We start from the raw sequence: 44,252 nt of genomic DNA on the forward strand, positions 1-44,252 counted from the left end.
CGGCACGACCGGCACCGCCGGCACGACCGGCAGCGCCGAGGACCCGAACCCGGCCGATCCCGACGCCGCCGAGGCCGCAGGGACCGACCCGCTAAACTCTCCGCCGACCGTTGAACCGACACAAAGGAACAATCCGTGAAGATCCTCGTCACCGGAGGGGCCGGCTTCATCGGCTCGAACTTCGTCCGGCGCACCCTGCAGGACGCCTACCCCGGCCTCGAAGGGGCGGACGTCGTCGTCTACGACGCGCTGACCTACTCGGGCAACCTGGAGAACCTCGCCCCGGTGGCGGACTCGCCTCGGTACACCTTCGTGCAGGGCGACATCACCGACGCTGCGAAGCTCGACGAGGTGATCCCGGGCATCGACGCGATCGTCCACTTCGCCGCCGAGTCGCACGTCGACCGTTCCGTCCGCGACTCCGGCGTCTTCGTCGAGACGAACGTGGTCGGCACCCAGCGGCTGCTCGACGCCGCACTCCGCCACGGCACGCCGCGGTTCGTGCACGTCTCCACCGACGAGGTCTACGGCTCGATCAGCGAGGGTTCGTGGGCCGAGGACCGCCCGCTGGAACCGAACTCGCCGTACTCGGCGTCGAAGGCCGGCAGCGACCTGCTCGCGCGCAGCTACCACCGCACGCACGGACTCAACCTCTCGATCACGCGCTGCTCGAACAACTACGGGCCGTACCACTTCCCCGAGAAGGTCATCCCGCTCTTCGTCACCAACCTGATCGACGACAAGCACGTCCCGCTCTACGGCGAGGGCAACAACGTCCGCGACTGGCTGCACGTCGACGACCACACCCGCGGCATCGCGCTCGTGCTCACCAAGGGCCGCGCGGGCGAGATCTACAACATCGGCGGCGGTACCGAGCTCACCAACAAGGAACTCACCGAGCTCCTCCTCGAGGCCACCGGGAAGGACTGGTCGTACGTCGACCGCGTGCAGGACCGCCTCGGCCACGACCTCCGCTACTCGGTCGACATCTCGAAGATCCAGGCCGAGCTCGGCTACGAGCCGCAGGTCCCGTTCGAGCAGGGTCTCGCCGACGTCGTGCAGTGGTACCGCGACAACCGCGCGTGGTGGGAGCCGCTCAAGGAACGCGCCGCGCTGTGACCCGCTTCCTCGTCACCGGGGCCGCCGGCATGCTCGGCCAGGACCTCCAGCACGCGCTGGCGGGTCGTGACGTCACGGCGCTCAGCCGCGCGGACCTCGACATCACCGACGCCGGGGCGGTGGCCGCCGCGGTCGAGGGCCACGACGTCGTGATCAACAGCGCCGCGTACACGAAGGTCGACGACGCCGAGTCCCACGAGGACGACGCCGCCGCCGTGAACGCGCGCGGCCCGGAGGTCCTCGCGACCGCGACGGCAGCGACCGGCGCGAAGCTCGTGCACGTGTCCACCGACTACGTGTTCGACGGCACCGGCACGACCCCGTACGCGGAGGACGCCCCGCTCGCCCCGCTCGGCGCCTACGGGCGCACGAAGGCCGCCGGCGAGGAGGCGATCCGCCGGATCGCCCCCGACTCCTCGTACATCGTGCGGGGTGCCTGGCTGTACGGCGAGCACGGGCCGAACTTCGCGAAAACGATGATCCGGCTCGCCGGCTCGCACGAGACCGTCAGCGTCGTGACCGACCAGATCGGCCAGCCGACGTGGACCGGCGACCTCGCGCGGCAGATCGTCGCGCTCGTCGACGCCGACGCGCCCGCGGGCACCTACCACGGGACGAACGCCGGTCAGGGTTCGTGGTTCGACTTCACGAAGGCGATCTTCGCCGAGGTCGGGCTGGACCCCGAGCGGGTCCTACCGACGGACAGCTCGGCGTTCGTCCGACCCGCGCCACGTCCCGCGTACAGCGTGCTCGGGCACGACGGCTGGGCCCGGGCCGGCCTGGCACCCATGCGCGACTGGCGCGATGCGTTGCGCGCCGCCGTGTCGGCGGGCGTCCTCGACGCCTGACCCACCCGGGAAGGACTGGAGGCCCGGATCACGTCCGCCGCGCGCGGAACGTGATCCGGGCCTCCAGTGCTTCCCCCGTCGTCTCCGGTCAGCGCGTGCCCGCCCGCAACCGCTCGTCGAGCGGCGCGACCGCCGCTTCCGGACGGAACCGCTCGGCTGCCGCGGCCGCCGCCGCTCGCCGCCCGGCGAGCAGCTCGCGGTCCGCAGCCAGCGCGCGCACCGCGTCGGCGAGCGCCCGCGGATCCCCCGCCGGTACCGCGGTGACGGCGTCCCCGAAGGCCCGGCGCTGGGGTGCGGTGTCGCTCGTGACGACCGCGAGGCCGGCGGCGGCACACTGGTAGACCTTGTTCGGGACGACCTTGAGCGCCTTCGGCGTCGTTCCCATGATGCCGATGCCGACGTCGTGGCTCGCGACCAGCGCGGGGAGGTCCGCGGCGTCGACCCAGGGGATCCACTCCGTCGGTGCGCCGCCGTCGGCGGCCGCGCGCGCGGCGTCGAGGTCCTGCCCGGAACCGATCATCGTCACCGTGACGCTGCCGTCCGACGGCAGCATCCCGATCGCCGCACCGATCGTCTCGGCCCCCTGCAACGGCGTGAACAGGCCGTAGAAGACCACGCGGAGCGGTCCGGCGCCCTCCGCGCGATCGGTCACCGCTGCGTCGTACCAGGCCTCCTGCGCGCCCACGGGCACCACGACGGCCTTGGACCGGAGACCCTCCGGCACGAGGTCGCGGTGTTCCTCGGTGTCGACGACGACCACGTCGGCGATGCGGAGCGCCGACGTGTCCAGGAAGCGGAGCAGCCGCTGCTTCAGCCCGGCCTCCCCCACCCCGCGGTCCTGCGCGGTCGTCGCCGCGAAGATCAGGTGGTCGAGCGCGATCGTGGTGCGCGGGAAGAGCGTGCGGGCGAGCCACACGTCGAAGTGCCCCATGTACCCGACGAGCAGGGCGTCCGGACGACCCGAGCGACGGGCACGGAGGGCCTTGCCGACCAGGCGTGACCAACTCGTGGCGAGCCGGCGGGCCATCTGCAGCGCGCCGGATCGGGCCCCGAGCATCGCGACGCGGTCGCGCGTGGACAGCCCCAGCGGCACGTTCGCCTCGGCCACCAGGTGGCCCCGGGACCGCAGGCCGTCGGCGAGGACGCGCACCCGAGGGTGATCCGAGGCCTGGTATGTTCCGAAGGTCAAGATCCGCACGTGTGTCGCCCCTTCCCGGTCGATGCGCGCGCCGTCGAGGTCCTGACGCACCCGATCAACCCTAGGTGAGAATGACCGACGCCCCGCAGCCCGCACCGCGCTCCCGAGCCAAGACCGTCGTCCGGGTGGTGGCCCTCCTCGTCGCCCTGGCGCTCTGCGTCGCGTTCCTGGTCCCGCGCGCCGGCGACATCGCCGACGCGTTCGGTCGGCAGGACCCGTGGACGCTCGTCGCGGCGCTGGTCCTCGGCGCGGCGGCGACGTACGTGACGTTCCTGTCGTGGCGGGCGCTCATGGCGGGTGCCGGGCACCGGATCCCGCTCGCGGCGTCGCAACGGGTGTTCTTCCTGTCCCAGATCGGGAAGTACATCCCCGGCTCCGTCTGGCCGATCGTCGCCCAGGCCGACCTCGGACGGGAACACAGGGTGCCGCCGGCGCGCAGCGTGGCCGTCGGCATGCTCACGCTGCTGGTGAGCTGCGGAGCCGGCGTCTGCGTGGCCGCCGTGACGATCCCCTTCGTGCAGCCCGACGCCTTCGCGCGGTACTGGTTCGTCCTGCTCCTCGTCCCCGTCGTGCTCGCCGCGCTGCACCCGGCCGTCCTGCGGTTCGGCCTCCGCCTGGCGTCGAAGGTCACCCGCCGCGACCTCGGCACGATCGACATCCGGCTGGGAGCGGTCCTCCGGGCCTTCGGCTGGGCCGCGCTCGCATGGGTCGTGTTCGGTCTGCACATCGCCCTCGTGCTCGTCCCGCTCGCGCACGTCGACCTCCGCGTCACGGTGCTGGCGATCGGCGCCTACGCGCTCGCCTGGCTCGTCGGCTTCCTCGTCTTCTTCCTCCCCGCCGGACTCGGTGGCCGCGAGGCCGTGCTCACGGCGATGCTCACCGCGGGCGTCCCGCTCGGTGCCTCGGCCGCGGTGAGCGTCGCGGTGATGTCCCGCGTGCTGCTCACCGTCGTCGACCTGGTGTTCGCGCTCGGCGCCGTGCTCGGGGAACGCCGACACCGCCGCGCCCGGGCCGCGGCCGGATCGCCGTCCACGGCACAGGTCGAGCCGGGAGCGGCCGCGGAGTAGTCCGCAGCCGCCGTCGCCGTCGCCGTTGCCGTCGCTGTCGCGGTGACCGTCGAGGAGTTGCCCGGGAGCCGCTGGTAGGGTCGTGCGACGCACCGCCAGCGGCCGTCAGGATCGCAGTCAGCCACACCGAGGAGCCGCACGAGATGACCACACTCCGCGTGATCGTCGACCAGGTGATCGCCCCCGTCCCGGGTGGCATCGGCCGGTACGCCGAGGAACTCACGCGGGAACTCGTCGCCACCGCACCCGCCGGCTGTGACGTCGTCGGGGTGGTGTCCGCAGCACCGCGCGAGGACACCGACCGGCTGCGCACGCTCCTCCCCGGGCTCGCCGACCTCGAACGCCTGGTGCTGCCCCGCCGGGAGCTCGCGCTCGCCTGGCAGTCCGGGTTCGCCCGGGGTGCCTCGCAGGGCATGGTGCACGCCCCGAGCGTCCTCGCGCCCCTCGTGAAGCACGATCGCTCGCTCGAGCCCGGCCGCCAGACGGTCGTCACCGTCCACGACACGGTGCCGTGGACCCATCCGGAGACCCTCACGCCCCGAGGCGTGCACTTCCACAAGGCGATGGTGAAACGCGCGTTCAAGTACGCGGACGCCGTCGTGGTGCCGACCCACGCGGTCGCCGGGGAGCTGAACCGTCTGCACCCGTTCGGCGACCGACTGCGGGTGATCGGCGGCGCACCGAGCGGCCGCCTGCGTCTCCCCGTCGACGCGGACCTCCGTGCCGAACGCCTCGGACTGCCCGAGCGGTACGTCCTCGCCGTCGGCACCCTCGAGCCGCGCAAGGGCCTCGCCCACCTCATCGCCGCGATGGCGCACCCGGACGCACCGCAGGAACTCCCGCTGGTCATCGCCGGGCCCGACGGTTGGGGCGACGTCGACGTGCACGGCGAGGCCGAACGGGTTGGCCTCGCACCGGAACGGCTCAAGGTCCTCGGGCGCATCGAGGACGCGGACCTCGCCGTCGCCTACGACCGCGCCACGGCGTTCGTCTTCCCGAGTCTCGCCGAGGGCTTCGGGCTCCCCGTGATCGAGGCGATGAGCTTCGGCACCCCGGTCATCCACTCCGACGACGCCGCCGTGTGCGAGGTCGCTTCGGACGCCGGCGTGGTCGTCGCGCGCGACCCGCGTGAGTCCTACTCGGAACGCCTCGCCCAGGCCGTGTACCAGGTCGCGAACGACCGGCGCCTCGCCGCCCAGCTCGCCATCGCCGGACCGGACCGTGCGCGCATGTTCACGTGGCAGGACTCGGCGTCGGAGACCTGGCAGTTGCACGCCGACCTCTGATCGACGCCGCGCCAGCAGGGGTGCCCGTCACGGATGTGTGTCGATCCGGCGTCGCGACCGTGTCATCGGCTGTCGGCGCTCGTCCGGCTGCCAAGATCGGAGCATGACGCGTCGACACCCGCTCACGATCCTGACCGCTTCGATGGCACTCGGCGTCGCGACGGCCGCTGTCCTGAGCGGGTGCTCGGGCAGCGAGACCCCGGTCGGCACGCCGTCCGCCAGTGCCTCCGCGACCGCGTCGTCGACCCCGACCCGAAGTGCGGCGCCGCTCCCCACGCCCGAGCCGTCCGACCCGAGCGACGACCAGACCGGCTCCGCTGACGACGGGACCGGGCCCGGCACCGGGAACGGGAGCGGTGCCCAGGCGCCGGCGAACGTCGACTTCGGGAAGATCTCGAAGCAGGGCATCGCGGCGGCGGGTGGGGGCACGGTCGTGTCGCTGGCCGGCTCCGGCGACGCCTGGACGGTCGTCGTGGACGGACCCGACGGCTCGCTCACCCAGGCGGTCGTGTCCGCGACGCTCGACCGGGTCACCTCCGGCCCCTTCCCGAAGGACTCCGACGCGGCGACCAAGACGGCGAACGTCGCCCGGGCCGCGGCGCTCAAGGTCGACGCGACGGCCGCGGCCTCCCGGGCCGCTTCGGCCGCCGGCGGCACCGTCAGCGCGGTCACGCTGGGTGGGAGCGGCACCGCGCCCACGTGGACGGTGGCCGTCACCGTCGGCGGGGCTGCTCGGACCGTCACCGTGAACGGGGTCACCGGCGCGACGAGCTGACACCGGCCCGGGCGCGATCGTCGGCGCCGTCGGCCCGGCGCCGTCGGCCCGGCGCCGGTGTCAGAGCGCGTCGCGGAGTCGCGCCGCCTTCTCCTCGACCACCCGCTCGAGGTCGTCGGCGTGCTGCTGCAGGCGCGTCGCGACGGCGGGGTCGGACGACCCGATGATCCGGGCGGCGAGGAGCCCGGCGTTCGCCGCACCGTTGATCGCCATCGTCGCGACCGGGATGCCCGCGGGCATCTGCACGATCGAGAGCAGCGAGTCGAGGCCGTCCAGGCGCGCGAGCTGCACGGGCACGCCGATCACCGGCAGCGTCGTCATGGACGCGACCATGCCCGGCAGGTGCGCCGCTCCCCCGGCACCGGCGATCACGACGCGGATGCCCCGCGCCGCGGCACCGCGGGCGAACCGGGTCATCTTGTCCGGCGTCCGGTGGGCCGACACGACGTCGGCTTCGAAGGCGATGCCGAGTTCCGTCAGGGTGTCGGCGGCGGCGCGCATGGTCGGCCAGTCCGAGTCGGACCCCATGATGATCGAGACGAGCGGCTGGGCGGAGGCTGCGGTGTCGGTCACGGCACGAGCCTACTGGAGCGCGTGGCGGGCAGGTCGGCGGGTCAGCGCACCGTGACCACGGTGCACCCGATCGACGTGTCGCCGCCGGCTCCGAGGCCGATCGCGGTCAGGCACACCGTGCGCTTCCCGCTCGCGGCCGCCACGGTCACCTCGTAGCCGTGGTTCCGGCCGACGGCGTGCACGCGGTCGACGTCCGGCCGCGAGGCGTTCGCGGGCCACGCCCCGACCGCCTTCCCGTCCACCGTCATCCGGACCGTCACCGGCTTGGTGGTGTCGTCACGGTCGAAGGCCCACCCCCGCACGGTCAGGCGGCGCTTGGCGCTCGAGGTGGCCGAGTCCCGCTTCGCCTGCGGCGCCGACGACGCGGCGGCCGCCGGAGCCGGCGTCACGACCGGGGCGGTCGTCGCCACCGGAGCCGGCGTCGCGACCGGGGCCGGCGTCGTGACCGGGGCGGTCGTCGCCACCGGGGCGCTCGTCGCAGGCGTGCCGAGGCGGCCGTTCGCGACCAGGGTCTGCGCGTACGCCGACCACCACTTGCCCGCAGCCGGACCGCCGTTGCAGGCGCCGTCGCTCGCGCCGGGGGTCTTCACCCAGAGGAGCGCGTCGAGGCCCGTGCCGTCGGAGACGATCCGCGGCGACGTCCCCAGGCCGGCGCCCGCGGCGTTGCACCAGGTCCCCCGCCAGCCCTGCCCGTTCCGGGAGGTGTCGATCACGTAGTGCGAGCCCCCGGTGAGCGCGGACACCTTCTCGGCGTAGGCCTGTTCCTGCTCGGTCGGGTAGTAGTTCGCCACGTCGGTGAAGAACCCGCGGGCGTCCTGCACCCCGGCGCTCTGCAGCCGTGCGGCCATCACCGTCGGGGGCACCCAGTTCGAGTTCCCGGCGTCGAGGTAGGCGGGCACCCCGGCGGCGGTGAACGCGGCGACCTCGCGGGAGAGGATCCGGAACCGCTGCTGCCCGAGCGACGCGTCGCAGGCGCTGTTGCTGAGCATCGCGAGGGAGTCGGGTTCGACGATGACCGCGGCCCGGTGCCGGGCGACGTGCGTCACGATCTGGTCCACCCACGCCGTGTACGCGGCTTCGTCCAGGCCACCCGCGGAGTGCCCGCCGCAGTCACGGTCCGGGATCGCGTAGGTGACGAACACCGCGGTGGTGCCCTCCCGGTCGGCAGCGGCGACGGCCGTGTCGATCGTCTTGGTGAGGGTGGTGCCCTGCGTCCAGTCGCCGAGCCACGTGGCGACGGGGTACTGGGCGATGGTCTTCGCCGCCGCGGCTCCGGCCGGGTCGGACGTCGCGAGCGCGGCGGCCTGCTTCGCGGCCTCGCTGGTGTCGGACCGGTGGGGGCCCTTCCCGAACAGTGTCGCCGTTGCGGCGGCCCGCATCGAGGCGGCGGTCGTCGGGGCGGCCGTCGCTGCCGTCGCTGCCGTCGCTGCCGTCGCCGTGGGCGTCAGCCCTCCCACGACGACCGCTGCGCCGGCGACGAGCGCGCCGAGCGTGGCGAGTGGGACGGACGTGGCGGGCACGCTGACGCGGCGCATGACGGGACTCCTCGGACTGGTCGGCCTCTGACCGGTCCATGGGAGCACGCGCTCCCGGCCCCCGTACACACGCCAGATCGGGTGCCACCCGAGCGGGTGTCCGGCGTTCTGCGGACCGCGGAGCTCAGTCGTCGAAGTGCGCGGCCGCCGCCCGGGCGCGGTAGGTGACGTCGTCGAGGTCGTCGCCGATCACGGTCACGTGGCCGATCTTCCGGCCCGGACGCGGATCCTTGCCGTAGAAGTGGTACTTCGCCTCGGGGAAGGCCTCGAGCGCCGCCGGGTACCGCGCCGCCAGGTCGCCGTCGGCCGGGCCGCCGAGCACGTTCACCATCACGGCGGACGGCGCGTGCGTCCCCGTCGCACCGAGCGGCAGGTCGAGGACCGCGCGCAGGTGCTGCTCGAACTGGCTCGTCGTCGCGCCGTCGATCGACCAGTGGCCGGTGTTGTGCGGCCGCATCGCGAGCTCGTTGATGAGGATCCGCTCGTCCTCCGTCTGGAACAGCTCGACCGCCAGCACGCCGGTGACGCCCAACTCGGTCGCGATCCGCACCGCGATGTCCTCGGCGGTGTCCGCGATGCGTCCGGCGCTGTCCGGCGCGGGCGCGAACACCTCGGCGCAGACCCCGTCGCGCTGCACCGTCTCGACGAGCGGCCACGCGACCACCTCGCCGGAGGGACGGCGAGCGACGGACTGTGCGAGCTCCCGGGTGAACGGCACGAGCTCCTCGACCAGCAGGGCCTGCCCGCCTCCGGCCTCCGCGACCGCGATGAACCAGTCGGACACGTCCGCGGGGTCCGACACGACCCGGACGCCCTTGCCGTCGTACCCGCCACGCGCGGTCTTGACGACGGCACGGCCGCCGTGGTCGTCGAGGAACGCCTGCAGTTCGTCGGGATCCTGCACGGCGGCCCAGTCCGGCACCGGCAGTCCGAGCTCGGTCAGACGTGTGCGCATCGTGATCTTGTCCTGCGCGACGGCCAACGGCTCCGGCCCCGGACGCACGGCGACCCCGGCGTCGACGAGGGCGCGGAGGACGTCCTGAGGCACGTGCTCGTGGTCGAACGTGACGACGTCGACGTCCGCAGCGAAGGCGAGCACGGTCTCGGCGTCGTGGTAGTCCCCCTCGGCGGTGGCGGCGATCGCTGCCGACATGCCCGGCCCCTCGGCCAGGACGCGGATGTCGATCCCGAGTTCCACGGCCGCGGGCACCATCATCCGTGCCAGCTGACCCCCACCGACGACCCCGACGCGCAACGCCATGCTGAGTGTTCCTTCCGTCGTTCACACCTTCCGGCGGGAACGCACTGTCTACAATCGCTCTTCGGGTCGTCCACAGGCGACCGTCTGGTCGCGCCACCGCGACCATCCCCAACTCTACGGACCATGGAGAACACGTGCGGCGTCTGATTGCCCAACTGGCTCGGTTCGGCGTCGTCGGTGCCGTCGGCTTCGTCGTCGACACACTCATCTTCAACGTGCTCCGCGCGACGGTCCTCAGCCCCGACGAGATCCACTCCGGTCCCTTCTGGGCGAAGGTCATCTCGACGGTGGTGGCGATCTTCGTCAACTGGATGGGCAACCGCTACTGGACCTTCCGTGACCAGCGTCGGTCCGTCGCAGCGCGGGAGGGCCTCGAGTTCGTGGTGGTCTCCCTGGGCGGCATGGTGATCTCCCTCGGCTGCCTCGGGATCTCGCACTACGTGCTCGGGCTGACCTCGGCCCTGGCCGACAACATCTCCGGCAACGTCATCGGCCTGGTGCTCGGCACGGTGTTCCGGTTCTGGCTCTACAAGGTGTGGGTGTACCACCCGGACCGCGCCGACCGCGCGACCGGGGACGTCGAGCCGACCGGCGCCGGCGGGCAGCAGGTCTCCTCCAACGCCTGATCCGGTCCGCGCGACGAGCCCGGACGACGGCGCCGACGCCGTGCACGTCGACGGCGCCGACGCCGTGCCCGTGCACGTCGTCGGCGCCGTCGAGGAGCACCGCGGTCGAGGACGCTAGCGGCCCATCCCCCGGTAGGTGAAGCCGGCAGCGGTCCAGGCGTCACGGTCGAGGCAGTTGCGGCCGTCGATCACGACGGGGGTCGACACGAGTGCGGCTGCGTCGGCGGGGTCGAGTTCGCGGAACTCGTTCCACTCGGTGAGGACGAGCACGAGGTCGGCGTCGCGGAGCGCATCCGCGGCGCTCTCGACGTAGTCGAGCTCCGGGTGGACCCGGCGCGCGGTGAGGACGGCCTCAGGGTCGTACGCGACCACCGTGGCACCGTGCCCGAGGAGCCGTCCCGCGATGTCGAGGGCCGGGGAGTCGCGGACGTCGTCGGAGTTCGGCTTGAACGCCAGCCCCAGCACGGCCACCCGCTTGCCGGTGACGTCACCGCCGAGGGCCTCGTGCGCGAGCTCCACCACGTGGTCGCGACGGCGCAGGTTGATCGCGTCGACGTCGGCGAGGAACGCGAGCGACTCGGGCACGCCGAGCTCGGTCGCCCGCGCCTGGAACGCGCGGATGTCCTTCGGCAGGCATCCGCCGCCGAACCCGAGACCGGCGTTCAGGAACTTCCGGCCGATCCGGGCGTCGTGCCCGATCGCGTCGGCGAGCGCCGTCACGTCGGCGCCGACCACCTCGGCGATCTCGGCCATCGCGTTGATGAAGGAGATCTTCGTCGCGAGGAACGCGTTCGCGCTGACCTTGACGAGCTCGGCCGTTGCGAGGTCGACCACGAGGCGCGGCGTGCCCTCGGACAGGGTGGTCGCGTAGACCTCGTCGAGGAGGGCGACGGCGCGCTCGCCGGTCTCGCCCGCGGGCACGCCGTAGACGAGGCGGTCGGGTGAGATCGTGTCCTGCACGGCGAAGCCCTCGCGCAGGAACTCGGGGTTCCAGACGAGCGAGGCTCCGGGCACCGCGGCCTCGACCTGGGCGGCCAGTCGTGCGGCGGTGCCGACCGGGACGGTGGACTTGCCGACGACGAACTCGCCCGCGGCGAGGTGCGGCACGAGCGCGTCGACCGCGGCGTCGACGTAGGTGAGGTCTGCTGCGCCGGTCGGTCCCTGCGGGGTGCCGACGGCGAGGAAGTGCACGCTGGCGCCGGCCACCTCGGCCATGTCGGTCGTGAAGCGGATACGGCCCGACTCGAGGGCCTCGGTCAGGATCTCGGGGAGCCCGGGCTCGAAGAACGGGGCCTCGCCCGCGGCGAGCCGTTCGATCTTGACGGGGTCGACGTCGACCGCGACGACGTCGTGTCCGAGCTTGGCCATTGAGGCGGCGTGCACGGCACCGAGGTAGCCGCAGCCGATGACAGAGATACGCACGGGACGACGGTACCGGGTTCTCGTCGAACTTCCTCCGAGTGCGATGGGCCGGTCAGGGCCGGACGTCGCCCCACTCCGGACGGTCCGCGCCGCCGACGATCTCGTCCCAGTCGGGTTCGCGGTGTCGGCGGCGGGCCTCGTACGCCTCGACCATGTCGTGCAGGACCGCCACCACGAGGTCGGCGTGCGGGACGTCACCGAGCACGAGCGCCGGTTCGTCGCCGGGGAAGACGAGGACGTCACCGGAGCGGAACAGCCCCTGCAGCCCACGGCGCCGGACCGTCACGTCGTACCCCCGGGAGTGCAGCAGCTCCCGCCGGGTGCGCGTGCCGAGGCCGTGCACGACGACGAGCCGCCGCGTGGTCACCACGTAGCGCTCGGACATCCACCGGAACAGGGGCACGGCGCCGCCGACGAACACGAGGACGAGGACGAGGGCTGCGACCACGGCGTTGAGCCACGCGAGTTGGGCGCGGAACACGCCGAACCCGAACCCGCCCGCGAGCACCACCAGCACGACGAACACCGTCGGCCGCACCAGCCGACGCGCGTGCGGCCGCAGGCGTGCGACGACGCGTTCGGGCGGCGGCTCGTCGGTCATGCGGTCATGCATACCGCAGGTGGGTGACGTCCCCCACCGCGACGCCCCTGGTGGCACCGTGTCGATCCCGGATCGTGATGCGCCCCTCGTCGTCGATGCCGATGGCGTCCGCCTCCTCGGCCGTGCCGTCGGGCAGTTCGAGTCGGACGCGCTGTCCGATCGTGCCGCAGGCCGACCGGACGTGGGACCGCACCGCCTCGGCACCGGCGCCGCCCGCGACCAGGGCGGCCACCGCCTCCAGGACACCCCCGTGGAACGTGGTCAGGACCCGGTCGGCGAGGTCCGCCGCGGACCCGCGCGCGCCCGCCACGGCGAGCGACGTGGAGGTCGGCGTCGGCAACCGGTCGGCCGGGATCGTCAGGTTCACCCCCGCGCCGACCACGACGCTGCCGTCTGCGGCGACCTGGCACAGGATGCCGCACAGCTTGCGGCCGTCCACCTGGACGTCGTTCGGCCACTTCACGACGACACGCGGGGCGGGCCGGGAGGCACGGGTCGTCCCCGCCACGTCGGGCACGTCGTCGGACTGGTCGTCCGCCAGCACGCCGGCGACGGCATCGCGCATCGCCGCGCCCGCGACGAGCGGGAGCCAACCGCGGTCGCGTTCGTCGAGATCGGCGCGGACGAGCACGCTCGCCGCGAGCGTCTCGCCGGCGGGTGCGGACCACGTCCGGTCGAGGCGGCCGCGGCCCGCCGTCTGGTCGAGGGTCACCAGGACGCTGCCGTGCGGCACCTCCGGCGCCCGCGTCAGCAAGTCGGCGTTCGTCGAACCCGTCGTCTCCGGTGCCGCGAAGGTCGCACCGGCCGCACGGACGGCCGCTCGGCTGGTGGGGAAGGTCGGCGACGCGGATGTGGACATGCACGCAAATCTACGGGCAGGAACCGTGGGGGTCCTCCAACCGACGCCGTGCTCGCCGCCGGTAGGGTGAGCGGGTGACTTCAGGAGACACCCCCGATCTCTCGACGACGGCCGGCCGGCTCGCCGATCTCCGCGAGCGGTACCACGAAGCCGTGACCGCCGCGGGCGAGGCCGCCATCGCGAAGCAGCACGCCAAGGGCAAGGGCACGGCCCGCGAACGCATCGAGCAGCTGCTCGACGACAACTCCTTCGTGGAGTTCGACGAGTTCGTCCGACACCGCACGCACGCGTTCGGCATGGAGTCGAAGCGCCCCTACGGCGACGCGGTCGTCACGGGCGTCGGCACCATCCACGGCCGGAACGTCGCGGTGTACGCGCAGGACTTCACGGTCTTCGGCGGCTCCCTCGGCGAGGTCGCCGGCGAGAAGATCGTCAAGGTCATGGAGCACGCGCTGAAGACGGGCGTCCCGATCATCGGCATCCTCGACTCCGGCGGCGCCCGCATCCAGGAAGGCGTGGTCGCGCTCGGCAAGTACGGCGAGATCTTCCGCCTCAACACCCGGGCCTCCGGCGTCATCCCGCAGATCTCCATCGTGATGGGCCCGGCAGCGGGCGGCGCGGTGTACTCCCCCGCCCTGACGGACTTCGTGATCATGGTCGACAAGACGAGCCACATGTTCGTCACCGGGCCGGACGTCATCAAGACCGTCACCGGCGAGGACGTCGGCTTCGAGGAGCTCGGCGGCGCACAGACGCACAACGCCGTCTCGGGTGTCGCCCACTACCTCGCCGAGGACGAGACCGACGCCCTCGACTACGCGCGGTCCCTCATCGGGTTCCTGCCGGACAACAACCTGTCCGACGCGCCCGCGTACGACGTCGCTCCCGAGCTGGAGACCACCGACGCCGACCGCGAACTCGACGTCGTCATCCCGGACTCGACGAACCAGCCGTACGACGTCACCACGATCATCGAGCACGTCGTCGACGACGGCGAGTTCCTCGAGGTCCAGCCGCTCTTCGCGCCGAACATCCTCATCGGCTTCGGTCGGGTCGAGGGCCGCACGGTCGGCATCATCGCCAACCAGCCGCAGGCGATGGCCGGCACGCTGAACATCGACGCCGGCGAGAAGGCCGCGCGCTTCGTGCGGTTCTGCGACGCGTTCGGCATCCCGATCCTCACCCTCGTCGACGTGCCGGGGTACCTGCCCGGCACCGACCAGGAGTGGACCGGCGTCATCCGCCGCGGCGCCAAGCTCCTGTACGCGTACGCCGAGGCCACCGTGCCGCTCGTCACCGTCATCACGCGGAAGGCGTACGGCGGCGCGTACATCGTGATGGGCTCGAAGCAGCTCGGCGCGGACATCAACCTGGCGTGGCCGACCGCCGAGATCGCCGTCATGGGTGGCCAGGGCGCGGTCAACATCCTGTACCGCTCCGAGATCAAGCGTGCCGAGGAGTCCGGGGAGGACGTCGCCGCCGTGCGCGCCAAGCTCGCGAACGAGTACACGTACAACGTCGCGTCGCCGTACCTCGCGGCCGAGCGTGGTGAGCTCGACGGCATCATCCAGCCGCACGCGACCCGCGTGTCCGTGGTGAAGGCCCTGCGGGCGCTCCGCGGCAAGCGCGCCTCGTTGCCGCCCAAGAAGCACGGGAACATCCCCCTCTGATGGGCCGCCACGCCGCCGCCGTCCCCGCGGTGCCCCACGAGACGACCGTGTCCGCCACGGCCGACGTCCGCGTGGTGTCCGGTGATCCCACGCCCGAGGAACTCGCGGCCGTCATCGCCGTCCTGCAGCGCCAGGCCGACGAGGCGGCGGCACTCGGACGCCCGGAGATCACGGTGTCGCCGCGCGCCGGGTGGGACGCCTCGGCACGCGGGCTCCGACACCCGCTCGACCACGGACAGGGTGCCTGGGTCCGGTCACTCCGCTGAGCGCGGGGGCCGCACGGGGACGCGGTACCGTGTACCCCTGGGTACCGGGGCCGCTGCGGCAGTGCAGGACGGACTCCCTGGTCGGTCTCCCCTCACTCGGGGGACAACTTCCCTCGACGCCGTCTGAAAATGCGCGATTTGTCCCCCATAATGACGACTGACAGACCCCTGGACGGCGGGCATAGTAGTTCGTGTTCGGTGTCCTTCAGCGAAGAACATCGCAGGTCGGTGGCCGACTAGGGTACGACGCCACCACCAGCTACGAGTCAGGGCGATATTCGGGTTGTCGCTCTCACTCGGGTCGTGAACGGGCCGGTCGCAACGACCGGCCCGTTCCCCGTTTCCGGGGCCTCCGCTGCCGGACCCGTCGGCTCAGGCGTGCTCGTGCCGCGGGATCTCGAGCCAGACGACCACGGAGTCGTCCTCGTCGCCGTCCTCGTCGTCCAGCCCCGCCCCCAGCGCTGCCGACTCGCTCGCCGCCGTGTCGAGTCGGAGCCCCACCACGGTCACCGCGGACTCCGACCCTTCCGGGACCGTCCGCACGATGACGTTGTCGGCCTCGCGTGCCTGGTGCAGGGCCTCGGCGATCCGGGCGTGCACCCGACGGAGGTCGTCGATGTCGAGGTCGTCGAGTCCGCCGTCGTCGTGCAGCTGCACCGTCGCGCCCCGGCGTCGCAGGCGCATCACCTCGGCGCGGACGTCGTCGGACAGCAGGGAGCGTCCGCGGATCTCGTCCCGGATCGCCTGCTCGAGGTGCAGGCACTCCGCACGCTCGGCAGCGTCGAGGTCGCCGTCGGTGTCGACGATCCGCTGCAGCATCGGCAGGGCCATGCGCGTCGTCTGGCTGAGGCGGAACTGCCGTTCGAAGACGTGCGCGTCCTGCGCCGCCTGCCAGTCCGCCGTCTCCTGCTCGGCGCGGACGAAGTCCCGGGTGACGCGGGTCGCCCGGTTCATCGCGGCCGTGAAGCCCGTCCCGATCACGACCCAGGCGACGCTGCCCAGGACGCCGAGGGACCCCAGGGCTCCGAGCCCCGCCCAGGCCACCGTGTGCACGGCGAGGAAACCCACGCCCACCCATGCGAACGGCGCCCGCCCGCGCACGACGAGCACCACCATCAGGGTGCCGACCGCCGCGATCCACCACGTGTTGTACCCGGGGCCGGAACGGAGCTCGACGGCCGGGGCGGCGATGATCGGCATGACGACGGCCGTCGCGAGCGAGAAGCACGTCGCCCACAGCGGCAGCGTGCGGCCGGGAACGAACAGGGCGAGCCCCGTCGCCGCCGCGTACAGCACCATGCACGTCACGACCGGCCCGACCTCGAGGGCGTGCGGCAGCGTCGTCGCGGCGAGGAACAGGTGGTAGACGGAGAACAGGGCGGCGAGGCCGATGGCGACGCCGGCGGGGATGGAGACCCTCACGAGCGGCCTCCCGTGTCCGGAGTCCAGTCGAGACGCACGCGCGTCCCCGCTCCCGGCGCGGACACGATCTCGGCCGTCCCCTCCACCGCGACCACACGCTCCACGATCGACCGGCGGACCCCGAGTCGTTCGGCCGGGATCGTCCGGACGTCGAACCCGGCACCGTCGTCACCGACCTCGACGTGGACCCCGATGCCGCGCTGCTCCACCCGGACCCAGCGGTCGACGTCGGCGCCGCCCGCGTGCTGCACGCTGTTCACCGCCGCCTGGAGCGCAGCCGAGGCGATCGCGTCGGCGACGGGCGCCGGCACCCGGAGCGCGGCGACGTCGCCGTCCAGCACCCGGACCGGTGCGGCCAGCGCGGCGACGGCGTCCGTGATGCGGGCACGGAGGTCGACGACGGAGACCGGCGGCGCGTCCCCCGGGCCGTCGGACGCCGCCGCCTCGAGGTGGTCGATCGCGTTCCGCGCCATGCGTGCCGCGAGGTGCTCGGCGTCGGCGGTCTCGGCCCGTGCGGCGGAGAGCAGCGTCGTGAGCACGCTGTCGTGCACGATCGCGTCGACCTGCACGCGCTCGACCTCGGTCGCGTGCTCCCGGATCGCGTGCGAGTACCGACGCACGGCGGTCGCCTGCGCGACGTCCACCGCCGTGGCGGCCCGCCGCAGCACCACGATGATGACCAGGACGGCGCCGCTGAGGATCGCGGTGTACACGCCGTCGAGCAGCGCCCGCGCTCCCGCGTCCCCACCGACGGGCGTGAGTCGGATGACCACGTACACGGTCGGCACGAGCGCCGTGTAGACACTCGCCCGCCACGACGCGAAACCCATGGCCGCGGCCGTCGAGCCGACCGTGCAGAGCCACCACGGCCACGGCACCTGGTCCGCCGGGATCGGCGCGTGCACCGTCAGCGGCCACGTGACGAGCGCCACGAGGAACAGCAGCGCGCACACGATCTGCGCGGGCTGCGCGAGGCGCCGCACGAAGACCGACCCGCCGACCACCAGGAACGACACTCCCAGCGCACAGGCGACGACGGGCCCCCAGAACGGGTCGAGGTACGGCAGCTGGTCGAGGACCGCCGGTGCCGTCGTGGCGCCGAAGCCGATCGCCGCCACCGCGAGGAGGAGCGTGAAGGCCCGCTCGAGCGACGCCTGGGTGATCGTTGCCCGGACGCTCCGTGCGGGGTCGGCCCCGAACGGCGCGGGCTCCCGCGGGGCGCGTGCAGGACGTGCTGCGGCCGCCGACCCGGCCCCGGGCACAGCGTCAGCCGCGGCCATCCTGCTCAGCGACCGTCGCCGTCGGGGTCGATGCCCGAGTCGAGCCCGGGGAGGATCCCGTCCTCGACCGCACGGCGGAGGAGGTCGACCTTCGTCGGTGCCGGACGACCGACCTCGACGTACTTCACGCGGATGCGGTCGAGGTACTCACGCGCCGTGGAGTACCCGATGCCGAGCTGCTGGGCTGCGAGCTTGAGCGGCAGGCCGGAGGCGTACAGGTGCAGGATCTCGCGCTCGCGACGACCGAGCTGCGCCTTCGCGAAGTCCCGGTCGGCATCGATCGCGCTGGCCCACTCGAGGTTGTTCAGCACGTCACCGCGGGCGACCGTCGCGACGGCGGCCATCACGGTCTTCGTCGCCGACGACTTCGGGATCACCCCGGCCGCACCGGCGGCGAGCGCCTCGCGCACGTTCGCCACGCGGTCGGCGATCGAGTGGACGAGCACGGCGGACCCGGTGCCCTGCACACCCTTGACGTTCGCCGTCACCGTGGAACCGTCGCCCAGCGACAGGTCGAGGACGACGACGTCGACCTCTCGCCCGTCGAGCTTCTCGATGTACTCGGGCACGCTCGCGGCGGTGAGCACCACCTCGAACCCCTCGTTCTGGCATGCCGCCTGGATCCCGAGTCGCACGGACTCGTGGTCGTCGACGATCGCGACGCGGACCGGCTTGGTCGCCAGTCCGGTCGTCCCGGTGGTGGTCGTGTCTGTTGCCACGGTGGCCTCTCTGGTCGATGCGCAGCCCCGGTCCCTGATACCGGGGTCGTCATCAAGCTCCAAGGATACCCAGGTCGGACCCAGGAACGGGGCGCGACCCGTGCACGGCCCCGTCGGCCGTGTCGTGGCGAGGCGGGCGTCAGGCGACGGGCGTCAGGCGCGCCACGGCCTCCAGGTGGTGGGTGTGCGGGAAGAGGTCGAACGCGCGCAGTGCCTCCAGGCGGTACCCGAGGTCGGCGAACGTCGCCACGTCGCGTGCCAGGGCGACCGGATCGCACGCGACGTAGACGACCTGTGCGGGCTGCAGCGCGGCGATCTGGACGACCACCTCGCGTCCGGCGCCGGATCGGGGCGGGTCGAGCACGACGGTGCCGGCGCGGAGGCGTCCGCGTTCCTGCTGCGACACGCTGTCGACCGTGCGCTGCAGCCAGCGGTCGACGCGTCCGGTCTCGGCGCGGGCACCGATCCACTCGGCGAGGTTCTCCTGGGCGTGCTCGGTCGCCCGGGGCGCGCTCTCGACGCTCGTCAGCCGCGCCTTGGGTCCGACGAGGTCCCCCAGCGCCGCGGCGAGCAGCCCGACGCCGCCGTAGAGGTCCAGGTGCTGCCCCTCGGGGTCGAGCCGATCGCGGTCGACGAGGTCCTGCACGGCGGCGGTCAGCACGGCCGGAGCCGCCCGGTGCACCTGCCAGAAGCCGTTGTCGTCCACCGCGAAGGAGCGCTCGCCCACCGTCTCGGTGACGACCGTCGGTGACTGCGTGTCGATCACGAGCCGGGCACCCTCGGAGCCGGACGGTGCGAGGACGTCGATGACCGACGCGCCGGGCATCGAGCCGCGCCCGAGCGGGGCACTCTCCTGCACGACGGCGCTCGCGAGCGGCAGCGACGCGACCGGCACGACGGTGTGCGACCGCGCCGCGAACGGTCCGGGGGTGCCGTCCTCGTCGACGTGCAGTCGGACGCGCGTGCGCCAACCGAGCCCGTTCGCCTCGTCGTCACCGGGAGCGGCCTCGACGACGACGTCGTGGCCGAGGGTCTCGGCGAGGTCGGTGCGGGCGAACCGGGCGAACGCGTCGACGAGCACGTCGTGCTTCAGCGTGCGCTGGTGGGCGAGGGCGATGTGCCCGAACTCGGCGCCGCCGGCACGCACCCCGGGGTCGCGGTCGAGCGCCGCCTCCGGCCAGACGTGGTCCACCCGGTGCTCGCTCGGTTCGACCACCGACACCGTGTCGGCGCGCCAGAACGACTTCTTCCGGTCCTCCGTCACGCGTGCGACGACCCGCTCGCCGGGGACCGCGTCCGAGACGAACACCACGCGCCCCTCGTGCCGTGCCACCGAGATGCCGCCGTGGGCGATCCCGGTGACGTCGAGTTCGAGCAGCGTTCCGACGGATTCAGCCATGGTTCGATGTTCCCATGCGTCTGTACCTCGCGAGTACCTCCCCCGCCCGCCGCGCCCTCCTCGCCCAGACGGGGATCGAGCCGGTGCTCGTGGCACCCGGCGTCGACGAGGACCAGGCGGTCCGGGCGGCGTCGGACGCGCTCGGGCGGGACCTCACCGGTCCGGAGCTCGTCGCGATGCTCGCGGTCGAGAAGGCGACCGCGGTCGCCGACGGCCGGGTGGCCGGCTCCGCCGTCGACGGCTTCGTCTTCGGCGGCGACTCCGCGTTCGAGGTCGAGGGGGTGCTCTACGGCAAGCCCCACGAGCCCGAGGTCGCCCGGGAGCGTTGGCGCCAGATGCTCGCCGCCGGCGGCGGGACGCTGTGGAGCGGGCACTGTGTCATCGACCGGCGGCGCGACGGCGACACGACCCACGGGCCGGGAGGCGCGGGGCGGGCCGGTGACGCGCCTCCCGTCCGACGGGTGGACGCGTCGGACGGCGGACCGCTCGGCGTGGCCGGCCACCTCGGGTCCGTCGCGCCCGGCGGGTCGACGATGGTCACCGCCGGTGACCGGGTGGTCGCGGTCGACAGCGCGGTGCTCACCTTCGCCGACGACGTGTCCGCCGACGAGATCGACGCCTACGTCGCGACCGGCGAACCGCTCGAGGTCGCCGGAGCGTTCACGATCGACGGCCGTGCAGCCGCGTACATCACGCGGATCGACGGCGCACCCTCCGCCGTGGTCGGGCTGTCGCTGCCCGTGCTGCGGTCCATGCTCCTCCGCGGCTTCGGCACCGCCTGGCACGACCTCTGGGCACTGTAGACATCCACACTTCTTCGGCGATGTTCTTTGTTGGTGCCAGTCAATTCACCGCCCGCATGCACGAATACGCTGACTTACCATGCCCCGTATCAGCAAGGTCCTCATCGCGAACCGCGGCGAGATCGCCGTCCGCATCATCCGCGCGGCCCGCGACGCAGGCAAGGCATCGGTCGCGGTCTACGCCGACCAGGACCGTGACGCCCTCCACGCCCGCCTCGCCGACGAGGCCTACGCGCTGAACGGCACCACGAGCGCCGACACCTACCTCGCCATCGAGAAGATCATCTCCGTCGCCCGTCGCTCCGGCGCGGACGCCGTGCACCCCGGGTACGGGTTCCTCGCCGAGAACGGCGACTTCGCCCGTGCCGTCATCGATGCCGGCCTGACCTGGATCGGCCCATCCCCGGAGTCGATCGAGCAGCTCGGCGACAAGGTCTCCGCGCGCCACGTGGCCGAGAAGGTCGGCGCGCCGCTCGCGCCGGGCACCATCGAGCCCGTGCAGGACGTCTCCGAGGTCGTCGCGTTCGCCGACGAGGTGGGGCTCCCCGTCGCGATCAAGGCGGCGTTCGGTGGCGGCGGTCGCGGCCTCAAGGTCGTGCGGTCGCGCGACCAGATCGAGGAGCTCTTCGAGTCCGCCACGCGCGAGGCGATCGCGTCGTTCGGTCGGGGCGAGTGCTTCGTCGAGAAGTACCTCGACAAGCCGCGCCACGTCGAGACGCAGTGCCTCGCGGACGCGCACGGCAACGTCGTCGTGGTGTCCACCCGCGACTGCTCGCTGCAGCGTCGGCACCAGAAGCTCGTCGAGGAAGCGCCGGCCCCGTACCTGACCGAGTCGCAGAAGGAACGGCTGTACGAGTCGTCGAAGGCGATCCTGCGCGAGGTCGGCTACCTCGGCGCCGGCACCTGCGAGTTCCTCATCGGCTCCGACGGCACGGTGTCGTTCCTCGAGGTGAACACGCGCCTCCAGGTCGAGCACTGCGTCTCCGAGGAGGTCACCGGCATCGACCTCGTCCGCGAGCAGTTCCGGATCGCCGAGGGCGGAACGCTGGACTACCCGGACCCGGAACCGCGCGGGCACTCCTTCGAGTTCCGCATCAACGGCGAGGACCCGGGCCGCAACTTCTTCCCCGCGCCCGGCCCCGTGCACGAGTTCAAGGCACCGTCGGGCCCCGGCGTCCGCGTCGATTCGGGCGTCGTCTCCGGTGACGTCGTGTCCGGCTCGTTCGACTCGATGCTGGCGAAGCTCGTCGTCACCGGATCCTCGCGTGCTGAGGCGCTCGAGCGTTCCCGGCGCGCGCTCGCCGAGTTCGAGGTCACCGGCCTGCCGACCGTCCTGCCGTTCCACCGCGCGGTCGTCTCCGACCCGGCGTTCGCGACCGACGACGACACCCCGTTCTCCATCTACACGCAGTGGATCGAGACCGACTTCCAGAACGACATCCCCGCCTGGAGCGGCGCCACCGAGGAGCTGCCCGCCGCGCCCTCGCGCGAGACGGTCGTCGTCGAGGTGCAGGGCAAGCGCATCGAGGTCACCATGCCGTCGATCGTCGGCGGTGGCGCTGCCGCCGGGCGTCGTCCGGCCGGCCCGTCCGCTCCCCCGAAGCGCCGCTCGTCCGGCGTCAAGGGCGGGTTGGCGTCGTCCGGTTCGGTGACCTCCCCGATGCAGGCCACCGTGGTGAAGCTCGCGGTCGCCGAGGGTGACACCGTGGTCAAGGGCGACCTGCTCGTCGTGCTCGAGGCGATGAAGATGGAGCAGGCCGTCGCTGCCCCGCGCGACGGCGTCGTCACGGCGCTCAACGCCCCCGTCGGCCAGACGATCTCGTCCGGCCACGTGCTGCTCGAGCTCGCGTAGCGCGCGTCGCGAGCGGCGTCCGCGGCGGCGTCCGCGTCTCCGAACCACGCATCCGACATCGAACCAGCCGCTGCGCTCGGTTCGATGTCGGATGCGTGGTTCCCAGCTCGGCTGTTCACCACGACGGCGTCGTGCGGACGCCGCGACGAACGGGAAGCCCCGCATCGGCGAGCATGGCGGGGAGTCGGCCCCCGGGCACGATGTCACGCCAGACCGGCCGGACCACGCGGCGTACCTCGTGCAGCGCGCGGAGCCGGTCCTCCCGGATCTTCTCGTCGATGAGCACGTCCTCCGCTGACCTGCCGTTGCGGAGCCCGGGGTCGCGGTACTTCACGAGTCCGTCGAACTCCACGATCACACCGTGGTCCGGGAACCAGAAGTCGACCCGGCCGATCGCGCCCGATGCGTCGCGGAAGTCGTGCTGCTGAACCGGCGCCGGGCAGCCGACGTCGCGCATCACGAGGTGTGTCACGCTCTCCCCCGCGGATTCCGACGACGCTGAGGCGAGCTCGAGCACCTGCCGCGCCCGTCGAGCTGCACGCGCCGATGGCCGGGCGGCCAGCTCGTCGTGGATCAGGCCGGGCTCGACCCCACGACGCAGCACCGCGTCTGCCACCGAGAGCGCCCGCGCGCGGTCGTACCGGAGTGCGACGTCGACGACGGTGTCGACGAGGGTCGTGACGGGGATCCCGGCGACGAGCACGGACCGTTGAGGACGTCCGGCTCCTGCGGCCTTGTCGGCGAAGCGCGTCCGTTGCGACGTGCTCCGGAGGGGGTCGAGTACGGTGACGCGATCCGGTGCCGGCTGGATCCACGGGAGGCGGTGGATGATGCTGGCCGAGGCGTGCGACACCACCACGCGAGGTGCGACAGCGTGCACCGCGACCGCACGTGCGATGTGCTGCTCCCACGTGCTCGCGCGTTCCCAGTCCTCGCGGCGGACGAAGGAGCCGTGGCCGACGCGGATCAGCCGCCCGTCCCGGACGGCCCGCTGCTGCATGCGCGCCGCTGCCGGATCGGGGTGGACCGCGAGGACTTCGGGGACAGCCATGGCACGAGCGTGCTGCTGGACCGCGTCTGACTGGAGCCGTCGACCACATCTGTGGACAACCGACGCCGCTCACCGGCGCCGCGCGTCGGAGGTAGAACCACGAATCCGACGTCGAACAAGACCCGGGGGCTGGTTCGACGTCGGATTCGTGGTTCGACGGGGCGGGGGCGCCCGCTACGACACGAGGGGGCGCACCGCGTCCGCGAGGGTGTCGACGAGCGACTGCGCCTCGGCGGCGGTCGCGGCGACGGTGTCGATGTACACCTTCACCTTCGGCTCCGTGCCGCTCGGGCGGACGATCACCCGGGCGTCCCCGGCGAGGTCGTAGCGCAGGATGTCCGACGGCGGGAAGCCCGCGACGCCGTCGAGGTAGTCGGTGGTGGCGAGCACGTCGACACCTGCCAGCGAGGTCGGCGGGCTCGTGCGCAGCGCCGCCATGATCGTCCCGATGCGGGAGAGGTCGTCCACGCGGGTCGCCACCTGCCCCGAGGCGAACGCCCCGAACTCCGCCGCGAACGCGTCGAGCTGTCCGGCGATCGACGAGCCGGAGGCGGCGAGCTCGGTGGCCAGGTCGAGCAGCGAGAGTGCCGCCGAGATGCCGTCCTTGTCGCGGACGACCTCGGGGTCGACGAGGTAGCCCAGCGCCTCCTCGTAACCGAAGAGCAGACCCGGCACCCGCGAGACCCACTTGAAGCCGGTCAGGGTGTCGCGGTACTCCAGGCCGTGGCGCGCGGCGACGCGGGACAGTGCCGGCGACGAGACGATCGACGCCGCGAGGGTGCCGGTGCGGCCCGACGAGGACGCGCGTGTCGCGGCGCGCCAGCCGAGCAGCCAGCCGACCTCGTTGCCGGAGAGCCGACGGAACGATCCGGAACCGTCCGGGATCGCGAGTGCGAGCCGGTCCGCGTCGGGGTCGTTCGCGATGACGAGGTCCGCCCCGACCGACACGCCGCGGGCGATCGCCAGGTCCATCGCACCCGGTTCCTCGGGGTTCGGGAACGACACGGTCGGGAAGGCACCGTCGGGCTCGATCTGTTCGGGGACGGTCACCGGCTCGGCGTACCCGGCAGCGTGGAACACCGCCCGCGCCGTCTCCCACCCGACGCCGTGCATCGCCGTGTAGACGACCGTCGGCTGCGATGCGGGTTCGAGCGCCGGCGCCTCGACGGTCGCGGCCGTCGCGGCGACGTAGGCGTCCACCAGTCCGGACGGCGCGACCGTGTAGTCGGACGAGCGCGGCAGGTCGGTGATCGAGCCGGCGGCGACCGCGTGGATGGCGTCCGCGATCTCGCCGTCGACCGGCGGCACGATCTGGGACCCCTCGTCGTCCCCGCCGAGGTAGACCTTGTAGCCGTTGTCGCGGGGCGGGTTGTGGCTGGCGGTGACCATCACACCGGCGCCGACGCCGAGGTGCCGGACCGCGAAGGCGAGCACGGGCGTGGGGAGCGCCGACGGCAGCAGGGTGACCTGGAGACCGAGCCCACGCATCACCTCGGCGGAGTCCCGCGCGAACACGTCCGAGTTGACCCGGCCGTCGTAGCCGATGACCACGCTGCGCTGCCGACCGGTGTCGATGAGGAAGCGTGCGAGGCCGGCCGCCGCCTGCGTGACCACGACGCGGTTCATCCGGAGCGGCCCGTAGCCGAGCTCGGCACGGAGCCCGGCGGTACCGAACGCCAGCCGTCCGCCGAAGCGTGCTGCCAGCGCCTCGGCCTCGGCGCCCCGACCGTCGGCGGCAGCGGCGATCGCTGCCTCGAGCTCGCCGCGCGTCTCGTCGTCGGGGTCCTGGGCAGCCCAGGACCGGGCGGCGGCGAGCACGGCAGCCAGGTCGGTCGTCACAGCGCCGTCACCACCCGGGCGAGCAGGTCGGCGATGACCGGCTCCGCTTCCTTGCCGGCCTCGAGCACCTCGGCGTGCGACAGCGGCGTCTTCTGGATGCCGGCGGCGAGGTTGGTGATGAGCGAGAAGCCCAGGATCTCCATGCCCGCCTGACGCGCCGCGATGGCCTCGAGCGCGGTCGACATGCCGACGATGTGCCCGCCGATGGTCTTCGCCATCTGGACCTCGGCCGGAGTCTCGTAGTGCGGGCCCCGGAACTGCGTGTAGACGCCCTCGTCGAGGGTCGGGTCGATCGACTTCGCCACCTCGCGCAACCGCGCCGAGTACAGGTCGGTCAGGTCGACGAACGTCGCCCCCTCGAGCGGGCTGTCGGCGGTGAGGTTGATGTGGTCGCTGATGAGCACGGGGGTCCCCGGCTTCCAGTGCTCCTTGATGCCACCGGCACCGTTCGTCAGCACCATGATCGACGCACCGGTCGCCGCAGCGGTGCGGACGCTGTGCACGACGCGGCGGACGCCGTGTCCCTCGTAGTAGTGCGTCCGGGCACCGATGACGAGCGCGTGGCGACCGTCGGCGAGCCGGATGGATCGGACCGTGCCGGAGTGCCCGGGCACGGCGGAGGCGCTGAAACCGGGCACCTCGGACGCGGGGATCTCGGACACGGTCTCACCGATGAGGTCTGCGGCCTTGCCCCATCCGGAGCCGAGGGTCAGGGCGATGTCGTGTCGCTCGATCCCCGACTTCGAGGCGATGGCCTCGGCGGCGTCACGTGCGACCTCGAACGGGTCGGCGGTGGGGTCGTTCAGCGGGTTCTCCGTGCTCATGCCCCAATGCTAGAGGCAGGCGCGTCGCCGCTCAGTGCTCCCCGAGCGCCCGGTCGACCGCGGCCGTGATCTCGCCCTGGTCGAAGTGGTTCCGGATCACGATGACCTCCGCGTAGGTGTCGCCGATCGCGTCGACGAACTCCTGGCTGGTCAGGATGACGTTGGCGTCCTCCGCCGCGTGTCGCACGGACGCGATGTCCGCGGCGACCACGGAGGCCTGCAGCCCGAGGGCGTCGAGGGCCTTCTCGGCGTTCACCTTGAGGATGCCGCTCGACCCGATGCCGGCGCCGCAGATGGTGACGATCTTCATGCGGAGGCTCCCATGATCGCGCGGACCTCGTCCGCCGTGGTCGCCGCCGCGATCCGCCCGGTCACGGTGGCGTCGTTGAACAGGTTCGCGATCTCCCCGATGGACTCGAGGTGCGCTCCGACCCCCGCGACCGCCAGGCCGAGGACCACCCGGACCGGGTCGTTGTGCGGGTGGCCGAACGACACGGGCTCGTCGAGGGTCACCACGGAGAGTCCGTCGGCGAGCACCGCGGGCCCCGGACGGGCGTGCGCGAAGGCGAGCCCCGGCGAGATGACGATGTACGGCCCGTGCTCGTCGACGAGGGCGATCATGGCGTCGGTGTACGCATCGGTCGTGGCCCCCGACGACACGAGGGCACCGCCGGCGAGCCGGAGCGCCTCGCGCCACGAGGACGCGGTGGCCCCGAGCACGACGGCGGCGTCCGGCAGCGGCGGGAGTGGCATGCCCTACGCCTCCTGGTGGCCGGCCGTGATGGTGGCGATGATCTCTTCGCGGTCCTCGAGCGGCAGGAACGACCCGAGCGCCGCGTTGATCTGGAACGCCGCGAGGTCGTCGAGGTCGTAGCCGACGGTGCCGGCGAGCAGCGAGAGCTCTCGCGAGAGCGAGGTGCCGCTCATCAGGCGGTTGTCCGTGTTCACCGTGACGCGGAAGCCGAGCTGGTAGAGCACGTCGAACGGGTGGTCGGCGAGGTCGTCGCCCCACGCCGCGACCGCGCCGGTCTGCAGGTTGGAGGACGGCGACACCTCGAGCGGGATCTCACGGTCGCGCACCCACGAGGCCACCTCGCCGAGGGACGCGAGGGTGGAGCCGTCGCCCGCGTCGGAGAGGGTGATGTCCTCGAAGATCCGGACGCCGTGGCCGAGGCGCAGGGCGCGCCCGTCGACCAGCGCGGACCGGATCGACGCGAGGCCGTCCGCTTCACCCGCGTGCACGGTGACGGGGAACAGCTCGGACGCGAGGTAGTCGAACGCGGCACGGTGGTTCGACGCGGGGAACCCGGCTTCGGCCCCGGCGATGTCGAACCCGACGACGCCGCGGTCACGGTGCCGGACGGCGAGCTCGGCGATCTCGAGCGCACGGTCGGCGTGCCGCATCGCCGTGACGAGCTGGCCGACACGGATGCGACCACCAGCGGCGTCCACCGCTTCCTCGATGCCCGCCTGGACCGCCTCGACCGTCTGGTCGAGGGTCAGCCCGGCCTGGAGGTGCTGCTCCGGCGCCCAACGCACCTCGCCGTAGACGACGCCGTCGGCGACGAGGTCCTCGACGAACTCCTTCGCGACGCGGTGCAGGCCGGCCTCGGTCTGCATGACGGCGGTGGTGACGTCGAACGTCTTGAGGTACTCGACGAGCGACCCGGAGTTCGACTGGTCGGCGAACCACGTCCCCAGTGCGTCCGGTTCCGCCACGGGGAGCTCGACCCCGGCGTCGGCAGCCAGCTCGATGATGGTGGCCGGCCGGAGCCCGCCGTCGAGGTGGTCGTGCAGCGAGACCTTCGGCAGGTCGTTGATGACCGCTCCGGCGTCGGGCAGGCGGTAGGTCGGGGCGTCGGCGCTCATGCCCCCAGGCTATCGGTGGTCACCGTGCTCGCGCAGGGACCTGTGCACAACAGAGCACGAGCCGGGCTGGAGGCTCCCCACAGGGCCGTGGGGAGCCTCCCGTCCGCGCGCTGCGCGTTCAGCCCGCGATGCGCTCCCGGACGATCGGCCCGCGCTCCGGCGCGGTCGTCCCGATCGACCACGCACCCTCGAGCGACTCGAGCGCGCGCGGGATCCGAGCTCCGTCGTCGGTGTGCAGCGTCCACAGCGGCTGGCCCTCGACGACGGCGTCCCCGGGCTTCACGTGCAGTTCGATGCCGGCACCGGCCTGCACCGGGTCCTCCGCGCGGGCACGGCCGGCGCCGAGACGCCAGGCCGACACCCCGAACGGCAGGGCGTCCTGCTGGACGAGCACGCCGGACGCTGGGGCGGTGACGACGTGCTGTTCACGGGCGACCGGCAACGTGGCGGCCGGGTCGCCGCCCTGCGCCTCGATCATCCGCCGCCAGGTGTCCATGGCCCGGCCGTCGGCCAGCGCTGCGGCGGGGTCGGCGTCCGGCAGCCCGGCGAGCGTCAGCATCTCGGTCGCGAGCGCGACCGTCAGGTCCACCACGTCGGCCGGGCCGCCGCCGGCGAGCACCTCGACGGATTCGCGCACCTCCAGCGCGTTGCCGATCGTCCGGCCGAGCGGGACCTCCATGTCGGTCAGGAGCGCCGACGTCCGGACGCCGGCGTCGTTCCCGAGGTCGACCATCGTCTGCGCGAGCTCGCGCGACGCCTCGTAGGTCGGCATGAACGCTCCGGAGCCGAACTTCACGTCGAGCACGAGCGCCCCGGTTCCCTCGGCGATCTTCTTCGACATGATGCTCGACGCGATGAGCGGGATGCACTCGACCGTCCCGGTGATGTCCCGCAGGGCGTAGAGCTTCTTGTCGGCGGGGGCGAGTCCGGACCCCGCGGCGCAGATGACCGCCCCGACGTCGCGGAGCACCTCCATCATGCGGTCGTTCGAGACGGACGCCTGCCAGCCCGGGATCGACTCGAGCTTGTCCAGCGTCCCGCCGGTGTGCCCGAGCCCGCGGCCCGACAGCTGCGGCACGGCGACGCCGAACGACGCGACGAGCGGTGCGAGCGGCAGCGTGATCTTGTCACCGACGCCACCCGTCGAGTGCTTGTCGACGGTCGTCTTGCCGAGCGAGGAGAACGACATCCGCTCCCCCGACGCGATCATCGCGAGCGTGAGGTCCTTGATCTCGCGTCGCTCCATCCCGTTCAGGAAGATCGCCATCGCGAGCGCCGCCATCTGCGGGTCCTCGACGTAGCCGCGCGTGTACGCGTCGACGAGCCAGTCGATCTCGGCGGTGCCCAGCGCGCCGCCCGAACGCTTGGTGCGGATGAGGTCGACGGTGTCGAACGGCTCGACGGCCATGTCAGTGCTCCTGCTGGTAGGTGGCGAGGGTGCGCGGGCCGAAGGCGTCGGGCAGGACCTCGTCGATGGTGCGGATGCCGGAGACGGTCTCGAGGAGCATGCCCTCGGCCGAGTGCTCGAACAACAACTGGCGGCAGCGCCCGCACGGCATGAGCGTCGCCCCGTCGCCGTCGACGCACGCGAAGGCGACGAGCTTGCCGCCCCCGGTCATGTGCAGCTGGGACACGAGCGAGCACTCGGCGCAGAGCGTGACGCCGTACGACGCGTTCTCGACGTTGCAGCCGGAGACGATCCGGCCGTCGTCGGTGAGCGCTGCGGCGCCCACCGGGAACGACGAGTACGGCACGTAGGCGTGCCGCATCGCTGCGGTGGCTGCCTCGCGGAGCGCGTCCCAGTCGACGTCGTCGGACGGGAGGCGCGGGGCCGCGTCCGTCGTGTCGGCGGCCGCGCCGCCGCCGGTCGCGTCCAGGGCGGTGGCCGGGTCCGCCCAGCCGGGTGCGTCGGTCGGAGCCGGCCCGTCGGCGGGCGTGGGTGTCGTGTCGGTCATGTGTCGCGCCTCCAGGCCGTCAACTCTTGATGTACGGCTTGCCGGAGGCGGCGGGACCGCGCACCTGCCCGACCAGACCGGCCACCGCGAAGATCGTCACCACGTACGGCAGCATGAGCAGGAACTCGCTCGGGACGGGCGAGTTGATCGAGCCGAGCACGTTCTGCAGGTTCGACGCGAAGCCGAACAGCAGCGCCGCGAGCGTCGCGCGGATCGGGTCCCAGCGACCGAAGATGACGGCGGCCAGGGCGATGTAGCCCGCGCCGGCGGTCATGTCCTTCGCGAACGGGCCGACCGAGCCGAGGGTGAAGTACGCGCCACCGAGACCGGCGATCGCGCCGGCGAGCGACACGTTCCAGAACCGGGTGCGCGCCACGTTGATGCCGACCGTGTCCGCGGCCTGCGGGTGCTCGCCGACGGCGCGGAGGCGGAGGCCCCAGCGGGTCTTGAACAGCGCGAAGGTGACGACCGCGACGGCGATGTACGCCAGGTAGACGATGACGTTCTGCTCGAAGAAGACCGGACCGATCACGGGGATCTGGTGCAGCACCGGGATCGGCAGGGTCGGGAAGCGGATGCCGACGTTGAGGGTCTGCTCCGCGGGTGAGAGCACCTGCGAGTAGAGGAAGCCGGTCAGACCGGAGACGAACGCGTTGATGACGACGCCGACGATCACCTGGTCGACGAGGTACTTGATGCTGAACGCCGCGAGGACGAACGACACGAGCACGCCCGCGACGAGGGCACCGACGAGTCCGACCCACGCCGAGCCGGTCAGCGAGCCGATCATCGCCGAGGTGAACGCTCCGGCGAGGAACTGGCCCTCGATGGCGATGTTCACCACGCCGACCCGCTCGGAGATCACGCCGCCGAGCGCACCGAACACGAGCGGGACGCTCAGGCCGAGCGCGCCGACGAGGAGACCGGGCACCGGGATGGTGGCCCCGGCGGCCGCCCAGGCGAGGAACCCGATGACGAACAGCACCGCGAAGACCGCCGTCAGCCACAGCGGGACCGGGCGGTACCGCGACACCTGGACGGCGGCGAACACCGTGGCCAGGGCGAGCAGGACGATGACGACGATCCCGGTGCCGGTCGCGGGCAGCGGCACGTCGGGCAGCGCGATGAAGTCACCCGCGTTGGCGAGCCGGAAGGTGGCGTCGCCGCTGCGGTGCAGCAGGCCGAAGAACACGATCGCCAGCACCGTGAACACGGCGTACGCGATCGGAGCCTTCCAGCTCCTGGTGGTCTCGACGGCGCGGTCCGCGGCGGGGAGCGCGGGGACCGCGGTGGGGCTCATGGTGCTCACGCTGCGACCGCCTTCTTGGAGTTCTTGCCCGCGCGGCGACGCGCGCCGGGCTGCGGGATCCGGAAGATCGCGCGGACGAGCGGCGGGGCCGCGATGAACAGGACGATGAGGGCCTGGATGACCCCGACGATGTCGATCGGGATGCCGTTCGCGGCCTGCATGGCGTACCCGCCGTTCTTCAGGACGCCGAACAGGATCGCCGCCCAGAACACGCCCCACGGCTTCGAGCGGCCGAGCAGCGCCACGGTGATCGCGTCGAAGCCGATGCCGGCGTCGATGTTCGACGTGAAGCCACTCGTGACGGCGCCCTGCACCTGGTACGCACCGGCGATGCCGACGAGCGCACCCGAGATGAGCATGACCCAGATGGTGAGCGAGGGGACGCTCATGCCCGCGACGCGGGCCGCGCGGGGGTTCTCACCGATGGTGCGGAACCGGAACCCGAGCGACGACTTGTTGAGCAGCCACCACACCACGACCACCGCGATGATCGCCACGATGAAGCCGAGGTCGACGCCGTACCGCGGGCCGAACAGCGCCGGGAGCACCGCGCTGTCCTTCATGGCCGGCGAGATGGGGTTCGGGCTGCCCTTCGCCTGCAGCAGCCCCGGGGTGCGGAGCATGTAGCTGACGAGGTACAGCCCCACGTAGTTGAGCATGATCGTCAGGACGACCTCGTTCGCGCCCGTGCGGGCCTTGAGGAGTCCGACGATGCCGCCCCACACCGCACCGCCGACGATGCCGGCGATGATCGTCAGCGGGATGTGGATCGCTGCCGGCAGGTCGAACGAGAACCCGACCCACCCGGCCGCTGCGGCGCCCATGAGGATCTGGCCCTGACCGCCGATGTTGAACAGCCCCGCGCGGAACGACACCGCGATGCCGAGGCCCGCGGCGACGAGCGGCACGGCGTAGTCGACCGAACGGGTGATCGGGACGATGGCCTGCGCGAACGAGCTCGCGCCGAAGTTGATGACCGAGCCCTGGAACAGCGACGAGTACGCGCCGCCGACCGAGGTGCCGATCGCCTGGAAGGTGTCCGTCGGTCGAGCGAAGAAGTACGCGGACGCCGCGCGCACGTTCTCGTCGGTGACCGCGATGAGGATGCCGCACGCGACGAGTGCGAGCACCACCGCGAGGACGGTCACGAGGACCGAGCCGTTCACGATGCTCTGCAGTGCGGTGCTCCACCGGTCCCCTCCACCGGCGCGACGCTCGCTGTCGGTGGCGGAGTCGGTCATGAGGTGCGGGGTGGACGCCTCTTCCTGGAGGCGGTCGTCCGTCACCGGGGCCGTCGCGTCGAGCTGGGTGCTGCTGACGCCGTCGTCGGGCTGCGTGCTGCTGACGCTGTTGTCGGGTGGCGTGGTGCTCACGCTGCCAGCTCCGTTCCTTCGGGCAGTTCGCCCGCCATCATGAGGCCGAGGACGTCTCGGGGGGTGTCGGCGGGCACGATGCCGACGATCGCGCCGCGGTACATCACGGCGATCCGGTCGGCGAGGGCCACGACCTCGTCGAGCTCCGTGGAGACGACGATGACCGGGACGCCGGTGTCGCGCGTGGCGACGATCCGCTTGTGCACGAACTCGATCGAGCCGACGTCGATGCCGCGCGTGGGCTGCGCCGCGACGAACAGTCGGAGGTCGCGGCTCAGCTCGCGGGCGAGGACGATCTTCTGCTGGTTGCCGCCGGACAGGCGACCGGCCGCGGTGGTGCGGGACGGGGTCCGGATGTCGAACTCGGCGATCTTCTCGTCGGCGAACGCGTCGCGCTCGGCACTGCGGATCGTGCCCGCGCGGACGAACTCGGCGTGGTCGGCACGGTCGAGCATGAGGTTCTCGGCGATCGTGAACTCGCCGACGAGCCCGTCCTCCTTGCGGTCCTCGGGCACGAAGCCGACTCCCGCGTCGAGGATCTGCTTGACGCTCCGGCCCGTGACCTCGGCGCCGTCGAGCGTGATCCGCCCGGCGTGCACCGGCTCGAGGCCGAGGAGCGCCTCGGTGAGCTCGGTCTGCCCGTTGCCCTGCACGCCGGCGATGGCGAGGATCTCCCCGCGCCGGACCGTGAACGAGACGTCGTCGACGAGCACGACGCCGGACGGGTCGGTGACGGTGAGGTGGTCGACGACCAGGGCGTCGTCGCCGCCGGTCGCCGGGGTCTTGTCGACGACGAGGGAGACGGCACGGCCGACCATGAGCGCGGCCAGCTCGTTGTTCGTCGCGGTGGGCGATGCCTCGCCGACGACCTTGCCGAGCCGGATCACGGTGATGCGGTCGGCGACCTCGCGCACCTCGCGCAGCTTGTGGGTGATGAAGACGATCGCCGTGCCGGCCTCGCGCAGCTGGCGCATGATCGCCATGAGCTCGTCGGTCTCCTGCGGGGTGAGGACGGCGGTCGGCTCGTCGAACACGAGGACCTTGGCGTCCCGGGACAGCGCCTTGATGATCTCGACGCGCTGCTGCACGCCGACGGGGAGGTCCTCCACACGGGCGTCGGGGTCGACGTCGAACCCGAACCGGTCGGAGATCTCGCGGACCCGCTGGCGGGCGCCGGCGAGGTCGAGGCGACCGCCGAAGGAGGTCTGCTCCTGCCCGAGCATGACGTTCTCGGCCACCGTGAACACGGGCACGAGCATGAAGTGCTGGTGGACCATGCCGATCCCGGCGCGCATGGCGTCGCCCGGGCCGTCGAAGTCCTGGACGACGTCGTCCAGGAGGATCTCGCCCTCGTCGGCCTGGTACAGCCCGTAGAGGACGTTCATGAGGGTGGACTTGCCGGCACCGTTCTCACCGAGGAGGCAGTGGACCTCTCCCGGCTCGACGGTGAGCGAGATGTGGTCGTTGGCGACCAGCGATCCGAACCGCTTGGTGATGCCGCGGAGTTCGAGCTTCATGTGCTGCGATGTTCCTCGTGTCGGGGCACGGGAATGCGGGCGGAGGAGTGATCCCCCGCCCGCATCCGTGGTGTTACTTGACGGTCGCTTCGGTCTTGACCGTGATCGAGCCGTCGATGATGCCGGACTTGATCGTGTCGAGCTCGCTCTGCAGGCCCTTGTCGACCTTCGAGGAGTAGTCGTGGAACGGGGCGATGCCGACGCCGTCGTTCTTCAGCGTGCCGACGTAGGGCTCGTTCGAGTAGTCGCCCTTGGCGGCCTCCTCGACGACCTCCTTCGTCGCCGGACGCATGCCCTTCTCGACCGAGGTGAAGGCGATGTCCTTGTAGCGGGGGTCGGCCTCGTAGAGGTCGCTGTCCGCGCCGATCAGGACGGAACCGTTGTTCGCGTCCTTGATCGCCTCGGCGGCCGACTGGTAGATCGGGCCACCGACGGGCAGGATGACGTCGGCGTTCTGGTCGAGGAGCGTCTGCGCGACGGCCTTGGCCTGGGTGCCGGCCTCGAAGCCGCCGGTGAAGGAGCCCTTCTGGCTGTCGACGTCCCAGCCGACGACCTTGACGTCCTTCTTCTTCTTCTCGTTGTAGTACTTGACGCCGTCCGCGAAGCCGTCCATGAAGATGGTGACCGTCGGGATCTGCATGCCGCCGAAGGTGCCGACGACGCCGGTCTTCGAGTAGGACGCGGCCGCGTAGCCGGCGAGGAACGCCGCCTGCGACGTGTCGAAGGTGATCGGCTTGACGTTCTTGGCCTTGATCGAGTTGTCGTCGATGATGGCGAACTCGGTGTCGGGGTTCGCGGCGGCCTGCTTCTTGGTCGCGTCCGCGAGGTTGAAGCCGACGGTCACCACGAGCTTGCAGTTCTGGTTGATGAGCTGCTCGATGTTCGAGTCGTAGACCGTGGAGTCCTTCGACTCGGCCGACTTGTAGGTCGCGCCGAGTTCCTTGGCGGCGTCCTGCAGACCCTCGTAGCCGAGCTGGTTGAAGGACTTGTCGTCGAAGCCGCCGGAGTCCGAGACCATGCAGGGACGGAAGTCGGTCTTCTTGGCCGAGGCGTTGTCGGACGGGGCGGCGGAGCAGCCGGCGAGCACGGCAACGGTGCCGACGAGCGCGAGGCCACTGAGCGCGATCTTGCGGGTGCGGGATGACACTTGGGGGATTCCTCCGGGGGCGTAGGCCCGGAGCTGCGGTTCCGGGCGATCGTGGCGACAGTACACGACAGTCCGACCGGTACAGAACCCCATCCGAGCCCCCGCCGGATCGGTTACGGGATCGCGACCGCACCGTAACGCGCCCGTAACGGGACGTCCCGCTCGGACCCCCAGTTCGAGGGACGTCAAGCGCTTTTCGTGATGGAGCGCTACAGCACGTCCCCGCGACCGCTGATCTTCAGTGCGTCCACCACACCCTTGACCCGCTGGGCGTTCGCGCTCGTGGTGACGAGCAGGGCGTCCGGGGTGTCCACGACGACGATGTCCTCGACGCCGATGAGCGAGATGAGCCGCTGGCTGTGCGAGACGACGATGCCGCTCGCCGAGTCCGCGAGGATCCGGGCGCCGTCGCCGAGCACCGCGAGGTTGTTCGCGCGACCGCCGGACTGCAGCTTGGCCAGGGAGGCGAAATCGCCGACGTCATCCCAGTCGAAGTCGCCGGGCACGACCGCCATGCGCCCCGCGGCGGCGGCCGGCTCCGCGACGGTGTAGTCGATCGCGATCTTCTCGAGTCCGGGCCACACCGCGTCGACGACGGCGCCGCGCGCCGAGGTGTCCCAGGCGTCGGCGAGCTCCTCGAGCCCGGCGAGCAGCTCGGGCTTCGTCCGGCCGATCTCGGCGAGCAGGACGTCGGCGCGGGCGATGAACATGCCGGCGTTCCAGAGGTACGTGCCCTGCTCGACGTACGAGCGCGCCGTGTCGAGGTCGGGCTTCTCGACGAACGACCGGACGGCATGCGCGGTGGGTGCCCCGTCGATGCCGAGGGTGTCGCCGTGCGCGTGGATGTAGCCGAAGCCGATCGCGGGTTCGGTCGGCGTGATGCCGATCGTCGTGACGTACCCGGCCCGGGCGGCGGCGACCGCCTCGCGCACGGAGCGGCGGAAGCCCCGGGCGTCCCCGATGACGTGGTCGGCGGCGAACGACCCGATGACGACGTCCGGTTCGCGGCGTCGGAGGATGGCCGCCGCGAGGCCGATGGCGGCGGTGGAGTCCTTCGGCTCGCTCTCGAGCACGACGTTGTGGTCGGCGACGCCCGGCAGCTGCGCCTCGACGGCGGCCCGGTGGGCACGACCGGTGACGACCATGATCCGCTGGTCGCCGGCGAGCGGGGCGAGACGGTCCCACGTCTGCCGGAGCAGCGAGGTGCCGGAGCCGGTCAGGTCGTGCAGGAACTTCGGTGCGTCCGCGCGCGACAACGGCCACAAACGCGATCCGATGCCCCCGGCGGGGATGATCGCGTAGAAGTCCTCGAGTGCATCTGCCACCCGCTCACCGTACCGGTCCGCCCGCGGGGAGGCTGGACGTCCCCCGCACGGTTCCCGCACGCGGACCTCCGCACCGACCGGGCTCGCGTGTGCCCGGGAGCACGTCGTGTTCACCCCGTGCGCGCGCCCCGTTCACGTCGACGGCCCCGTCGGGTCACGCGGCGCGCGGAACATGGGCCTCGCCATGAACGCACGCAGCGTGGAGCGCGGCACGTCCCAACGGACCGTCGCCGTCGTGACCGAGAGCTTCCTGCCCACCCTCAACGGCGTGACCACCAGCGTCCTGGCGGTCCTCGACCACCTGGAGCGCCGCGGCCACCGCGCGGTCGTCATCGCACCCGACACACCCGGCATCGCGCAGTTCCGGTCCCGGACCGCCGTCGAGCGCTACCGCTCCTTCGACGTCCACCGCATCCCCGCGGTGGCGTACCGGCAGTTCCCGGTGGCACTCCCCCACCCGGTGCTCGACACGATCCTCGCCGCCTCCGGCGCCGACGTGCTGCACGCGGCCAGCCCGTTCCTGCTCGGCGGTCGCGCCATCACGGCGGCCGGGAGGCTCGGCATCCCCTCCGTCGCCGTCTTCCAGACCGACGTGGCCGGGTTCGCCCGCCGCAACGGCCTGACCGCGACCGTCCCGCTGGTGCGGAAGATCCTCGGGCGGATCCACGCCGGCGCGTCGCTGACGCTCGCCCCGTCCAGCGCGACCGCCGCGATGCTCGCCGAGGACGGCGTGCCCCGCGTCGCGCGCTGGGGACGGGGCGTCGACACCGAGCTGTTCCACCCGGCCCGCCGCACCTCCCCGCACGTCCGCGCGCTCCGGCGGCGACTCGCCCCGGGCGGCGAGACCATCGTGGGGTACGTGGGGCGGCTCGCACCGGAGAAGGAGGTCGAACGGCTCGCCGAACTCGGCGGCATCCCGGGCATCCGGATCGTGGTCGCGGGCGGGGGTCCCTCCCGAGCCGCGCTCGAGCGCCGACTCCGCCACCTGGACGTCACCTTCACCGGCCCGCTCCGCGGCGACGCGCTGGCCGACGCCTACGCGACCCTGGACGTGTTCGTGCACACGGGACCCGCCGAGACCTTCGGGCAGACCCTGCAGGAGGCGCACGCCAGCGGACTCCCCGTCATCGCGCCCGCCGCCGGCGGGCCGGTCGACCTCGTCGCGCCCGGTCTCGACGGTGAGCTGTACGACCCGGACGAACCGCAGGCCCTCCGGCGCGCCGTGCTGCGGCTCCACCAGGACCGGGCCCTCGCCGAGCGCATGGGGTCCGCCGGACGCCTGCGCGTCGAGGGCACCACGTGGGAGGCGATCGGCGACCAGCTGCTCGCACACCACGAGACCGCGCGCACGATCGGCGCGCCGCCCGCCACGACACGGGGTGCGCGGGTCGAGTGGAACGAGAAGGTCAGCGCGCGCGCATAGGATGGTCGTGTTCCGAACGAACACGAACGGCAAGGGCTCGCCGATCGGCGAGCCCGTCCTATGGGAGGGCGAGCTCATGGCCGAGCAGACCGCAGGGGGTACGGCGACCGCCGTGCCCGAGGTGACGATCGAGGCACCACGGGCCTCTCGGACACCGCAAGGGACGCTCTACCGCGGATCCACGGGCATGTGGTCCTGGGTGCTGCACCGGATCACCGGCGTCGCGATCTACTTCTTCCTGCTCGTGCACATCCTCGACACCGCCCTCGTGCGGCTCTCCCCCGAGGCGTACAACGCGGTCATCGGCACGTACAAGACCCCCATCATGAACCTCGGCGAGATCGCGCTCGTGATGGCGATCGTGTTCCACGCGTTCAACGGTCTCCGGATCATCCTCATCGACTTCTGGTCGAAGGGCCCGAAGTACCAGCGCGCCATGTTCTGGATCGTGATCGCCCTCTGGGTCATCGCCATCGCCGGCTTCCTGCCGCGCCAGCTCATGAACCTCGTCGCGGACTTCCACTAGGGGACAACGAAGATGACCACGCAGACCATCGAGCCCCCGCGCTCGGCAGCAGCAGCCCGCCGCACGACCAACTGGGAGAAGTGGGGCTGGATCTACATGCGCGGCTCGGGCGTCCTGCTCGTCGTGCTGATCTTCGGCCACCTCTTCGTCAACATGGTGGCGGGCGAGGGCGTCAAGCAGATCGACTTCGCGTTCGTCGCCGGCAAGTGGGCGTCGCCGTTCTGGCAGGTGTGGGACTCCCTCATGCTCGTCCTCGCGCTGATCCACGGCTCGAACGGCATGCGGACGATCGTCAACGACTACGTCTCGAAGCCGGGCATCCGGAAGACGCTCCTCGTCGCGATCCTCATCGCGTGCGTCGTGCTCGTCGTGCTCGGCCTGCTCGTGTGCTGGACCTTCGACCCGTGCCCCGCCGGCGCCGCCGCCGCGGACCTGCCGTCGTTCTGCCCGGCGCGGTAGTCGCCCGCAGCGTCGCAGCGACCTCCTCCCCGCCCGCCGTCCACACCCCTGCCGGCGCGGCCACCACTTCCTGAAAGGCCCCAGTGACCGAGACCACCGTTCACCACCACCAGTTCGACATCGTCATCATCGGCGCGGGCGGTGCCGGCATGCGCGCCGCCATCGAGGCCGGTCCGAAGGCGAAGACGGCCGTCATCTCGAAGCTGTACCCGACGCGCTCGCACACCGGTGCGGCCCAGGGCGGCATGGCGGCGGCGCTCGCGAACGTCGAGGAGGACTCGTGGGAGTGGCACACCTTCGACACGATCAAGGGCGGCGACTACCTCGTCGACCAGGACGCCGCCGAGATCCTCGCGAAGGAGGCCATCGACGCGGTCATCGACCTCGAGAACATGGGCCTGCCGTTCAACCGGACGCCCGAGGGGAAGATCGACCAGCGGCGGTTCGGCGGCCACACCCGGGACCACGGCAAGTCCCCCGTCCGCCGGGCCTGCTACGCCGCCGACCGCACCGGCCACATGATCCTGCAGACGCTGTTCCAGAACTGCGTCAAGCTCGGGGTGAACTTCTTCAACGAGTTCTACGCGCTCGACCTCATCATGGTGGACGTCACGGGCGACGACGACGTCACCCGGAAGCAGCCCGCCGGGGTCGTCGCGTACGAGCTCGCGACCGGTGACCTGCACGTCTTCCACGCCAAGGCGATGATCTTCGCGACCGGCGGCTTCGGGAAGATGTACAAGACCACCTCGAACGCGCACACCCTCACCGGTGACGGCGTCGGCATCGTGTGGCGGAAGGGCCTGCCGCTCGAGGACATGGAGTTCTTCCAGTTCCACCCGACCGGGCTCGCCGGGCTCGGCATCCTCCTCACGGAGGGCGCCCGCGGTGAGGGCGCGATCCTCCGCAACGCCTCGGGCGAGCGGTTCATGGAGCGGTACGCCCCGACCATCAAGGACCTCGCCCCGCGCGACATCGTCGCCCGGTGCATGGTGCAGGAGGTCGCAGAGGGCCGCGGTGCCGGACCGAACAAGGACTACGTCCTGCTCGACTGCACCCACCTCGGCGCCGAGGTGCTCGAGACGAAGCTGCCGGACATCACCGAGTTCGCCCGCACCTACCTCGGTGTCGACCCGGTCGTCGAGCCGGTCCCGGTGATGCCGACCGCGCACTACGCGATGGGCGGCATCCCCACGAACACCGATGCCGAGGTCCTGTACGACAACACCACCGTCGTCCCCGGCCTCTACGCCGCCGGCGAGTGCGCGTGCGTCTCCGTGCACGGATCGAACCGACTCGGCACGAACTCGCTCCTCGACATCAACGTGTTCGGCAAGCGCTCCGGCAACAACGCGGCCGAGTGGGTCAAGACCGCCGAGTTCCTCCCGCTCCCCGAGCACCCCGAGCAGGGCGTGCGCGACATGCTCGACCAGCTCCGCGCCTCCACCGGTACCGAGCGCATCGCGGTGCTGCGCAAGGAGCTCCAGGACGAGATGGACAAGAACGCGCAGGTGTTCCGCACCGACGAGTCCCTCGGCAAGATGACCGAGACCATCCACGAGCTCCGCGAGCGGTTCCTGCAGGTGTCCGTGCAGGACAAGGGCAAGCGGTTCAACACCGACCTGCTCGAGGCCGTCGAACTCGGGTTCCTGCTCGACCTCGCCGAGGTGGTCGTCTTCTCCGCCCGGAACCGCAAGGAGTCCCGCGGGGGGCACATGCGCGACGACTACCCGAAGCGCGACGACGAGAACTACATGCAGCACACCATGGCGTACCTGACGGGCGACCCGCACTCGTCACTCGCCGACGACCACATCACCCTCGACTGGAAACCAGTCGTCGTGACGCGGTACCAGCCGATGGAGAGGAAGTATTGAGATGACCGACACCCTGGTCTCCGACGCGCCGCGCACCACCACCGTGCAGGACGCACCTCCCGGATCGTTCCCCGTCACGGTGATCATCCGGCGCTTCGACCCGGACGTGGACGACGAGCCGCGCTGGCAGGACTTCGACGTCATGATGCTCCCGACGGACCGCATCCTCGACGCGCTGCACAAGATCAAGTGGGAGCAGGACGGTTCGCTGACGTTCCGTCGCTCCTGCGCCCACGGCGTCTGCGGGTCCGACGCGATGCGCATCAACGGCCGCAACCGGCTCGCGTGCAAGACCCTCATCAAGGACCTCGACGTGTCGAAGCCGATCTACGTCGAGGCGATCAAGGGCCTGCCGCTCGAGAAGGACCTCGTCGTCGACATGGAGCCGTTCTTCAAGTCCTACCGCGAGGTCCAGCCCTTCCTGCAGGCGAACTCCGCTCCGGAGAAGGGCAAGGAGCGCGTCCAGTCGGTCGCCGACCGCGCCCGCTTCGACGACACCACGAAGTGCATCCTCTGCGCCGCGTGCACCTCGTCGTGCCCGGTGTTCTGGACGGACGGGCAGTACTTCGGCCCCGCCGCCATCGTCAACGCGCACCGCTTCATCTTCGACTCGCGCGACGACGCGGCGAACGTGCGCCTCGACATCCTCAACGACAAGGAGGGCGTGTGGCGCTGCCGCACGACCTTCAACTGCACCGACGCCTGCCCGCGTGGCATCCAGGTCACGAAGGCGATCGCGGAGGTCAAGCAGGCCGTCATGCGGGGCCGGGCCTGACGCTCGGCATCGTCCAAGACTCACCAGAGACACCACCGATAGGCTCCGCTCCATGACGTTCGCGGACACCCGCCCCATCCTCGACCAGCTCGGCTACACGATCCGCTACGTGCAGCTCCCCGGGGAGACCCTGCACGAGCCTCCCGTCGAGGGCGCCCTGCGCGTCGTCCCGACCGAGCACGCGGGAGACTTCGCGCTCGAGGTCGTCGACTACGGGACCGCACGGCGGCTCGCGACCGCTCGCGGGGAAGAGGACGCGGTGGAGATGCTCCGTCGTTTCCTCAACCGGCCGTTCCCCGCGCCGCGCGACATCCCGCGGTACGAGCTCGACGGGCTCCGGGACCGCGCGGCGTCGACCTACCCGCAGCTCGCGCAGCAGGTGGCGCAGGCCGGGGAGCAGGGACTCACCATCCAGATCCCCGCGGGGGTCCCGGTGGACCGGGTGGGCGGTCCGGACGGGTACCTGCTGCACCCGCTCGACACGCCGCTGCCGCAGCGGTCGCTCCCCCCGCACGTCGTGTCCGCACCGGAGACGCACCGCTACCTCGTCGAGCGCCCGTTCCTCGTGACGGTCCGGTTCGTGCAGCCCTGGTTCGAGCAGCCGGGAGGCGCGCTCCGCTTCCAGACGGCGGACCCGTCCGTCACGGTGCGCGACCTCGTCGTGGACGGCTCGCTCTCGCGCCTGCGGGTGGTCTGACCCCGGCGGTCCCACCGACGAACGAAGCAGCTCGCGCCACGGGATCCGTGGCGCGAGCTGCTTCCGTTCGTGGGCTGGTCAGCCGCGCTGCGGCTGGTCGAAGCGTGCACCCTCCGGCTTCGACGGCAGCAGGTAGAAGACGAGCAGGATGATGCCGCCGACGATGGGGATGAGGCCGAGGAAGATGAACGGCCCCGCGAAGTTCGCGTCGTGCAGGCGTCGCCATGCGATCGCGAGGGACGGGATCAGGATCGCCAGACCCCAGATGCCGATGAGGATGCTCCCGATGATGTACAGCGCTGACGGCGAGGTCATCACCGCCGTCGTGGAGTACCCGATGGACTCGGTGCGGTACTCGGAGGTGGCGGCGCCGATGCCGTAGATCGCGTACAGCACCGCGAAGACGATGACGTTCGCGAGGTACCACCACCAGAACTCGCTCCGGCTCGCGCGGCCGTCGAAGCGCACGTACTTCTTGAAGAACCGCTTGATCGCAGCGCCGAAGGAGATGCCGTACCAGGGCGCCCACAGCGGCGGCTCACCCCCGGGGCCGGTCGGCGCGGGCTGCTGGCCGTACGGGTTCTGGCCGTACGGCTGCTGGCCGTACGGGTTCTGCGGCGGGTACTGGTCGCTCATGGTCTCCCCCTCGGGTGTTGGCTGAAGTACGAACCAGAGTCAACCAGAACCGCGGCCCGCCGTCACACGATGAGCGCGAGCTTCCCGCCCGGGTGCTGCGATTCCAGCAGCTCCGCGGCCGCCTTCGCCTCGGCGAGCGGGAACGTCCGGGCGACCGGCACCTCGAGTCGGCCGGCCGCAGCGAGGTCGATGAGCCGCTGGCGGACGGAGTCCCGGAAGGCCTTGCTCTCCGGTTGGGCGCCGCCGATGGCCCGGATGCCGTCCGCCTGGGCACGACCGAAGGCCGCGATGGTGACGATGCGGCTCCGGTCGGCGACCAGCGCGAGTGACACGTCGACGGCCTCGTCGGTGCCCACGCAGTCCAGCGCCACGTCGACGCCGGACGGTGCGAGGTCCCGCACCCGCGCCTCCAGGCCGTCGCCGTACGCGACCCACTCGCCGCCGTACCGCCGGACCGTGTCGGCGTTGCGCTCGGACGCGGTGCCGATGACGTGTGCGCCGAGCAGTCGCAGTTGTTGGAGCAGGCTGACCCCGACCGCACCGGCGGCGCCGTGCACGAGGACCGTGTCGCGACCCTCCGCCCGGGTGACCCGCAGCATGTCGGCGGCGGTGGTCCCCGCCAGGAGGAGGTTGGCCGCCTCGGGGAACCCGAGCGATCCGGGCTTGGCGAAGACGTCACGTGCGGGGACGGTGAGCTGCTCGGTCCAGCCGCCCTCGACGCGGAAGGCGAGGACCTCGTCGCCGACCGCTCCCCCGCCGGAAGCGATCTCGGTGTCGGGACCGACGGCGCTGATGACGCCGGCGACCTCGTAGCCGATCGCGATCGGGAGGTCGGACGGGTCCCCCTGCCGGGTGTGCTTCGTGTCCGCGGGGTTCATGCCGGCGGCGCGGACCGCGATCGTCACCTCGCCGGGTCCGGGCGCGGGAACTTCCGCATCGACGTACTCGAGGACTTCGCTGCCGCCGAACCGCGGGGCCACCCAGTGCTTCGTCATGGTGCCGACGCTACGCGCGCGACCCGGACGCGGACCGACGCTGCCGCGCGCGACCCCGGAACGGACTGGAGGCG

Annotated in this window: 42 protein-coding genes; 16 read left to right on the top strand and 26 right to left on the bottom strand. The window is 71.8% G+C overall.

The features are described from left to right. Nucleotides 1–135 precede the first annotated feature (135 nt). Nucleotides 136–1,119 carry a dTDP-glucose 4,6-dehydratase gene (gene rfbB, locus ACTJKO_RS08835; protein WP_440687779.1) on the top strand — a complete coding sequence of 328 codons (984 nt, stop codon included), beginning with the start codon at nucleotides 136–138 and terminating at the stop codon, nucleotides 1,117–1,119. Further along, nucleotides 1,116–1,967: a dTDP-4-dehydrorhamnose reductase gene (gene rfbD, locus ACTJKO_RS08840; protein ID WP_440687781.1), complete on the top strand. Its 852-nt coding sequence runs from the start codon at nucleotides 1,116–1,118 to the stop codon at nucleotides 1,965–1,967. Before rfbB ends, rfbD begins: the two co-directional genes overlap by 4 nt. 88 nt (nucleotides 1,968–2,055) lie before the next feature. Here rfbD and ACTJKO_RS08845 read toward each other — a convergent pair whose 3' ends face one another. Next, nucleotides 2,056–3,216 carry a glycosyltransferase gene (locus ACTJKO_RS08845; RefSeq protein ID WP_440687783.1) on the bottom strand — a complete coding sequence of 387 codons (1,161 nt, stop codon included), beginning with the start codon at nucleotides 3,214–3,216 and terminating at the stop codon, nucleotides 2,056–2,058. Nucleotides 3,217–3,236: 20 nt separating this feature from the next. On the opposite strand from ACTJKO_RS08845, the gene ACTJKO_RS08850 reads away from it, so the two are divergent. The 3 genes from ACTJKO_RS08850 (at nucleotide 3,237) to ACTJKO_RS08860 (ending at nucleotide 6,293) form a co-directional block, all read left to right on the top strand. Beyond that, nucleotides 3,237–4,232 (top strand): lysylphosphatidylglycerol synthase domain-containing protein, encoded by a 996-nt coding sequence (locus tag ACTJKO_RS08850; protein WP_440687785.1) that lies wholly within the window; start codon nucleotides 3,237–3,239, stop codon nucleotides 4,230–4,232. Nucleotides 4,233–4,375: 143 nt separating this feature from the next. Further along, entirely contained in the window at nucleotides 4,376–5,518 is a 1,143-nt protein-coding gene (locus ACTJKO_RS08855) for a glycosyltransferase family 4 protein (protein WP_440687787.1), read from the top strand. Between the two features lie 103 nt (nucleotides 5,519–5,621). Next, nucleotides 5,622–6,293 carry a hypothetical protein gene (locus tag ACTJKO_RS08860; protein WP_440687789.1) on the top strand — a complete coding sequence of 224 codons (672 nt, stop codon included), beginning with the start codon at nucleotides 5,622–5,624 and terminating at the stop codon, nucleotides 6,291–6,293. A 60-nt stretch (nucleotides 6,294–6,353) separates the two neighbouring features. Here ACTJKO_RS08860 and purE read toward each other — a convergent pair whose 3' ends face one another. The 3 genes from purE to ACTJKO_RS08875 all read right to left on the bottom strand — a co-directional run bounded on the left by purE (nucleotide 6,354) and on the right by ACTJKO_RS08875 (nucleotide 9,662). Next, nucleotides 6,354–6,866, bottom strand: coding sequence for a 5-(carboxyamino)imidazole ribonucleotide mutase (gene purE, locus ACTJKO_RS08865; RefSeq protein WP_440687791.1), 513 nt, complete (start codon nucleotides 6,864–6,866; stop codon nucleotides 6,354–6,356). A 41-nt stretch (nucleotides 6,867–6,907) separates the two neighbouring features. Continuing rightward, complete coding sequence (locus ACTJKO_RS08870; RefSeq protein WP_440687793.1) at nucleotides 6,908–8,401, bottom strand: glycoside hydrolase family 6 protein; 1,494 nt, start codon at nucleotides 8,399–8,401, stop codon at nucleotides 6,908–6,910. A gap of 124 nt (nucleotides 8,402–8,525) precedes the next feature. After that, entirely contained in the window at nucleotides 8,526–9,662 is a 1,137-nt protein-coding gene (locus ACTJKO_RS08875) for a 5-(carboxyamino)imidazole ribonucleotide synthase (RefSeq protein WP_440687795.1), read from the bottom strand. 134 nt (nucleotides 9,663–9,796) lie between these two features. On the opposite strand from ACTJKO_RS08875, the gene ACTJKO_RS08880 reads away from it, so the two are divergent. After that, on the top strand, nucleotides 9,797–10,288 hold the full coding sequence (locus tag ACTJKO_RS08880) for a GtrA family protein (RefSeq protein ID WP_440687797.1): 492 nt from the start codon (nucleotides 9,797–9,799) through the stop codon (nucleotides 10,286–10,288). 114 nt (nucleotides 10,289–10,402) lie between these two features. Here ACTJKO_RS08880 and ACTJKO_RS08885 read toward each other — a convergent pair whose 3' ends face one another. From ACTJKO_RS08885 to ACTJKO_RS08895, 3 genes are read right to left on the bottom strand one after another with little or no spacing between them, the layout of a single operon-like run. Further along, nucleotides 10,403–11,710, bottom strand: a complete 1,308-nt coding sequence (locus ACTJKO_RS08885; RefSeq protein ID WP_440687799.1) for a UDP-glucose dehydrogenase family protein — start codon at nucleotides 11,708–11,710, stop codon at nucleotides 10,403–10,405. Between the two features lie 52 nt (nucleotides 11,711–11,762). Next, entirely contained in the window at nucleotides 11,763–12,311 is a 549-nt protein-coding gene (locus ACTJKO_RS08890) for a PH domain-containing protein (RefSeq protein WP_440687801.1), read from the bottom strand. A 4-nt stretch (nucleotides 12,312–12,315) separates the two neighbouring features. After that, on the bottom strand, nucleotides 12,316–13,170 hold the full coding sequence (locus ACTJKO_RS08895) for a biotin--[acetyl-CoA-carboxylase] ligase (RefSeq protein ID WP_440687803.1): 855 nt from the start codon (nucleotides 13,168–13,170) through the stop codon (nucleotides 12,316–12,318). Between the two features lie 74 nt (nucleotides 13,171–13,244). On the opposite strand from ACTJKO_RS08895, the gene ACTJKO_RS08900 reads away from it, so the two are divergent. Then, entirely contained in the window at nucleotides 13,245–14,840 is a 1,596-nt protein-coding gene (locus ACTJKO_RS08900; RefSeq protein ID WP_440687805.1) for an acyl-CoA carboxylase subunit beta, read from the top strand. Next, nucleotides 14,840–15,106: an acyl-CoA carboxylase subunit epsilon gene (locus tag ACTJKO_RS08905; RefSeq protein ID WP_440687807.1), complete on the top strand. Its 267-nt coding sequence runs from the start codon at nucleotides 14,840–14,842 to the stop codon at nucleotides 15,104–15,106. Before ACTJKO_RS08900 ends, ACTJKO_RS08905 begins: the two co-directional genes overlap by 1 nt. Before the next feature lie 372 nt (nucleotides 15,107–15,478). Here ACTJKO_RS08905 and ACTJKO_RS08910 read toward each other — a convergent pair whose 3' ends face one another. From ACTJKO_RS08910 to ACTJKO_RS08925, 4 genes are all read right to left on the bottom strand, one after another. Beyond that, a complete protein-coding gene (locus ACTJKO_RS08910; protein WP_440687809.1) occupies nucleotides 15,479–16,528 on the bottom strand; it encodes a hypothetical protein in 1,050 nt (349 codons plus the stop codon). Further along, complete coding sequence (locus ACTJKO_RS08915) at nucleotides 16,525–17,808, bottom strand: sensor histidine kinase (protein WP_440687811.1); 1,284 nt, start codon at nucleotides 17,806–17,808, stop codon at nucleotides 16,525–16,527. Before ACTJKO_RS08915 ends, ACTJKO_RS08910 begins: the two co-directional genes overlap by 4 nt. A 5-nt stretch (nucleotides 17,809–17,813) precedes the next feature. Next, on the bottom strand, nucleotides 17,814–18,527 hold the full coding sequence (locus tag ACTJKO_RS08920; RefSeq protein WP_440687813.1) for a response regulator transcription factor: 714 nt from the start codon (nucleotides 18,525–18,527) through the stop codon (nucleotides 17,814–17,816). A 139-nt stretch (nucleotides 18,528–18,666) separates the two neighbouring features. Further along, the gene (locus tag ACTJKO_RS08925; protein WP_440687815.1) at nucleotides 18,667–19,926 is read right to left on the bottom strand and encodes a class I SAM-dependent RNA methyltransferase; all 1,260 of its coding nucleotides are present in this window, start codon (nucleotides 19,924–19,926) and stop codon (nucleotides 18,667–18,669) included. A gap of 14 nt (nucleotides 19,927–19,940) precedes the next feature. Here ACTJKO_RS08925 and ACTJKO_RS08930 point away from each other — a divergent pair, with 14 nt between their 5' ends. After that, nucleotides 19,941–20,729, top strand: coding sequence for a Maf family protein (locus ACTJKO_RS08930; protein WP_440687817.1), 789 nt, complete (start codon nucleotides 19,941–19,943; stop codon nucleotides 20,727–20,729). A 79-nt stretch (nucleotides 20,730–20,808) separates the two neighbouring features. After that, the gene (locus ACTJKO_RS08935) at nucleotides 20,809–22,581 is read left to right on the top strand and encodes an acetyl/propionyl/methylcrotonyl-CoA carboxylase subunit alpha (protein ID WP_440687819.1); all 1,773 of its coding nucleotides are present in this window, start codon (nucleotides 20,809–20,811) and stop codon (nucleotides 22,579–22,581) included. A gap of 115 nt (nucleotides 22,582–22,696) precedes the next feature. Here the strand turns inward: ACTJKO_RS08935 and ACTJKO_RS08940 are convergent, their stop codons facing one another. The 13 genes from ACTJKO_RS08940 to ACTJKO_RS09000 all read right to left on the bottom strand — a co-directional run bounded on the left by ACTJKO_RS08940 (nucleotide 22,697) and on the right by ACTJKO_RS09000 (nucleotide 36,790). Beyond that, nucleotides 22,697–23,632: a hypothetical protein gene (locus tag ACTJKO_RS08940; RefSeq protein ID WP_440687821.1), complete on the bottom strand. Its 936-nt coding sequence runs from the start codon at nucleotides 23,630–23,632 to the stop codon at nucleotides 22,697–22,699. 174 nt (nucleotides 23,633–23,806) lie between these two features. Further along, nucleotides 23,807–25,471 (bottom strand): phospho-sugar mutase, encoded by a 1,665-nt coding sequence (locus ACTJKO_RS08945; RefSeq protein WP_440687823.1) that lies wholly within the window; start codon nucleotides 25,469–25,471, stop codon nucleotides 23,807–23,809. After that, nucleotides 25,468–26,295: a purine-nucleoside phosphorylase gene (locus tag ACTJKO_RS08950; protein WP_440687825.1), complete on the bottom strand. Its 828-nt coding sequence runs from the start codon at nucleotides 26,293–26,295 to the stop codon at nucleotides 25,468–25,470. The genes ACTJKO_RS08945 and ACTJKO_RS08950 overlap by 4 nt, the downstream gene beginning before the upstream one ends. 31 nt (nucleotides 26,296–26,326) lie before the next feature. Then, nucleotides 26,327–26,605: a PTS sugar transporter subunit IIB gene (locus tag ACTJKO_RS08955; protein WP_440687827.1), complete on the bottom strand. Its 279-nt coding sequence runs from the start codon at nucleotides 26,603–26,605 to the stop codon at nucleotides 26,327–26,329. Then, nucleotides 26,602–27,048: a PTS sugar transporter subunit IIA gene (locus ACTJKO_RS08960; RefSeq protein ID WP_440687829.1), complete on the bottom strand. Its 447-nt coding sequence runs from the start codon at nucleotides 27,046–27,048 to the stop codon at nucleotides 26,602–26,604. The genes ACTJKO_RS08955 and ACTJKO_RS08960 overlap by 4 nt, the downstream gene beginning before the upstream one ends. A 3-nt stretch (nucleotides 27,049–27,051) precedes the next feature. Beyond that, nucleotides 27,052–28,164: an adenosine deaminase gene (locus ACTJKO_RS08965; protein WP_440687831.1), complete on the bottom strand. Its 1,113-nt coding sequence runs from the start codon at nucleotides 28,162–28,164 to the stop codon at nucleotides 27,052–27,054. Nucleotides 28,165–28,282: 118 nt separating this feature from the next. Next, nucleotides 28,283–29,572: a thymidine phosphorylase gene (locus ACTJKO_RS08970; protein ID WP_440687833.1), complete on the bottom strand. Its 1,290-nt coding sequence runs from the start codon at nucleotides 29,570–29,572 to the stop codon at nucleotides 28,283–28,285. A gap of 1 nt (nucleotide 29,573) precedes the next feature. Then, nucleotides 29,574–30,041 (bottom strand): cytidine deaminase, encoded by a 468-nt coding sequence (locus ACTJKO_RS08975; protein ID WP_440688010.1) that lies wholly within the window; start codon nucleotides 30,039–30,041, stop codon nucleotides 29,574–29,576. A gap of 97 nt (nucleotides 30,042–30,138) precedes the next feature. Then, on the bottom strand, nucleotides 30,139–31,419 hold the full coding sequence (locus tag ACTJKO_RS08980) for an ABC transporter permease (RefSeq protein ID WP_440687835.1): 1,281 nt from the start codon (nucleotides 31,417–31,419) through the stop codon (nucleotides 30,139–30,141). Nucleotides 31,420–31,424: 5 nt separating this feature from the next. After that, a complete protein-coding gene (locus tag ACTJKO_RS08985) occupies nucleotides 31,425–32,801 on the bottom strand; it encodes an ABC transporter permease (protein WP_440687837.1) in 1,377 nt (458 codons plus the stop codon). Further along, nucleotides 32,798–34,318 carry an ABC transporter ATP-binding protein gene (locus tag ACTJKO_RS08990; protein ID WP_440687839.1) on the bottom strand — a complete coding sequence of 507 codons (1,521 nt, stop codon included), beginning with the start codon at nucleotides 34,316–34,318 and terminating at the stop codon, nucleotides 32,798–32,800. Before ACTJKO_RS08990 ends, ACTJKO_RS08985 begins: the two co-directional genes overlap by 4 nt. A gap of 73 nt (nucleotides 34,319–34,391) precedes the next feature. Then, nucleotides 34,392–35,465 carry a BMP family lipoprotein gene (locus ACTJKO_RS08995; protein WP_440687841.1) on the bottom strand — a complete coding sequence of 358 codons (1,074 nt, stop codon included), beginning with the start codon at nucleotides 35,463–35,465 and terminating at the stop codon, nucleotides 34,392–34,394. 209 nt (nucleotides 35,466–35,674) lie between these two features. After that, a complete protein-coding gene (locus ACTJKO_RS09000; RefSeq protein ID WP_440687843.1) occupies nucleotides 35,675–36,790 on the bottom strand; it encodes a mannose-1-phosphate guanylyltransferase in 1,116 nt (371 codons plus the stop codon). A 184-nt stretch (nucleotides 36,791–36,974) separates the two neighbouring features. On the opposite strand from ACTJKO_RS09000, the gene ACTJKO_RS09005 reads away from it, so the two are divergent. From ACTJKO_RS09005 to ACTJKO_RS09030, 6 genes are all read left to right on the top strand, one after another. After that, a complete protein-coding gene (locus ACTJKO_RS09005; RefSeq protein WP_440687845.1) occupies nucleotides 36,975–38,213 on the top strand; it encodes a glycosyltransferase family 4 protein in 1,239 nt (412 codons plus the stop codon). Between the two features lie 76 nt (nucleotides 38,214–38,289). Continuing rightward, nucleotides 38,290–38,739 (top strand): succinate dehydrogenase, cytochrome b556 subunit, encoded by a 450-nt coding sequence (gene sdhC / locus ACTJKO_RS09010; protein ID WP_440688012.1) that lies wholly within the window; start codon nucleotides 38,290–38,292, stop codon nucleotides 38,737–38,739. 12 nt (nucleotides 38,740–38,751) lie between these two features. Next, on the top strand, nucleotides 38,752–39,198 hold the full coding sequence (sdhD, locus tag ACTJKO_RS09015; RefSeq protein ID WP_440687847.1) for a succinate dehydrogenase, hydrophobic membrane anchor protein: 447 nt from the start codon (nucleotides 38,752–38,754) through the stop codon (nucleotides 39,196–39,198). An 83-nt stretch (nucleotides 39,199–39,281) separates the two neighbouring features. Beyond that, nucleotides 39,282–41,075 carry a succinate dehydrogenase flavoprotein subunit gene (sdhA, locus tag ACTJKO_RS09020; protein WP_440687849.1) on the top strand — a complete coding sequence of 598 codons (1,794 nt, stop codon included), beginning with the start codon at nucleotides 39,282–39,284 and terminating at the stop codon, nucleotides 41,073–41,075. Between the two features lies 1 nt (nucleotide 41,076). Next, nucleotides 41,077–41,850, top strand: coding sequence for a succinate dehydrogenase iron-sulfur subunit (locus ACTJKO_RS09025; protein WP_440687851.1), 774 nt, complete (start codon nucleotides 41,077–41,079; stop codon nucleotides 41,848–41,850). Between the two features lie 52 nt (nucleotides 41,851–41,902). Continuing rightward, the gene (locus tag ACTJKO_RS09030; protein WP_440687853.1) at nucleotides 41,903–42,547 is read left to right on the top strand and encodes a TNT domain-containing protein; all 645 of its coding nucleotides are present in this window, start codon (nucleotides 41,903–41,905) and stop codon (nucleotides 42,545–42,547) included. A 78-nt stretch (nucleotides 42,548–42,625) separates the two neighbouring features. Here the strand turns inward: ACTJKO_RS09030 and ACTJKO_RS09035 are convergent, their stop codons facing one another. Continuing rightward, nucleotides 42,626–43,183: a DUF805 domain-containing protein gene (locus tag ACTJKO_RS09035; RefSeq protein ID WP_440687855.1), complete on the bottom strand. Its 558-nt coding sequence runs from the start codon at nucleotides 43,181–43,183 to the stop codon at nucleotides 42,626–42,628. Nucleotides 43,184–43,245: 62 nt separating this feature from the next. Beyond that, a complete protein-coding gene (locus ACTJKO_RS09040; protein WP_440687857.1) occupies nucleotides 43,246–44,178 on the bottom strand; it encodes an NADP-dependent oxidoreductase in 933 nt (310 codons plus the stop codon). Between the last annotated feature and the right edge of the window lie 74 nt (nucleotides 44,179–44,252).

The organism is Curtobacterium sp. 22159, from assembly GCF_052045775.1.
GTDB lineage: Bacteria > Actinomycetota > Actinomycetes > Actinomycetales > Microbacteriaceae > Curtobacterium.

Excerpts from the sequence above, each read along its gene's own strand:
- ACTJKO_RS08850 (WP_440687785.1), top strand. The coding sequence starts at position 3,237 with ATGACCGACGCCCCGCAGCCCGCACCGCGCTCCCGAGCCAAGACCGTC.
- ACTJKO_RS08855 (WP_440687787.1), top strand. The coding sequence starts at position 4,376 with ATGACCACACTCCGCGTGATCGTCGACCAGGTGATCGCCCCCGTCCCG.
- ACTJKO_RS08860 (WP_440687789.1), top strand. The coding sequence starts at position 5,622 with ATGACGCGTCGACACCCGCTCACGATCCTGACCGCTTCGATGGCACTC.
- ACTJKO_RS08870 (WP_440687793.1), bottom strand. The coding sequence starts at position 8,401 with ATGCGCCGCGTCAGCGTGCCCGCCACGTCCGTCCCACTCGCCACGCTC.
- ACTJKO_RS08875 (WP_440687795.1), bottom strand. The coding sequence starts at position 9,662 with ATGGCGTTGCGCGTCGGGGTCGTCGGTGGGGGTCAGCTGGCACGGATG.
- ACTJKO_RS08890 (WP_440687801.1), bottom strand. The coding sequence starts at position 12,311 with ATGACCGACGAGCCGCCGCCCGAACGCGTCGTCGCACGCCTGCGGCCG.
- ACTJKO_RS08895 (WP_440687803.1), bottom strand. The coding sequence starts at position 13,170 with ATGTCCACATCCGCGTCGCCGACCTTCCCCACCAGCCGAGCGGCCGTC.
- ACTJKO_RS08905 (WP_440687807.1), top strand. The coding sequence starts at position 14,840 with ATGGGCCGCCACGCCGCCGCCGTCCCCGCGGTGCCCCACGAGACGACC.
- ACTJKO_RS08915 (WP_440687811.1), bottom strand. The coding sequence starts at position 17,808 with ATGGCCGCGGCTGACGCTGTGCCCGGGGCCGGGTCGGCGGCCGCAGCA.
- ACTJKO_RS08925 (WP_440687815.1), bottom strand. The coding sequence starts at position 19,926 with ATGGCTGAATCCGTCGGAACGCTGCTCGAACTCGACGTCACCGGGATC.
- ACTJKO_RS08930 (WP_440687817.1), top strand. The coding sequence starts at position 19,941 with ATGCGTCTGTACCTCGCGAGTACCTCCCCCGCCCGCCGCGCCCTCCTC.
- ACTJKO_RS08935 (WP_440687819.1), top strand. The coding sequence starts at position 20,809 with ATGCCCCGTATCAGCAAGGTCCTCATCGCGAACCGCGGCGAGATCGCC.
- ACTJKO_RS08940 (WP_440687821.1), bottom strand. The coding sequence starts at position 23,632 with ATGGCTGTCCCCGAAGTCCTCGCGGTCCACCCCGATCCGGCAGCGGCG.
- ACTJKO_RS08950 (WP_440687825.1), bottom strand. The coding sequence starts at position 26,295 with ATGAGCACGGAGAACCCGCTGAACGACCCCACCGCCGACCCGTTCGAG.
- ACTJKO_RS08955 (WP_440687827.1), bottom strand. The coding sequence starts at position 26,605 with ATGAAGATCGTCACCATCTGCGGCGCCGGCATCGGGTCGAGCGGCATC.
- ACTJKO_RS08960 (WP_440687829.1), bottom strand. The coding sequence starts at position 27,048 with ATGCCACTCCCGCCGCTGCCGGACGCCGCCGTCGTGCTCGGGGCCACC.
- ACTJKO_RS08965 (WP_440687831.1), bottom strand. The coding sequence starts at position 28,164 with ATGAGCGCCGACGCCCCGACCTACCGCCTGCCCGACGCCGGAGCGGTC.
- ACTJKO_RS08970 (WP_440687833.1), bottom strand. The coding sequence starts at position 29,572 with ATGGCCGTCGAGCCGTTCGACACCGTCGACCTCATCCGCACCAAGCGT.
- ACTJKO_RS08980 (WP_440687835.1), bottom strand. The coding sequence starts at position 31,419 with ATGAGCCCCACCGCGGTCCCCGCGCTCCCCGCCGCGGACCGCGCCGTC.
- ACTJKO_RS08990 (WP_440687839.1), bottom strand. The coding sequence starts at position 34,318 with ATGAAGCTCGAACTCCGCGGCATCACCAAGCGGTTCGGATCGCTGGTC.
- ACTJKO_RS09005 (WP_440687845.1), top strand. The coding sequence starts at position 36,975 with ATGAACGCACGCAGCGTGGAGCGCGGCACGTCCCAACGGACCGTCGCC.
- sdhC (WP_440688012.1), top strand. The coding sequence starts at position 38,290 with ATGGCCGAGCAGACCGCAGGGGGTACGGCGACCGCCGTGCCCGAGGTG.
- sdhD (WP_440687847.1), top strand. The coding sequence starts at position 38,752 with ATGACCACGCAGACCATCGAGCCCCCGCGCTCGGCAGCAGCAGCCCGC.
- ACTJKO_RS09025 (WP_440687851.1), top strand. The coding sequence starts at position 41,077 with ATGACCGACACCCTGGTCTCCGACGCGCCGCGCACCACCACCGTGCAG.
- ACTJKO_RS09030 (WP_440687853.1), top strand. The coding sequence starts at position 41,903 with ATGACGTTCGCGGACACCCGCCCCATCCTCGACCAGCTCGGCTACACG.
- ACTJKO_RS09035 (WP_440687855.1), bottom strand. The coding sequence starts at position 43,183 with ATGAGCGACCAGTACCCGCCGCAGAACCCGTACGGCCAGCAGCCGTAC.
- ACTJKO_RS09040 (WP_440687857.1), bottom strand. The coding sequence starts at position 44,178 with ATGACGAAGCACTGGGTGGCCCCGCGGTTCGGCGGCAGCGAAGTCCTC.